Below are 57,671 nucleotides of genomic sequence, written 5' to 3' on the forward strand. Positions count from 1 at the left end.
GTCGCGCCCACACAGATTAAATCGTCTGTGTTCATCACTACAGCGTCTTGTGCGATGCCTCGCCAGACGGAGATGTCACCCGTTTCTTTCCAGTATAAGTAGGCCAAAGAAGACTTCGTCCCCGCCCCATCCGCGTGCATAATGTTGCAATAGTCCGCATCACCGCCCAAGATATCTGGAGAGATTTTGCAGAATGCCTGCGGGAAAAGACCTTTGTCTAAGTTCGCAATGGCTTTGTGAACATCTTCTTTCGAGGCAGAAACACCTCGTTGCATGTAACGGTCTGACGACATCGTAGGATCTATTTTAGGATAGTTTTAATTGGGCAAATTCTTTGGCAAAATAGGTCAAAATAACCTGAGCTCCGGCGCGCTTCATTGAAAGCAAGCTTTCTAACATCGCTTTTTCGCCATCGATCCAGCCGTTTGCTGCGGCCGCTTTGACCATCGCATATTCGCCTGAAACGTTGTAGGCGGCGATCGGTAAATTCGTATTGTCACGGAGTAGAGAGATGATGTCTAAATAGGCCAAAGCCGGTTTGACCATCAAGAAATCGGCTCCTTCTAATTCATCTAATTCTGCTTCACGAAGGGCTTCGCGGCTGTTTGCGGGGTTCATTTGGTAGGTCTTTTTATCGCCAAATTTAGGCGCAGACTCTAACGCATCGCGGAAAGGTCCGTAAAAAGCAGACGCATATTTCGCACTGTAAGCCATAATGCCCACATTCGTGAAACCGGCATCGTCTAACGATTCGCGTAAATAACCCACACGACCATCCATCATATCCGATGGACCGATCAGTTTTGATCCCGCCTGGGCTTGTGCTACGGCCATTTTAGATAACACCTCTAACGTTTCGTCATTCAAAATCTCCCCGTTCTTAACGATCCCATCGTGTCCATCCGAACTATAAGGATCCATCGCCACGTCCGTTAACATCGAAATCTCTGGAAAGCGGCTCGCCACGGCATGAATGGCCTCTAAATACAGGCTGCCTTGGCGGTGCGATTCTGTCGCTAGCGAATCCTTGCGGTCCTCAGCCACCTGTGGAAAAAGCGCGTAAGAAGTAATTCCTAGATTCAAACACTCCTCGATTTCTTTCAATAAAAGGTCGGTCGTGAAGCGGTAAATGCCCGGCATCGATTTGATTTCAGTTTTAGTAGCAGAACCATCCATCACAAAAAGAGGGAAAAGTAAATCCTTCACCGAAAGGCGATTTTCCTCCACCATCGTGCGGATAGCGGCACTGGAACGGTTACGACGCGGTCTATTCAACATAGGAATTGATTTTGAACCTGCAATTTAGGCATAAGCCCTGATTCCGCAATGAAAAAGGGGGATTAAAGGAGGCGATCGTTCAAATCTCGCAATTGCTCTTGAAGGTCGCGAACTAAACCTACGTAGGCTTCAAATTCGTAGCGCGAAACCGGCGCAAGTGAACCTCCAGGATCAGCGAAACCAGAAAAACGGGGATAGTCTTTTGGTTTAAAAAGCAAAGATAAATCGACTTCTAATACTCCAGCAATTTGCTTCATGCGGCTCAAGGAGGGATCCGTTAGGCCGCGCTCAATTTTAGAATAGGCAGATAAAGTGATGGCTAGTTCAGTGGAAACGTAGTCTTGGCTAAAGCCTTTGTCTAACCGAGCCTTTCGAATTAAAGTAGGGAAATCTTTCATTACGGTAAAATTCCTAAACTCTGAGGAAAAAAATTAGCCCTTTAAAAGACAAAATATTTACTATAAGGAAATAATACGCAATTAAATTGCGCTTTTCTCCCATAAGATCCAGCCTTTCGCACTGTCTTGATAGAAGTTCAAGCCTGATTTTGCAATAATCGCCTGTAAATCTGTAGTAATATCTATTGATTTTTCGACATAGTCTCGGAAGAAATCCGCTAACGACTCACCATAAATTTCTTCACAGATTCGGATGAAATCAGCTTTTGAATAGCCTTTTTTCAAATTGCCGAACTCCGCGTTCATGGCCAGCATCACATCGCGCAGAGATTTGCCGTTTTTTGCCTGTAATTTCAGGTCCAAAGCCAAAGCGACCACCGCTCCCTTGTAATAAATCGAAGCGCGCTTGTTAGGTAAACTCGCCCCGTAGCCATCCAGCCACAAGTCGATCGAACTTTCCTCTAGCGACTGCTGCGCATTCGCATCGCGGTCAAAATGTAACTTCAAGTTCCCTAATAAACCGGCGAGGTATTCTTGCCGGGTCCAAACGCCCGACTCATACAAAAACCAATCCCCAAGATAGGTCGTAATTCCTTCCACGACCCAACCGGTAGAAAACGGCACCTCTCGGTCGTATGCATAAGGGAATAGTTCTTTAGGTCGTATCGTCGCAATGTTCCAAACGTGAAACAATTCGTGCGAACCTAAGCCAATCAAGTCTTCGTAGGCATCGCGGTCCGGCGGGCCCATCACCATCATCGTGGATTTCGTGTGCTCCACGCCGTGGTAATAAGGCGTAGGACAAATCCAAAGCATATAGTGGTATTCTTTGACGGAGAAAGAGCCCATCCAGTCGAGCTGGGTTTGGGTGAATTTTTCGTAGGCGTCTGTCAGTTTTTTCGTCAAAGCCTGGCGCGATCCCACCACATCGATGGCGAATTTCACACCATTGCATTTCCATTTGTGTTGAAAGATGGCTGGCGCGGCGATGTAGGGCGAATCCACTAACTCACGGTATTTGCCACCGTTTTTAAAGGTGCAGGCACTCTGCCAGCCGGCTGGTTTTTCGATCTGGATTTCGCAACGCACGTTCTCGCGACCCTTTACATATAAAAGACAATTGATGAAATTGATATAAAGCAAGTCGGGCTCCACCACTGATCCGCCTGCATCGGGTTGATTCGCATAATAGCTGTAACGGATTTCAACTGGTTCCGATGCTTCTAGTTCCCAGGTGGAAGAGGCTGTTTTAGTAATTTCAATTTGAACACCCCCGCTGAATGCCTTTAAAATAGGAATATTTTTCGCAAAGTTTTGAGCCTGGTAGCGGCCCGGACGCCAAATAGGCAGTTGAATCACCTGTTTGCCCGGTTTGTGAGGGGTAAACTGAAAGGTTATGTCCAAGTAATTCGGCTGCGCCGAGGGTTTCAGTGCGTACAGATTTGGCATTAGGCTAATACTTCTTGTAGGATTTGCAAGGAACGAATCTCTCCGAAATTTTCCATGTGCAATTGATAATAATTGAGCATTCCGGCTAATAATTCTTTACGCTCCGACCGGTGCAACACGATGGGGTGACCATAATCGGCTTGAATTAAGGCGTCTAGGCCTTGGAAAGTGGGAACGATACAACCTGCAGCTTTTAATTGCTGGTAAAACTCCGCGGAGGTGCTCGCCCCAAAGCCTAGAAAAGCCGCCAGCTGCCACAAAAATTGTAAATGGAAATTTTCGAAATGTTCTGAAGCACGATCCAGATATTGCATAGATTGGCTTAAAAACTCGAACAAAACAGGATTCGCCTCCTCTTCTTTTAAAACTTTACTCAACACTTCGGAGAGAAAAAGGGCAAGAGAGGACTTCGCAATGTCGAAAGGAATGGCTTGGTAGGGGAAGAAACATTTAGCTTCAGAAATCCGGTGTAAACCCTTGCCTGGCTTGTGGTATACCTCTAAATCCAATAAGGTGAGGGGTTGAAAGAGGGCCATTTTATGCTTGGCTTTGGCAGAACGCACCCCGTTTTCGATGTAAGAGCTGATCCCCATTTCCGCGGTGTACACGTTCACTAGGATCGAGGTTTCCCGATACCGCATGTAAGAAATGACAATGCCTTGGGTTTTAGTTAGCATTTGGGTCTGCCATCGGAATACCAGTTTCGTCCGAAATTCGCTGTAAAATTTCTTCGATTGTATCTGATTCTTTGAAGCGAATCGGATCTTTAAATTCCACGCTCAAGGTCGTGTTACGCTTCTTTAAGAAGAAGCCTTTCTTGTCAAAAGCGCGGCGGAATCCATTGATTTGGACAGGAACGACGATGGGATTTGCTGCTTTAATTAAATGCGCGGTCCCTTTACGCATCGGGGCAAAGGCGCGAGTAGTACCTTGGGGAAAACTAACTACCCAACCGAATGCAAGTCCTTTGCTTACTTTATTTTGTGCTTCTAAATCGACCTCTCGTTTTACATCTTGGCCATGTGCTCTCCACGAGCGATTGACTAAAATAGCACCGGCTAATGAAAATACCCTAGGTAAAAAACCATCCTCCTTCATCGTTTCTGATGCCGCCACATAAAAAAGGCGAGAACGCGGAGCTAATAAATAGAATGGAAAGCGAATGCTATTATTCATACGCCATTTCACGGAGAAGAAGATGTGGTAGAGACAAATCACATCCATGAAATAGGTTTGGTGATTCGAGAGGAACAAGACGCCTTCTCGGGGCAAATCTTGAATCTTTTCCGTGCCTTTAATCTCCGTTTTATTGTAAATACTTAATCGAGCAAAGGTCAACCAACCTAGAACGAATACAATGATTCGTTTCATCCCAATCGGATTCCCAAACGGATCGCGACGGACCAAACCCCAGCGGTCTAGGCAATCAAAAAACTTCTTTAAAAAGGTTATACTCTTAAAATCCACCGCTCTTTTCTTTGCCTTTTGTGGCTGGTTTTGTTTTTGTTGGTTCTTTCTTCACAGGCGCTTTCTTCACCGGAATCAATGGTTTGTAATACGAAGTAAATCGTTTTACAAAGGCGTTTTTTTCTTCCGCAGCGGCCTCCACGACTTTTATACCACCCTTTTTCTGGGTTTTCATGGACTCCCGCACCGTGGCTAGGAATGAATTGTCTGAAGAATACACCCCTAATTCGCCCTCAAAATAAGCGAAATAATACCAAAGATCTTCCGATAATTCCCAATAGGCGTAAAACTCTTCCTTATTTGGCTTCTTAATTACCTCCATAAAACCCTTGATTGTGGCATTCACATCCACCGGCCCCACATTGATCAAAGGCAAATCGCCCATCGAATAAAAAGCGCTCAAATTAGGCGACCAAGCCCATTTTACCGAGGAGAAATTGATCATACTCGCGAATTCCGGATCCACTTTATCCAAGGCTAAATGCTCCCGATCCATTCTGGCTTTCGTGGCCTCAGCAATTTTTTTGCCCAAAATCGGATCCACTCGCTTCAAATATTCATCTCGATCCGCCGGTTCATCCGCTGCAGCGGTTTGGAGCCCCTCTTCTAAATTATATTTCACGATGCGATCTCCCATTTTTTGAAGAATCGGAAGTGGCACCTGGAACTGTAAACTGAGCCAAGATTCGATGCGCGGAATGAGGGTGTCGATCGACATGGAAATTTTGCCAAAAGACCTCACTAGCTTATTGCCCGTGAATAATTGCACCATTCCGTCCGTGTCCACCCGCTTTTTCGGGATGGATAAATGCATTTGTGATTCCGCATTTTTAATGCTGTAAACTTCGGAAGCTTCCGTTACTTCGCCGGCCGCTTTGAACAAGACGGGATCATCTTCATTCGACATGGGGCCTAAGAATGAGGGGTATAATTTGTTGTCCGCGTTCACGAAAATTCCGGCGGTGACCGAGCGTCCTAGTTCGTCTTTTAACTCGTCATTCACCACAATTCCTTTGGAATTTGCGAATGGAATCCAGGCTGTTTTGAACTTCAAGGTGCCTAACAAGGGTCTGATGGAGCCTTTAAATTCTAAACTGGGTTTTTCAGATAAGAAATACACATCGCCTTTGAATTCTTGGTGGGACGTTAATTTTAAGGGGGTTTTCTCGATGTAGCGTGCATCGGCTCGGATTCCCTCCGGTAGAAAATCGAAATTCTTCATGGGGATCACTAAGCTGTCGCTTCCCTCCACGGGCAGCAGGTAATTCGCTGTTCCTGTAAAGCGATTCGCACTAGCAGTGACGGTATTGATATTGGCCAAAACATGTCCATTCACCGTCGCCCTCGCTCCCACTAGTGGCTTGAATTGCCCGCCTTTCGCAATCGCCAGCAGACCTTTCGCAGGATAAACCGTTGCTGGGCCAATCTCAATTTCCTTTACCCCCTCGAGCGAAATTAGCTCAGAAACTTGGTCTAACACACCCGATTTTGCTTCGATAGGCCCAGCTTTCGACGTCGAATCTTGAGATTGCAAAGCGAGCTTTTGTAGTTTTATCTTTTGGTTTTTTTGTTCCCAAACGGCTCCTGCATAGGTAGTGGAATACCCTTGAATAGGCAATAACGCTTTCGAGTCTTCTACGGCTTTAAAGTTCAGGTTCACCGCGCCAGGTGCAGCTTCGATGGTCATTTTGTCTGCAACAAAAACGGGTTTCTTTAGACCAATCGTGAGCGAAGCCTCCTTGGATTTCCACGTCGCTGGCTGAAAATAATACAGCTCAGATTTTAATTTACCATCCCCCAGTGTAATCTCCCCTTTCCCAAAAACCTGTTTCTTGTGCATCCAAACCGGACCCTCTAATTGCAATTGATTCGCATAGAGCGCAAAGGAATTTTTCTCCGGATAAATCGCCAAGGAATCCTCTCTAGGCAACCAGGTAAATCGATGAGCTGGTAAGCTCGCGATGGGGCCCTTTTTGTTCGCCATCTCCCCTAATTTCCCCTCGGAACCGACGCTAATCAGTGAATCTGGATACAAAAATGCCTCTTTCATGGTGGACAGAAAGCCCTCCATCGCAAAATTTCCCGCTGTGTGAAGCCCCTTTTTATCCATTTCGAGCGGGGCACTTAGGCTTAAACTGGCTTTGTTTTGAAAGATTTTAAGAGGTAATTTTTGACTGTAGGTAAAGCCAAAACTTTGGTCCGGCTTTAAGATTAATTGCGTATTCAAGGGAGGCAAAAGGCCCGCAGAATAAAAAGTTCCTACAAAAAGAGGCGCTTTTTGCGTTAGGCTATCAAGCGAAATAGTAGGTACTTTGAAATAATGGGTGGTATCATACACCCCTTTTGCGCGCCAGGGTTCATCGAAGTGGGCGGTCATTCCTTTCGGGATGAGTAATTTAGGGTATTCTGCTACGCCAAAACGACCCGATTTATTACCTGGAGGACTTAAGATTAAGGACCCAGAATCATATCTAAATTGCCCTCCAAACTCTTTTGACTGCCCTTTGGGGATAAAAGTAATCGAATCAATTTTAGAAAACTGCGCCGTAAAATCGTTGAATTTAAAGGCAAAGTCTGGCCCCCTAAAGCGGTAATCCCCTATTTTGATTTCGCCAGGGAAATTGAAATCCCGCCCTTTTTGGAAGACCAATGCCTCATCATCAGGAATAAATTCAGCTTTCAGGGAATCCGAAATCATCACTTGCTGAATGCCTCGAATGCGTAATTTCTTCTCTACTAAATCAAGCGAAATAGCGGCAGAGTCCACCGACAAATTTTCGCCCATCGAGGCCGCATAAAAAGTATCAAAATCTTTTTTCTCATACGCCACACGGGCATAATGTTTCCCCTGATTGGTGAAAGAATATTGCTCCTCTTTCAGTTGCATATACCCGGCATCGACGTAGGATTGAAAACCCGATTGTAGCTGCTCCGGTTTACGATTCACTAAACTAGATAGATCCCAAAGGCTGGCTTTATCCGTTTTGTTTTCGACCAAATAACGGTATAGGATGCGCATAGGGCTGTAATTTAGCATCCCTTGCAACTCCTGTATTCGGCCATCGTGGTAGTAATCTTTCGATTCTAACCAGGCAGGCACTTGGTTTCTGCCTGAAATTTGGTAAAAATCGATGCGCTTTTCTTTGACACGCAACACCCCTAAATCCACCGACATCCGCATCTCATGATACGTGTCTTCGAACAAAGATCGGTTCGTAGCTCCAGGTAATTTTTTGAAATGGAATGTCTGATTTTTCGGATACCACTGGCCTGTTAAATCCCCTCTACCTAGGGAATCGTTTTCACTTAATGGACTGCTCCAACGACCCGTCGGCACTAAAATTGTAGAGTCTGGCAAGAACCAAATCTGTGGTGCGGACATCGTCCCTAGCGTCCCGAAACGCAAGGATGTTTCGCCAAATAAGCCTTTACGCAAGTCCTTATATATAGGCGCTCCCTCCGCTTCCCAAGCCTCGCCGGTAAAGGCGGTCTTCTGAGAACCTTTAAATTCAAAGCTAAAATAAGCCGATTTTCGTCTTAACGTAAGGGATCCCTCGCCGTTAATCTCCTTTTCCTGTTCGATCCAATCTCCCGAAATAATACGCAAAGTTCCATTCGCCGGCTCGAATTGCATGGCATCGATTTGTAGACGCGTGTTTTTGTGACCTAGTTTTTCGCCTTGAATTTCTCCGCCTTTTGCTGTTCCTGTTTTCAACTTTTCGTCCCAGGTAAATTCCGTCACCTGAAAAACAAGGCTATCATTCGCGACCCGGTACGTAATTTCTGAAGCCCCCCACTGATTTTTCTCTTTCTGAGTTCCATTCACGCGCAGCGAATAGGGCCCTACCTGAATCTTTTGCGCAGAAAGGCTAGAGCTCAGGGCTAGGGTGAAAAATAGGATGCGAAAGAATGTGATCGTATTCTGCATAAAGGGATAAAAATACATAAAATATTCAGATATTTGGGTCAAAATAATCCCTATGTCTAACGTACTTTCTCTTTTTAAAGATATAAAAGCCTTCATTTTTGACATCGACGGAGTGATGACGGACGGCAATGTGCACGTTCTGGAAACAGGCGAACATTTCCGCACCTTCTACATTCGCGATGGCTATGCGCTAGAAAAAGCGCGTGAGGCTAATTTTCAACTGTGCGTTATCACAGGCGGAAGTCATCCTGGGGTCAAAAAACGTTTAGAAAACCTCAAGTTTCAACACATCTATTTCGGGTTAGGCGGGAAAGATAAATTAGAAACCTACCTCGAATTATTGCCCAAATTAGGGGTCAAAGAAAATGAAATCCTATATATGGGCGACGATATGGCGGATTTAAAAGTCCTGTCTCGCCCAGACATTTTAAGCACCTGCCCGGCAGATGCCATCCCAGAATTACACCAAGTCGTGAAATACGTTTCTCCGTTTAATGGAGGGCGTGGTGCGGTGAGAGATGTGATCGAAAAAGTACTAAAACTCCAAGGAAAATGGGCTTAATCTTGCCAGTGAAAGGGATATCACCTGTTTTAGGAGAAGACAACTGGGTCGCGCCAAATGCCACGATTGTGGGAGATGTGCAGACCGGAAAGCAGTGCACGATCTGGTTCAATGCGGTTGTTCGCGGGGATGTGAATTCCATCCGTATTGGCAATTATTCGAACATTCAGGACGGTGCAGTAGTGCATTGCACCTACCAAAAAACCGTTACATCCATCGGTGATTATGTTTCTATCGCACACAACGCGATCGTTCACGGTTGTACCATCGAAGACAATGTGCTCATCGGAATGGGTGCCATCGTGATGGACAACGCCTATATCGAAACAGGCAGTATTGTGGCGGCGGGTGCCGTAGTAACGCAAGGAACTCGGGTGCCAGCTGGCACTATATATGCCGGAAATCCAGCCAAATATTTAAAAGATGTCAGCCCAGAGGCGGCTGAAGTTTTCAAGCGCACGGCCTATAATTACGTAGAATACGCGTCCTGGTTTTCAAATCCTACCACATGAGTAACGACCCACTTCACGGTGTAACCTTAGAGAAAATTTTAACGGATCTAGTCGATTTATTAGGCTGGGAAGAGATGGCGAAAAAGATTCGCATTAACTGTTTTGCGAGCAATCCAAGTATCAAATCTAGTTTGACTTTCTTGCGCAAGACGCCATGGGCAAGAGCGAAGGTGGAGACGCTGTATGTTTGGAACATCAAAAAGATCGAAAAGAAAAAAGCGAATTCCGCCTCTGATCTGGAAGATTAGTTTCGCAAATTATCGTCGCAGGTTAACCAGCCAACCGAAAATAGCCGCGGTGATAAACATCACAATGCTATAGACCACCGCTGGAATCGTCATCGTACCATTTCCGATCACATTCAAGGCAATAAAGATCGCCAAAGAACCATTGTGAATCCCGATCTCCATCCCAATTGCGATGGCCTGCTTCTTCTCCAAATTCAATAAACGCGGGAGAAAATAACCGATCGACAGGCAAGCCACATTGAATAAAAGACAAGCCAGACCGACCGTCTGAATATCCTGCATCAAGTGATCGCGTTCTTTCCATCCGGCTAAAACGATGATCAAGGCGAGGAAAATGGCGGACAAGATTTTCACGGGAGACTCAAGTTTTTGTGCGAATGCCGGAATTTTTTTACGAATCAACATTCCCAGCGAAACCGGTAAAATCACGATCAAACATACCTCTAAGACTTTCGAAAATTGCAAAGGAACATAGGCGTCTTGCTGCATTAATAATTTCATCGAAAGATTGACGATGAGTGCAATCGAGATGACGGAAAGAATACTGTTCAAGGCGGTTAAAGTGACATTGAGGGCAACGTCGCCTTTGGCAATATGCGAATACAAATTCGCGGAGGGACCGCCAGGAGCGGCAGCTAAAAGCATTAAGCCAACCGCTAATTCAGGAGGCAAGTTCAGTCCTTTCGCGATGAAAAAACAAATGATGGGCAACAGGATCATTTGAGTTACTAGGCCCACAATGACCGCTTTCGGGTACTCGTACACCCGCTTGAAATCAGCGATTGTTAGTGATAATCCCAGGCCGGTCATAATGATAGCGAGGGCGATGGGCATTAAAACCACAGAGAGAAAGCTTGCTTGCATGCGATATTTTTTAAACCTTGCGGTCGTTAAAATTAAAGAAATACTTGATCTTTCTCCTAAAAATCTTTGCTCGTTTAGCGCTTCGCCTCTTTTGCCCGTCCCTTGTGGTGAAGAATGCGGAGCTGATGAAAACCAAAGGCCCCGTTTTATTAGTCGTTAACCACCCGGATTCATTTTTAGATGCCGTCATCATTGGCGCTTTGTATCCGCGAAATATCAACTATTTAGCCCGGGGGGATGTATTTAGAAACCCAGTTTTCGGGTTTTTGCTGAGACAATTAAACATGCTTCCGGTGTTTCGTCAACGAGAAGGGAAAGAGCACCTGCACCTGAATTCTACTACCTTTCAAAAGGCAGTGGATTGCCTCCGCAACGACGGAATTGTGTTGATTTTCATCGAGGGAATCTGCCTCAATACCCACGAGTTGCAACCGTTTAAAAAGGGCGCGAGTCGCATTTTAGAGAGTGCACACGCGGAGGGAATCTTCCCCATAGTTCAGATTGCGGGGATTGGGTATTCGAGTTTTACAGCTTTTGGAAAAGGAATTCACCTGGCTTTCGAAAATATGTCGTGGCCTACGCCTATCGTGGAAGCGACGGATCGAGTCAAGTTTAATGCCGCGGTTTTTGAGAAGATGGAACGCTTGATTGAGGTTCCGAAGCACGTAGGATTCCCGCGCGGATTGCTCTACTATTTTGCCTTGCCTTTGTATATCCCAGTGCGGGCTTTTGCCTATGCGAAAACGAAGGGTTCCGTCTTTTATGATTCTGTCTTGTTCGCCCTTTTGCTTTTTACTTTCCCCGTTTACGTCGCACTCGTGGTGACGATTGTTCTGAAGGTCAAATTGATTCTGGGCTGATTTACTTTCGTAGTTGGGGGTAGGCGGTGAAGCCAGTGGGTTTGAGTTTCGCCTTTCATGACCAAAAGGCTTCCAGCTTCTAAAAAGACATCTATTTTTTCGCCGGACTGCTTGTGCTTGAAGCAGAATTTTCTTTCTGCGCCAAAACTCAGCGAGCCAATCGCCCCATTTTTTTGCAAATCTTTTTCGCCGTCACTGTGCCAGGCCATTCCTTCGGAGCCGTCGTGATATAGGTTCAACAGGCAGGAATTATAGGTTTCGCCGGAGTGTTTTTCGGCGAGGGATTTTAAGGCTTGCAATTCAGGCGTCCAAGGCAAGGCGGTCTTAGTCGTGTTCGAATAGGTATACGAAAAAGGTTCGTCTCCATACCAAGCCACTTTGCGTTTTGTGATGATGCGTTTGCCATAGATGACTGCCTCATCGTTTCGCCATTCGATGCGATCTAATAAGGCTTGTGCCATTTCGGCTGCTTCCGTAGAAGACATCAATTTCCCGTAATAATGGACGATTCCGTCGCCTGGAAGCAGGTTAATAGTCGGGTCCGCAGGGAAATCGAATAGCTCCATATTAGTTTAGGCGGCGTAAACTGATGGCGCAACCTCCTCCGCGTTGTAAGCGGAAAGTCATTTTAGACTTCGCGGTTACGAGGCGTTTTTCCACGACGTAGGCTTCTGGATTCTTCTCAAAATCCGCGTCATCCGCATCGCGGTAGAGCAACGCTTCGTAGGTTTTATCCGGATCTAAAAAGTCTAAATCAAAAGACATATTTCTGGCCATCGCGTTCGTGATCGAACCGATGAACCAGGTGTCTTTATTTTTTGCCTTACGGGCGATCGTTACGAATTCACCTGGTTCTGCGGTGATGATTTTCGTATCGTCCCAATCTACCGCAACGTCCTTGATGAATTGGAACGCGTCTAGTTTAGACTCGTAATTCTCCGGTAAATCTGCCGCCATTTGTAGAGGGCTGTAGAGGGTGACGTAGAGGGCTAATTGTTTGGCCAATGTAGACCGAACTTTCGTCGTCCGCGTAGAATCGAACTGGTTCAAGTTCATGTGGAAAAGTCCCGGCGTATAATCCATGGGTCCGCCCATCAAGCGGGTAAAAGGCAAAATGGTCGTATGTTCCGCATTAATTCCAAGTGTAGGTGCGTTGTTAAATTCGGATCCTCGGGCGGCTTCTGCGGCCATCCAATTTGGATACGTGCGGTGCAAACCGGTGGGGTGAACGGACTCGTGTGAGTCGACCATCAGGCGGTAATTAGCGGCTTTCTCTGCGACGCGGTTGTAGTGGTTGACCATCCATTGGCTATCGTGGTGTTCGCCGCGCGGGATGATTTTGCCCACATAACCCGTTTTTACGGTGTTGATTCCTTTGTCTACCATAAATTGGTAGGCTGCGTCCATTCTGCGCTCATAATTCGTCACCGAACTCGAGGTTTCGTGGTGCATGATCAGCTTCAAACCTTTAGAAGCGGCATATTTAGTTAAAGTATCGATTTGATAATCCGCATAAGGTGTCACGAAATCGAATACTTCTTCTTTCCAGTTTCCGAACCAATCTTCCCAGCCGGTGTTCCAACCCTCTACTAAGACGCCGTCAAATCCGTGCTTATCGGCAAAGTCGATGTAGCGTTTCACGTTCTCCGTATTTGCGCCGTGTTTGCCACCAGCCAAAGGCCAGTTTGCTTTACCCACGTGCATTTCCCACCACATGCCCATGAATTTTTGGGGCTTGATCCAGGTGGAATCCTTGATTTTCGAAGGTTCGTTAAGGTTTAAGATTAGTTTAGAGGCCAAAATCTGTTCTGCCTTATTCGAGATCACCACCGTTCTCCACGGGGTATTAAATGGCGTCTGCACGTAGGCCTTATTTCCTACTGCATCCGGCACTAAAGCGGATGTAAATTCCAATCCATCTAGTTTCAAATGCATCGCTGGATAATTCACTAATGCCGCTTCGTGTACATTCAAATAAATGCCATCCACAGACTTTAACATCAGGGGAGTTTGAACGAAGTTTTTGCCCATTAATGACGTCACCGCGATGTCCTTTTCTTTAGCTGCCGCAGCTAAGGCGTCGATTTCGGAAATTTTAGTTCGTTGGTAGGTATATTCATTCGTATCGTAATCTCCCGGAATCCAGAAGACATTATGGTCGCCCGTCATCGTGAAAGAAGACCACTCGTTATCGACGATAAAATGTTTGAAATTGTCTTGCGAAGGGAAGAAATAGCGGAATCCGATTCCGTCATCAAAAACGCGAAAAATAATGTCCATCAATACCCCGGATTCCTTCAAATGCAGGGTCAATTCCTTGTAGTTATTTCTGATCTCCTTTACCTCGCCCCACACCGGTTTCCAGGTACCATCCACGATGGAAGAATCTACGCCTAGGATTTGAAATTTACGCAATTCCAAAGCCGGCTTCTTCAGGGTCAAGCCTAAGTCAGAGGCTGCGATTACTTCTTTGGCTTTATAGAAAACCTGGTATTTTAAAGCTCTATCAGCGCCCTGAGACACTTGAATTGAAATTTGATCTGTAGGCGAAGCTATCTTAAACGATTTTTGGGCGAATAAACTGACGCTCAAAAGTAGGAGAAGAATGGTTTTGTTCATACCGCAAAATTACTAAAATATCAGATTAAACGGTAAATGACAGGCAAAATTGCCTAGGGCAAATACTCGATCGCGGGCTTCTTTCCCGTCTTCACAAAAGCACGCATTGCATCAAAAGCTTTAGCCGTCTGTGCATCCGTGAATTGACAATGGGCCTGGCCATTCGTGTATTTAACAGCAAAGTATTGGTCTCGACCCTGTGCGTGAATCATATTTTCGATGTTCGTCACGGCATAGGAAACCGGAATTAATTGGTCGTATATCGTGTGCATTAAAACAACTGGCTTGTCTATTTTTCCCGTGCGATCGTAGCGTGCAAAGAGATCTGCCTGATCCTTTGTGGCAGGTAAGCGTTCCGCTACTGCGTTTACTTTCAAGTTATCTGGGAAGCCTGTATAGAGTGTTTCTGTATTGTCAAAAGGATTGCCTTTTAGCTTGAGGGCGATGTCGCGTAACACGTTTTGGTTAAAAAATAACGCTCCTGGAAGGTCATCGAATTTCAAGTCAAAGCGCTTTGCAAAGGCCACGGCTAACACGGAGTCTTTCTGCAATAAGGCCTTTTTGATCTCCCCCATTCGTTTGCCTGCGGTGGCAAAGGATACGAAACCGACAGAGCTATTGACGTCAAAAATATCTTTCAACGAAGGCACAATTCCCGGAAACAAACCGTTCATCGTCGCGTACATATCGTACTCTTTTCTGCACTGTAAATACGGGCGTGAAGAAAGTGGACATAAGGGTAATCCGCCATTATAATATTGGCCAAAATTCTCCAGAGTCGCGAATGTAATTCCACCACCCATCGAGTGCCCCATCATAAAGGTCGAGTCCGGCTGACCCATCTTTTTGATAAAGGCTTGGCGTAATTCTTCGGTCGCATCCACTCCCTCCGGTAAAGCAAATCCTTGGATGGGATAATCAGAGGCCGCCACCGCAAAACCACGATCCAAAATCACTTGCAAACGCTTGTCTAATCCTGCATTCGCACTCGCCGCTGGGGTTCCCATAAACTGGTAACCATGGGCATACATCACAAGTTTTTTGTTCCATTTAGCTGGCATCAAAACTTGATAGCCGCCCCCTTTCAGGGTGCCTAAATCGATTTTTTCTTGGGCAAAAATAGTGGTGCTAAGGGCGAGGAAGAGGAATAGTTTTTTCATAGTGCTAGTTAAGAGAAAGCAAAATAGGGAAAAAATGGTAATTTGCGGTATGGAGAAGCCTTATATCGTCGACCAAAAATTCGAGAAAGAAAGCACACTCGCCATGGGCGAATACGAACATTGCGTTTTCAAAAACTGCCAGTTCGAATCAGAAGATTTTAAAAATTTCCAATTCGTAGACTGCAGCTTTGAATCTTGCAATCTCAGTTTAGTCAAACTCAGCGGAGCAGCACTCCAAAAAGTGCACTTCAAAGACTGCAAAATGCAGGGCCTTCGCTTCGAAGCGTGCAATCCTTTTTTGTTCGAAGTAAGCTTCGATACCTGCGTTTTAAACCTGTCTTCCTTCTACCAAATCAAGGGAAAAAAGACAAAATTCGCAGGCTGTTCTTTGCACGAAGTGGACTTCACGGAAGCGGATTTCTCAGAAGCCGTTTTCGATGATTGCGACCTGGCTGGAGCGCTTTTTGACCAGACCAATGTGAGCAAAGCGGACTTCCGCAGCGCCTTTAATTACCTCATTCACCCCAGCATAAATCAGATCAAGAAAGCGAAGTTTTCGCAGGACGGTTTGGCAGGATTATTACAGGGCTTTGACATCTCTATCACCTAATATGAAAAAAATCTTATTCCTACTCCTACTGAGCACCACGCTTTTCGCGAAAGGCCGCTATCCTCGCACCATTGTCACGACAGACGGCGAAATCGATGACGTGGATACGTTCATCCGGATGCTATTGTACTCGAATGAATACCAGCTGGAGGGTTTGGTCTATTCGAGTTCGATGTGGCATTATAAGGGCGATGGAAAAGGGACCAAATTCACCTCCGAAATGGAGATGACGCGCAAAATGTATGGTGCGAAAACAGACTTGCGCTGGCCGGGGGTTCAATGGATTCAGGATTTATTAAAGGCTTATGGACAAGTGCACCCAAACCTGATTTTGCACGATAAAAACTACCCATCTCCTGCCTATTTAAATAGTTTAGTGAAAGTAGGAAACATCGATTTTGAGGGAGAAATGGAGCAGGTGACCGAAGGATCAGAATGGATCAAAGCAAAATTGTTAGACAACGATCCGGAGCCCATCTACTTGCAGGCCTGGGGTGGAACAAATACGATTGCTAGAGCTTTGAAATCGATAGAGGAGCAGTTTGCGGGAAAGCCGGGCTGGGACGCATTGAAAAATAAAATCTCTCGAAAAGCCATCCTTTACACCGTAATGGACCAAGATGCGACCTTGAAGAATTACATCGCTGGACATTGGCCACAGATTCGCGTGTTTTATAATGCGCAGCAGTTTGCAAGTTTCGCTTATCCGTGGAAACGCGTGATGCCTAAGGCGACGCAACCGTATTTCGAGGGGACCTATATGGGGCCTAAAATCATCCAAAATCACGGCCCTCTTTTACAGATGTATTATGCCTACGGGGATGGCCAAAAGCAGCCCGGCGACGACGAGCACATTCACGGTGATCCGACCAAGCTGAAGGATGCTCAATGGGGATCTTTCCAACCTTTTGATTTTATTTCCGAGGGAGATTCTCCCGCGTTTTTGCACCTGGTGGATGTGGGGTTGACTAACTTGAATAACCCGTCCTACGGTGGTTGGGGTGGTCGATTCGCTCTTGCAGAGGGAAATCCGTATCGCTTCGAAGACAACGATAAAGCGGCGGATTTCAATCCGGAGACCGGTAAATTAGATATTTCTTATTCCCAAACCCGCTGGTTAATCGCCGCGCAAGAAGACTTTGCGGCCCGCGCAGATTGGTGTGTGAAATCGTTCAAAGATGCGAACCATGCACCGCAAATAACGGTCAGTGAAGGCATGTATGTGTACGCAAAACCAGGCGCAAGTCTTGACCTTCATGTGATCACTAGAGACCCCGATGGGCACGCCATTAAGCTGAAGGTTTGGCCTTATCCGGAGGCAGGATCCGGGAAAGCTGAAGTGCAAATAGAAAACATAACGGTAAAAGTGCAAATACCAGCGACCGCAAAAAAAGGCGATACTTTTCACATTGTGGTGGAGGGAACCGATTCGGGTTCGCCGGCTTTGACGCGGTATAGGAGAGTGGTGGTGACGATTCGCTAAAGCCGATGATATACCATAATGCTCAAAATACTGCGGTCGAAATAATTCAAATTAGGGCGTTGCTGAAAGGCGTGCAAATAACCCACATCAACTGTTAAATTATCTCGTAAAGCAATACTGACACCGGCAAACATCCGGTGTTGATCTAAGTCATTCGCGGGATTTTCCTGCGCCGCATTCAGTAAAATTTCCGTATTCACTTTTCCTTGGATTCGCTTGATGAAGGGAAATAAGGCTTGAATTCGGTAACGAAGTCGGTAATTGCTGAAGTTGATGGCATCCGTCAGTTCTGTACGACTCGCATTCGGTACTCGGTTAAAGCGCATCTCCGACCTGAAACGATGATCTAAGCGTACCTTGGACACGCGGTGTTTGTAAACGATATCTAGATGAGGGCGGTATTCCGGAATGGCTAGTCTATTCGCCGTTCGCGGATCATTAGGGGTGTTTAGGAAAAGGGCTACTCCTGAAGAAAGATCCCAATTATCCCCTATCGTATGATGCACATGTGCTCTAAAAGCATTTTGGTGGTGTACTAATGGGTCTATAAAATGACGGGTATGTGCCTCGCCTTGAACATACCATTTCGCATTTAAAGAATGAGTGAGGTAATATCCGTACCAAACTTGGGATTGATGCTCTATTAGACCTTGGCTTTGCGCTGCGAAGACCGGGAACAAAAAGAAAAATACATACTTCATTTGGCAAAGATACTAATTTATTCTATAAAAACGATAGACTAAGTATTCTTTGTGTATTTCTGCCTAAAAAACTAACTAAACAGCACATACGCCACCGCCAGCGTCACAAAGACATTAAATAACTGGGCGATTAAGAAAGCATATAAAGGCTTCTTCCCCTCTTTCGAGAACAAGTCTGAAAACTTGGTTTCTAACCCGATGCTAGTGAAAGCTAAGGCAAACCAAAGTCCTTGCAATGCTTTAAAACCTCCCTTAACCGATTCAATCGTTTCGGATGAAATCACGAATGAGAAAAGTAAAGAGGCAGCTATGAAACCTAAGACGAACTTAGGAAAGCGTTCCCAGATCACCGATACCGTAGGCTTCGCTTCTTGCACTGCCGAAGATTGATTATTCGTCACCGTCCAATAGATGGAGATGGCGAAAGCGGCGAAACCTAACAATACGTTTTGGGAGAATTTAACGATCGTCGAGATCTTCAAAGCCTCCTCGCCCACCATCGTTCCGGATGCGATTACCGCACCGGTCGTATCAATCGTTCCGCCTAACCAAGCACCGGTCACCGCTTGCGAAAGACCCAAAGCTTGCGCAATAAACGGCAAAAAGATGATCATCGGAATCGCTGTAATCAAGACAATGGAGATCACGTATGACAACTTTTTCGAATCCCCTTTAATGGCTCCAGAGGTTGCAATCGCAGCTGAAACACCACAAATAGACACCGCACTGGAAATCATGATGGCAAATTCTTCGTCGATGCCCATTTTTTTGGAAACCCAAAACGCAAAGTACCATACCGAAATCACGACCACCAAAGCTTGAATCAATCCGAGCGAACCAGCCTTCAAAATGTCTCCAAAAATCACGCTCGTTCCCAACAGAATCAAACCGATTTTCACGAACAATTCTGTCGAAAGGGATTCCGTTAACCACGCCGGAAGCGTGAAGAAATTACTCAAAACCAACCCGATTGTTAAGCTGAAAATCACCGCCTCTAGGTTCCAATTTTTCAGGAATGAGTTGCCCGCTAAAATCAAGGCTAGCGAAGTCAGCACGAAGACAATGGGAAAACCTTTTACCGTTCCTGCTATACTTTTACCTAAAACACTTGCCGCGAGAATCGCGATGATGTACGTGAAAACGAATAGCTGACCCAGCTTGATTAAGTTACCCGCTGTGAGCACTTTTTCTGATAAGTCAACGGTTGTCTCCCAGCCGAAAGAAGGAGATGGAATTTTTACCCCTAACAGGGCCACACCTATGATGATAAATCCTAAAAGGACAACGGTCCAATCTTCTGTTAAAAGGCTCTTCTTCATTATTTAGCTGGAGTCAACACGATGTTTCTATATTCCACTGGGCCGTGGTCGCCTTGCATCATGATGGGGCCTGGCGCTGCTTCGTCGCTGTCCATCGCGCCGCCGGTGATGCCGGGGATGTTTTGTTCGACGATGACTTTTTGGCCATTTAAGGTCACGGAAACCTTGCGGCCTACTAAAATGATGTCATAGGTTTGCCACTCGCCGGATGGTTTTGCGGCTTGGAATAAGGGATCGATAAACCCGTAAATACCCCCTAAATAGATGCTATAGGGTTCTTTGCCAAAGCTATCTTCCACCTGCACCTCGTAACGGCCGCGCAAGTAGACGCCACTATTACTAGATGGAGGCAGGCGGAATTCGATGTGTAACTTGAAGTCGTTGAACTTTTGTTCGGTGCATAGGTTCGCGCCAGAGGCTGGGCTTTTCAGCACGCCGTTCTCTGCGATCCATTGGTTTTTAGGCCCTAAGGCTTTCCAGCCTGTTAAGTCTTTTCCATTAAATAAGGTGATTGGTTTATCCCAAACGGGTTCCGCCGTTCTCCATAACGAGGGAGCGCGAACGCCGGTAAAGGCCATCGCTTTGCCATTTGGTTTTGTAATCATTCCAGACAATTTCCCGTCTTTCAAATCTCCCTCAAAACTCATCTGAACGTCCGTCAATTCCCATTGTGGCGGAATCTTAAACGACACGTGACCGTCCTTAAAAAACACTTCTGAAATGGGGCGCGCTGAACCGCCGTCACCTACAAAATGACCCGTTAATGTTTTATGCCCTGAGTGGCGCACCTCTAACCAAGACGGCGCCGTCGAAACTCCGCCATTGCGGTTTTCCATGGATACGTTTAAATCCCAAGCTCCCTCTAAAGGATGGTGTTCTTGTGCATAAGCACTCGTTGCGAAAGCAAATAAAGCAAAAAGTAATTTTTTCATAGTCTTACGATTAAACCGCCGTCATCTGAGGCGAAATAAAATGATTGAATAACCCAACAAAATCGGGATGCCACAAATTTAAGCATTAATCCGACAGCTGAAGCCCTGTCCTACCCTTTAGAATCCGATTGAATTCCCGCCGTCAACCGGGATGGAGACGCCTGTTACGTAATTGGCTGCATCCGAAGCTAAATAAACCGCTGCCCAACCGATGTCTTCTGGTTTCCCAAAATAGCCCATTGGCGTGCGATCCATCGCCTTGTGTTTGCGATCCGGATCTGAATTCATCGCCGTTCTACTCATCGCCGTTTCGATAAATCCAGGGGCAATCGCATTCACGCGAACGCCTTTGCCGGACCACTCAGAAGCGAGCACGCGCACTAAACCATAGATACCCGTTTTAGAAGATGCATAGGCCGCCACTCGGTCGATTCCGTAGTATGCTGCCATCGAAGAAATCATGATGATCGAACCCTTTCCGCGGTCTAACATATGTTTTCCTACCTCCCGCGTCAGCGAGAAAACCGCATTCAAATTCACGTTAATAATGTTCGCAAAATCGTCATCTGAAACTTCCACAGCAGGGCGTTTCATGTTGATGCCCGCGTTGTTGACGAGGATGTCGATGGCGCCGTGCTCCGTCACTAAACCCGTTACGAGCTGCGCTGTCAAGCTCAGATCAGCCACATCATTCACCGCATAATGTGCCCCAGCCCCTAAGTTTGCCACCGCCTCTTTCAGCACCTCTTCGCGGCGACCCGTGATCACGACCGTGGCGCCGGACGCTAAAAAGCATTTTGCGATATCGAATCCGATTCCGGTTCCGCCGCCCGTGATGAGCGCCACGCGCCCTTGCAATGAGAATGGTTGTTGCATCTTATTTCAGTTGGTAAATACGTACAATTTCTTTTATTTCTGCCAAAGTCCGCGTGGGCGTCCCGTAGCTAATCGGTAATTTCGAATAGGTTTGGAAGTACAATAAATGCGCATCGCGCCACAAAACCGACTCCCGTTGTTGCGCCGCTAAACGTCCGCGAACGTCCGCAAAAATCTCCGGATCCACCTTGCCTTGCAACGAATCCCAGTCTTTTTGCAAATCCTTCACTTCCTGCAAACCGGAATTCATGCGGTAACAGAATTCATCCCAAAGCGTGCGCCCAGAAGATAACTTCTCTTTCCAACCCACGTGGTGGAACCACAATAGATAATTCAAATCGGTTTTCGCAGGATCAAGCCACTGTTGCGCGACCGCTGGATGGTATAAACTTAAGGCGTTACTTCCCGACGCTTTTCTGTCAAAACCTAAGCCAACAGAATCCGCGCGGTGATAATAAATCGAGGTCCAATCCGGACGTTGGCTACGCTCGAGCCAAGGCTCCGGGCCCCAGTGAATCCCTTGGCCCATCACATGGTGCAAGCCTAAAGGGGTCGTGAATTTCACATAGGTATCGCGGGATTTCATCAGAATATCCGAAGCCGTTTTTGCTGCTTTGTCGTCGTGAGTCAACGTCTGCTTCACCCATTCGTCGGCAATTTTCTCCGAGCTCAAGGTGTGATCCCAAGCCAGTCGGCCGAATGCATACCAGTTTGCCTGCGACAATAAATGACCTGTCCAGTTTCTGTCGGAACCCGTGTTTGCCACGCCCGCCATCATCGTGATTTGGTCGTTGCCCAGGCTGCCGTCGATGACTTTTGCGACGGTGGAGCCTTTCCCGTTTTGGTAGGTATCTGAATCCAAACATTCCTTAAAGAGGATGGATTGGTAGAAAACGTTCGTGCTGAAACCCGTGTATTCTTGGGTGATTTGGAATTCTAAGGCCAAAGGCGTCTTCGGCATCGCACCAAAAAGTGGATGAAATGGTTCCCGAGGTTGGAAGTCGATCGGGCCATTTTTCACTTGAACAATCACGTTTTTCGCAAAGGTTCCATCCAAAGGTTTGAAGTCGTTATAGGCTTCTTTGAAACGGTCGCCCTTCGGATTAGGTGCATACACGAACGCGCGCCAAATGACAATTCCATTAAAAGGTTGCACCGCCTCCGCTAACATATTCGCGCCGTCCGCGTGTGTGCGACCGAACTCTTGTGGACCCGGTTCGCCCTCAGAATTTGCCTTTACTAAGAAGCCTCCAAAATCCGGAATCTGCGCATAGATTTCTTTCGTTTTTGCCGTCCACCAAGCGCGCACTTGCGGGTCTAGCGGATCCGAGGTTTTCAATTTCCCCACCAATTTAGGCGAGGCAAAGTTCACGGATAAAAATAGCTTGATGCCGTACGGGCGGAACACGTCTGCGAGCACTTTTACTTTGGCCAAATACTCCGGCGTCATAAACCGCGCCGAGGCATTCACGTTGTTCACGGAGACCGCGTTGATCCCGATGGACGCGTTTGCCCGGGCGTAATCCGTGTAGCGCGGGTCGACCGTTTCCGGCAATTCGTACCATTTCCACAGCGATTGCCCGGCGTATCCGCGTTCGATCGTGCCCATCACGTTGTCCCAGTGGTTCAACATGCGGAATTTGACTTTGGGCGATGAGCTGAAGTTTGCCAAAGGCTTCTCCTGCTGAATCATCCTTAATAACTCGAAAACCCCGTACAAAATCCCGCGGTCAGAGCTCGCTTTGATTTGCACCGCCGGCCCTGCAACAATGCTGAAAGCTTCTTCTTTTAAGCTCGGGTCTTTCACGAATTGAATACTTCCATTCTTTGCTAGGCTTACAGGCGCCACCCCCGTCAAACCCTTCAAGCCATTCGTTAATTCTTTCTTCGCTGTCTCTAGAATGGGCGTCGAGGCAAACTCAGATGAGATCGATTTTGCATACGGCGCATAGCGAGCCGCGGATGCGACTTTGTCAAATTTCAACCACAAGCGATAGCCATCGTCCGCCTTCAAGGCAAAACTGCAGACCACAAAAAACACTGCTAAAAAAGAGCGAATCGCTAATTCTAGTCCGCGGATTTCCGCTAAACCGCGCAATCGTCCGATCGCCGAATAGCCCGGGTAGGTTTTCTTTTTCAAATCATCTAACATTTGGTGACCGTGATCTGGGCGCATCGGAATCTGTTCTCCGCCTCTTCTTTTTTCTTCTTCCACCACCGCTTTCACTACTTCAAACATATCCACATCACCCGTTAAATGCGGAGCCTCGTGGAAAATCAACGGATCATTTTGTTCTCTAAAAGTGGTCCGCAAATGCAAGAAATGTATGCGATCTGCGAAGCGACGAACCATCCCTGGCAAATCATTATCCGCTCTCACTCCTAAAGAACCAGTGCAGAAAGTAATGCCGTTCGCACGTTCCGGGGACGCGTCCATCAATGCCGCCAAATCCGATTCCGTACTCACCACCCGCGGCAAGCCCAATAAGGGGAACGGCGGATCATCTGGGTGGATGCACAGATTAATGCCTAATTCTTGTGCCAAAGGCGCAATCGAACGCACAAAGTAATGCAAGTTCTCGCGCAATTGATCCGCTGAAATATCTTTGTATTCGTCTAAAAGACTTTGGAAATTGGCTAAATGAAAGGCCTCCTCAGAACCGGGAAGACCTAAAAGTGCCGTGTTTTTCAACTCTGCTTTTTCTTCGGAAGACATTGTTGCGAAACGCTGTGAAGCCACAGCCTGAACCGCCGGCGTATAATCCGCAGCGGCGCCCGGACGCTGTAAAATATGCAAATCAAACACCGCGAAATCCGTCCAAACAAAACGCAAAGCGCGTGCCCCATCCGGCATCTCGAAGTTCAATTTCGTCCGCGACCAATCGAGCACGGGCATAAAATTATAGCAAACAGTTTTAATGCCGCAAGCCGCCAGATTTCGTAAAGATGTTTTGTAATTTTCGATGAGTTGCGCGCGAGACGGCAAGGCTTTCTTAATCCCCTCATGCACCGGAAGTGATTCCACCACCGACCAATGCAAAGGCGTCCAATCCTGATTCCCCGCTTCGATTATCGAAATACGTTCTTGAATGGATTCGATAGGCCAAACTTCCCCCACCGGAATTTGGTGCAATGCGGTAACGACTCCTGTACATCCGGATTGACGAATATCCATCAAGGAAACCGGATCGTTCGGACCGAACCAACGCATCGTGTGTATCATGTAATTTTATTTAGAGGCTTGTGCTTTTATAGCAAAGGCTTACGCCTTTTAAAGCGCAAAATGCACAAAATTTACTGAAAAACCTGCGGTGTTAGAGGGGATAATTGCGAGCGTATTTGCGGATATATTTTACAAATTCTTATTAATCCACTCCACCGGCGTAATGCCATGCATTGACTTGAAGGCTATGTAGAATGTGGACTTACTCTTAAATCCTGCCTTCGAAGCTATGCCCTCTATAGAGGTATTTACGTGGTCACCCACTAAAAGCAAGGAAGTCGCGTAGTCAATTCGCAAATTGTTCCGATAAACAGGAAATGATACTTGAAGTTGCTTGTTGAAACAATTGATAACTCGAACACGCGGGATATTCAAAGCGCGAGAAATATCATGTAGCGTGAAACTATCATTTAGGTAGGGCTTGCTTTCATTTATGTAATTTATTATGCGATTCAAATCTTCAGATTTTTCATTACCATCTAAATCATTAATTGTTGTCTCGCTAAATGTAATTTTTAGCGCTTGATGAAACCGATCAAATAAACTCCTTTTGCCACTTTCTCCATATAACCAACTAGGAAAAAGAAAGCAACTGAGGGGCAAAATAAGTAATACTAAAAAGTGTGATTGATTCAGCGACTTAGAAATTTCTCCAGAAAAAGTAAAAAATATATAGCCAAAAGTAAGCAAATAGGTTATCAATGTGATAGCTAAAATCATCAATAATTTACTCAATAAAATGGATACCTTTTTTTTCATATATCCATTCCCAGATTTCTTAAATTTAAGGATGTAATAAATGGAATTGATGCCATAAGATAGATTAATAAATGCAATGACTGTTTTCTGAATTTTACCACTTATGAACAGATGAGGTACAGGAATTAAATCACTTTTTTGACTATATTTAGCTAGCTCTATTTTATCTATCAGAGGAGAAATGTAGTAAGGCAAAGTATTTAATACCACTAGCAGGAAAGGAATTAAGTGAAGTAATGCTAATAAACTATAGTCAATTTTCCCTTTAATAATTGACCTAAAATAGTAATATGTGAGAGGGCCAATCAAGACAAAAAGGGGATCAAAATTCGTAAATACATAAACGGCTAATCCCGTTCGTTCTTCAGAGAAAAAAAGCAATAAAGCAAATTGTCGAATACTAGTAGCAATCAGAACAATGACTAAATAGATAACCCCCTTATTTTGATTCCAATGATTAAATAACAAAATCACCGAAATAAATACCACTAGTAGTAAAGATGAATACGCCATCGGAGACTATTATTTAGAACACTCAAATGTAGTCTATAAAAAATTTAAACATACTACGCTAAAACAAAGCAAGTGTGCGAATAGGATTTTTCACTACTCCTTTTTTCAGACAATAAACCAGAATCAAAATCTAAGCCCGTTTTTTGTGCATTTAGAAAAATAAATGCTCATTCGAATCGCTTTTCTCTTCCTACTTACTTTCACTTGTCTAGCCCAAACTAGCCCTGTCAAGATCTCCACCCTTTCCTCCGGCATAGGTAGTTCGACCTATCTGCAGTCCATCGGGCAATCTTCCGTGGTGACAGGCACTAGTCCTGCTGGTGGATATGTGATGCGTCAAGGATTCTTGCAACCATCCGCACGTTTTGCGGGTCGTTCGATTGAGAATAATGTTGCGGTTTCTTTAGATGTTTTCCCTAATCCATTCGTCTCTCACTTTCGCTTGAAACTCTCTCGTTCCAATGCCTCACCTAGTCAAGTAGAATTGTATTCGATCGATGGATTGCGCGTGTGGTCATCCGAGATTGCTGCAAACCTGAGCGAAGTTCAACTACTCGATTTTGATCGCCTGCGTTCAGGCAAATATATCCTCCGTCTGGTGAGCGGGAACCAAGTCATCACTAAACAACTCATTAAAGATTAGTATATGAAAAGAATTTTACTCCTTTTACTTGTTAGCGTTTCTTGTTTCGCCCAGAGCTATAAGTTTGCTGTAGGCTCTAACATTACGTCATTTGTCTTCGCCAATTCAGCGGGTTCGAATCCGTCATTCTTGCGCCCGTCTTCGGGATTGCATTTGAGTCTGTCTCGCGAGGCGTCTCTTTCGAAATCGTTCTTGTATGATTTCGGCATCAACTACAACCAGTTCAATAACGTAGGCGATGTGCAAAACATTCCGTTTTCGTATGCGACTGATTTCATCGGTCTTAACACTGGCATCGGACCTAAGCTTTCCTTAGGAAAAGGCATTTCGTTTATCGCCAAAGCGAATGCATCGGTTTCTACCATGGTTAACGGTAATCAGTTTCTACTAAACCGCTACGTGGACTTAGCAAACGATGACCAGTTCAATTCGCTTCGTACCATGTACGGTTACTCGTTTGAGCTGACGAAACAAATCAGCCCACAGGTGGGCGTGTTTGTGAAATACCAGCATTTAGACAGCTACAATTTCGGTAGCTCGACTTTAAACTTCATTCCATCAACATTTAGCATCGGCCTGAGCCTTAGTAAATAATTTGTTCTATGAAAAAGTATCTATTCTCTCTTATTTTCCTTTTGGTTTCATACGTAGGTTTTTCCCAAAAGGGTCTCTCCTACCAAGCCGTTATTCTCGATCCTGCAAAGATTGAAATTCCTGGTCAGGACATTTCTGGCCAGCCTTTAGTCAATGGCGATGTGTGGATGAAATTTAGCATCTACAACGGATCCACCTTGCAGTTCGAAGAGGTTCAGAAAACGAAAACAGACAACTATGGTCTGGTGAACTTATTGATCGGATCTGTTTCTTCTACTTCATTTAATTCTTTGGTTTGGGATAGTTCACAAAAGAGTCTTTATGTCTATGTGAGCTTTGATCAAGGGGGTTCCTACACCAAGATTTCAGAGCAAAAACTGAACTATAATCCCTACGCATTATTCGCAGAAACCGCAGGTAAACTAGGCGGAATACTCGCTATTTCTGGTGGTGGAACAGGCGCAACAACCGCAGCAGATGCGCGGGCGAATCTAGGTTTAGATCAAGTGAATAATACGTCGGATGTGGCGAAGCCGGTTTCGGCGGCGACGCAAGCGGCACTGGATTTGAAAGCGAATTCAAGTGATGTGACGGCGGGGTTAGCGTTAAAGGCTAATACGGCAGATGTAACAAGTGCTTTAGATTTAAAAGCTAACTCTTCCGATATCACAAGTGCTTTGGCATTAAAAGCAAATGGGGCTACTGTTGCAACTTCGTTAAATTTAAAAGAGAACGCTGCAAATAAAAGCCTAAATGTAAGTGCGGATGGATCCTCAGATACAAAATATCCGAGTGTCAAGGCCGTGAAAGATTATGTTGATGCTCGTGTTCAGTCAGGAGGCGGGTCAAGTACCATAACAGATGCGGATGCCTCCACAAAAGGAAAGATTCAATTAGCAGGAGATTTAGGTGGAACTGCGGATGCTCCTACTGTACCGGGATTAGCATTAAAAGTGAATGAGGCAGATGTAACTACCGCTTTGGCATTAAAAGCAAACGCCTTAGATTTTACTACACTAACGAACAGAGTAAATACAAATACCCAAAGCATTACTTCGAATGCTTCTGCTATTGTAACTCTAAATACAAATGTTGCATCTAATACGTCGAGCATCACTGCGAATGCTACAGCAATAGCAACTGAAGCTGCAAGAGCAACCGCAGCTGAATTAATACTAACGAATAATGTTAGTTCAAACACTTCAAGCATCACTTCAAATATTGCTTCAATTAATTTAAAAGCGCCATTGGAATCTCCAACTTTTACGGGTACAGTAACTACAGGTGCAATTAATTCAGGCGCAATGAGTGCAACAAGTGTTAATACGCCTATATATGCTTCTACTCCACAAACATTAACTGATGCAGCTACTATAATTTGGAATCCTGCTAACGGATTGAATGCCAGCGTAACCTTGGGTGGTAACAGAACCTTGAGTTTTTCATCTACTCTAGCTGCAGGATCTTATGGAACTTTAGTAATTACGCAAGATGTGACAGGGGGTAGGACCATCACATTACCTTCTACAACGAATAAAGTATTGGGATCCAATTCTACCACTTCTATTGCATTGTCTGAAGCTTCAGGTGCAACAGATATTTTGAATTTTTATTATGATGGCACTAATTGTTTTTGGAATATAGGCCAAGGATACGGGATAAATGGAACAACAAATTTATCATCTAGTGTATCTGGGAAATTACCGGTGGCAAATGGTGGAACAGGTGCGAACACTTTAACAGGTATTGTAAAAGGGAATGGAACAAGTGCTTTAACAGCAGCCATTGCAGGAACCGATTTCCAAGCACCTATAGCCTTAACTACTACAGGGACAGGTTCTGCAACATTATCAGGCACTACTTTAAATATTCCGTTGGTTTCTTCTACCGTAAATACAAGTACTCTCTCAGGTACAGTTGCATTAACAAATGGAGGAACAGGTCAAACAACTATCTTAGGTATTAGGAATGCATTGGGGCTAAGTGGCAATGGTGTTACCATAGGACAACAAAATTCTGGCCAAACGAACCAAGCAAGCGATGCCATTTCAATTGGAGCAGCAGCAGGTAATTCAAATCAAGGAATTCAATCTGTGGCTATTGGATATGTAGCAGGCTCGAGTGGGCAAGGCGCTAATTCCGTATCAATTGGAGGTGGTGCTGGCCAGGTTTCACAAGGAGCTAATTCAATTGCAATTGGATTTGCTGCAGGCCAAGTTTCACAAGGCACAAATTCAATTGCAATTGGAAAAAATTCAGTGGCAAGTGCTAATTCGATTGCACTTGGGAATAGTGCAACAACTGGTACTTATTCTAATAGCACATCGATAGGAAATGGTGCAATATCCACTGCGGATAATACTATTCAACTAGGTAATACGACAGTGTCCAATGTTAAAACGAATGGTACTTTGACCGCAGGAACTGTTACTTATCCAAATGCACATAATTTAACTGCTGGACAGGTTCTTACAATTAATGCTACCGGATCTGCAAGCTGGGCATCGCCATCTAGCGGCGGGGCAGGTACTGCACATACTGTAGGTGAAATTTATGGAGGTGGAATTATTTTTTATATTTCGGCAGGAGGATTTCATGGTTTGATTGCAGCAAAGGAAAACATTGGGAATACAGCACCATATGATTTTATCAATAGAAGCACCGATCCTACTTGGCATGATAATTATAACACAACAAATGGTGGTAACTTATTTTTAGATTGGAGAGCCCCAACTTACGCTCAATTACGTCTTCTATACAATGCAAGAAATACGACTGGATTAAATTTGGGATCGGGTATTCTAATTAGTTCAACTAATGACGATAATGATCCATTTGCATTCAAGTGTATAAATTTTTCAAACGGAGTTTTGACAAATTTAAATGGCAATTGGACACCATATGCTGGAAGAGCTATTCGTTCTTTTTAAAACTCTACAATGAAAAAACTTCTTCCCCTATTTTTCTTTCTTTCTGCACTTACTTCCAATGCTCAGCAATCTAATTTTAGAAGGAATAATAATTATGTAGTACCGCCATTTCCATTTGAAATTCTTAAAACTGGATTGGTAATGAACTTGGATGCGGGAGATCCGCTAAGTTATTCAGGCAGCGGGAATATGTGGACAGATTTAACAGGGAATGGGAACAATGGCACTATTCTAAGCCCCTACTCCTATAATGCTGTAAACGGAGGTTATTTACAGCTTTCAGTTGGCAATGGAATTTCTTTGCCTGCTACTTCAACTGATTTCAATTTTACTTCTGGTGATTTTGCCATTGAAATTTGGGCTAAACCTATCGCAGCATACCAAACGCTTATTTCGTTAAACACCTTGTCAAGTGGCTGGTCTGCTTTACGATTAGAATCAGGTCAATCTGATGGACAAATTAGCTTATTGCAATCTTCCGCTTTCACATCATGGGACGTGAATTTCCAAAATTCTCAAGTAGATTTTACACGAAATAATTGGCATCAAATACTACTATCCAGAGTCTCTAATAACTTAATAATATATGTGGATGGGGTAAGTAAAATAACTGTGGCCAGCGCCCCCTCACTTAAATCGAATACGCCCGGATCAAGTTTAAATACCATTGGTTCTATGACTTCTGGAAGTAGCTATGGATCCTACAGTGGTATAATTGCTATTGTAAGAGTATATAAGGGCAATGGCTTAACCGCCAATCAAGCCTTAGAAAATTACAAAGCCGTTAAAGCACGATTCGGCCTTTAACCTACAAATTTTCCTTAATCCAATCAATAGGCGTTACCCCATATTCTGCCTTGAAAGCCAAATAAAAAGTGGAGGCACTTTTAAATCCGGATTTCATCGCAATGCCTTCAATCGACATATGTAAATGGGCGCCATCTCGAAGCATTGAGGTTGCGTACTGAACTCGAAGTCGATTTCGGTAGATTGGAAAAGAGATTTTCAATTGCTTATTAAAGCAATTGGTCACCCGAACATGGGGAATATTAATCGCCCGGGAAATATCATGCAAGGAGAAATTGTTCTTTAAATAAGGCTTACTATCCTCCATAAAAAAGATGATCCGGTTTAGGTCATCGGACTTTGGGATGGTCTTTTGGCCTCCTCCATTTTCTGAACTTAACAAGATTTTTAGGTCATTATATATCCGATCTAATTTATTTCTGCTATCCGATTCTCCGTAAAGCATGGATGGTGAAAGGAAAAAACTGATGGGCATAATTAGTGTAAATAAATAGAAGTAGCTATTGTTTTTAAAGGCGATGTTCGCATACGCAAATGTAAATTCATTTGCGTTTATGGAAGCCTTGTAAGAGGAATAGGCTACTAATAATACAGCAGGTATAATACAAATAGCGAGGATAATCATCATTCGATTAATCAAGAGGGATACCTTTTTCTTTATGTATACATTTCCCTCCCGCTTTAATTTAGGTCCATAAAAAAGAAAAAACAGAAAGTATGAAATACTGATGATAGGGGGAATTACTTTTTGGAATTTATAAGTAAACAAAAGGGGAGAAAAGCTATCAACGTCCACTGAATCGTCCAACACAACCTGGGCTACAAATGTTACTTTATCAGCAAATGGCACAGAATAGAAAGGTATAGTATTTATAAAGACTATAAGTGCTGGTATTAAGTGTAAAAGCATGGTGGGCTTAAACACCATTTTGGGGAAAATCAAACTCTTGAAATAGTATAATAAAGTAGGGCCAATTAAGCACATAAGCGGATCTGTGTGTAAAAAAACCAGTGCTAGTACTTCAAAATCAGTCTGTACATTAATCAACAAAAAAGTCAGCAGTCGAATGCTAGCAATAAGTATTCCAAAAACTAAAAATACAATGCCTTTATGTTGATTCCAGTGATTAATCAACAAAATAATTGCGATCAGCAGTAGCAAAAGCATAGATGTGTATATCATAATCGAATTTACTACTAAAAAAAATTTATCACATAGTATCTCCTATTACTAGTTATACGATTTAATTTTTTCCAAAGTATTTAAAATTCTATTTCACTCTTTAGCGTAAGACAAGTTGTTTCATTTGTAGCAAAGCTATTCCAAAAGACTGTTCCACAAACTTTCATGAAAAGAATTCTACTCCTGGTTTTACTAAGTTTTCCCGCTGTATCGCAGACTTACAAGTTCTCTATAGGATCAAATATTACCTCCTTTGTTTTCACCAATTCCGCAGGTGCGAATCCCTCTTTTTTGCGACCGGCATCCGGCTTACACGCCAGTCTAACACGGGAATCGAGCCTTTCAAAGAATTTATTGTACGATTTTGGCATTCTATACAACCAGTTTAATAGCGTAGGCGATGCACAAAATATCCCCATCTCCTATGCATCCGATTTCATTGGTTTAGGTGCGGGCATCGGTCCTCGGTTGAATCTAGGAAAAGGGATTACATTTATCGCCAAAGCAAATGCTTCCGTTTCCAAGATGGTCAACGGGAATCAATTTCTTTTAAATCATTACATGGATTTAGCTGGTGATGATCAATTCAATTCGCTGCGAACGATGTATGGTTATTCCTTTGAATTATCGAAACAAATCAACCCTCAAGTAGGCGTTTTTATAAAATACCAGCATTTGGATAGCTACAATTTTGGTAGCTCTACCCTCAACTTTATTCCATCGACTTTCAGCCTAGGCCTAAGCTTCAGCAAATAATACTCCTATGAAAAAGGTTCTATTTTCCCTTATTTTTCTATTCGTTTCTTATGTAGGTTTTTCCCAAAAAGGACTCTCCTACCAAGCCGTCATTCTCGATCCTAACAAGATTGAATTACCGGGACAAGACATCGCTGGCCAGCCCTTTGTGAATGGGGAGGTTTGGTTAAAATTCAGTATCTACAATGGATCATCTTTGCAATTTGAAGAGGTCCAAAAAACGAAAACCGACGATTACGGCCTAGTCAATTTGTTGATCGGCTCTGTGTCTTCTGCTTCATTTAATTCGCTGGTTTGGGATGCCGCGCAAAAAAGCATGAGGGTCTATGTAAGCTTTAATCAAGGGAGTTCTTATTCCCAAGTTTCGGACCAAAAACTGAATTACAATCCCTATACGTTTTATGCGGATACAGCCGGAAAATTAAATGGAACACTGGCCATTTCTGGCGGCGGCACCGGCGCGACAACGGCCACGGATGCCCGTGCGAATCTAGGTTTAGATCAAGTGAATAATACGTCGGATGCGGCGAAGCCGGTTTCGACAGCAACTAAAGCGGCATTGGATTTGAAAGCGAATGCTAGCGATGTTACGGTGGGATTAGCGTTAAAAGCTAATACGGCGGACATGACCGCAGCATTAGCAGCAAAAGCAGACACAGGTACCATCAAAACATTCGTGGTCACACAAGTGGCGGCAGCTAATATCGCAGATGCTGATGCGAATACAAAAGGAAAGATTCAATTAGCAGGAGATTTAGGTGGAACGGCAGCGGCGCCTACGGTTCCCGGTTTACGTTTGAAAGCTAATGAGAGTGATGTTTCAGCTGCTTTGGCACTTAAATTAAATACCTCAGAAAAAGGAATGGCAAACGGAATAGCAACGCTAAATTCATCTGGGATAATACCATCGAACCAATTGCCCCCCGTAACTATATCATCAACAAGTGTGGTAGCTAGTGATGCCGCTATGGTTGCTTTATCTAATACAACCGTGGGAAGTATTGCGGTAAGAACAGATGCTAATAAAAATTACGTTTTGAGCGCATTACCTGCGAGCACATTAGCTAATTGGATCGAATTATTAACTCCTGGAGCACCTGTACAAACCGTTAATGGGTATATAGGATCTGTTAATCTAGTTAAATCAGATATTGGATTAGCAAACGTAGATAACACTTCTGATGTTAATAAGCAGGTTTCATCTGCAACCCAGACTGCTTTAAATTTGAAAGCTGATACAGCTACTGTTAGAACAGCTTTGGCGTTAAAACAAAACATTACAGATGCTAATGCAGCATTAAATTTAAAACTAGACGCGAATAAAGTGGGCGTAGCTAATGGAACTGCCAGCTTAAACGCTTCAGGAAAAATTCCTACCGATCAAATTCCTGCAATCTCCTTTTCAAGTGTTAAAGTTTTAGGAAGTCAAGCTCAAATGCTTGCATTAAGTTCTGCGTTGGTAGGCAGTGTAGTCATCAGAACAGATGTCAATAAAAATTATGTATTAGCGCAAGCTGATCCTAGTGTAATAACAAATTGGATCGAATTATTAACACCTGCCCCTCCGGTTCAAACCGTTAATGGCTACACGGGAAGTGTTTCGTTAACTAAATCTGACCTGGGTTTAGGCAATGTAAATAATACAAGTGATGCGGATAAACCTATTTCTACGTCTGCGCAGGCAGCCATCGATGTAAAGCCTTCACGCGAATTTGTGGCGACTGCTGTATTAACGGGTAATGCCACAAACACCGCAGACATTAACATGTTAAAGTCATCGGTTAATTCCAATACACAAAGTATTACCGCAACTAAATTAGCCTTAGCTCAAAAAGCCCTTTTATTCAAGCCTTTGAAAAATGCGGAATATGTAATGCCTACATCGGGTATTTTGACCGACGCGAATTCGGGGAATATTATTTATTCACAATGGTCCCAAAAACCCGTTTTCCCAGAATCACTTTCCGATGGTTTTTATTGCACAATTGTTAACTATTCTGGCGGAACTATAACCTCAAATACGTTATCAACCGCTCGTTTCTACACGAATACATCCGGTTATGCCGGGTCAACGACATTTACTATTCCTCCCGGAGGAAGCGCGAATGTATATGCAGTAAAAATAAATGGGGCGCAGCGCTATTATGTTTCAGCGGGAGATCAGGCCTCTTCAGCAAGTGTTGCTGATGCAAGTATTACGAATGCCAAATTAGCGGGCAGCATTACTGCTTCAAAATTAATAGGGACAGATATCACTGCAATAGGAACCGTAACCACTGGTACTTGGAGTGCAACTACCATTGATATCGCACACGGGGGGACAGGTTCAACTTCCCAAAACTTTGTCGACCTTTCAACTAATCAGACTGCCATAGGAGGAACGAAAACATTTTCAAATAATATCGTTTCAAATGGTGTCACCATCGGAAAAGGTAATGGTGGAAATACCAGCAGTATCATCATTGGACCTTGGACTAATGCGGGCGAAAATTCCATTGGCATTGGATCAGGCACCATGACGGGTAATAGTGGTACATACAATGTAGCCATTGGTGAAAATGCGTTAAGGAACTCAGGGGCAGTTTCTTATAGTACAGCAGTGGGAGTAAATGCAGGTTCGAGTTCAAATCAAGGGACTAACAATACTTTTCTTGGGTATAATGCCATTGCAACAACCAATGTTTCCATTTCAAATTCAACTGCCATTGGTTCAGGCGCAGTAGTAACAGCAAGCAACACCATACAAGTGGGGGCTGATGGTACCAATGGTTCTACACCTATTCAAAATGTAAAAACATCAGGCACACTAACAGCTGGAACGGTAACCTATCCTAATGCTCATGGTATAAACGGAAACGTCTTAAGTACCACAGGGAGCGGGACGCTTTCTTGGACTTCGTTAAGTGCTTTAGGGGCAGTACCTAGTACTTCTGCTACAGGTTCTGATGTGAGTTTATCAACTAGTAAAGTTGTACCTCAAAATGTGGGAAGTGTCTCCTTTGATGGGTCGAGTCAATATTTAACTTTGGCCAATAACGAAGCCTTTAATTACGGAACAGGCAATTTCACGATTGAATGCTGGATAAATCCGGCATCGTTGAAATTAGCAGATGTTTATCTACAAGCGCCTAGTTGGAATCTGTTTTTTGGACTAGCGAATACCTTGGGAGCAATGAGATTTAATATTAATAATGGAACAAATTATGACCCCTATGGAGTAGTAACAACTGCCAATTCTTTAATCTCTCCTAATACCTGGAATCACATTGTTTTAATGCGCAATGGAAATGATATTTCACTCTTTATTAATGGTATTTGTAGAGGTACTAAATCGGGTATTTCCGCCTACTTAATAGGGGGTAGTGAAATCAATTCAGGTCCCATAATTGCAGGAGGTAACAAATACGATGGGAAGGTCGCTAATTTACGCGTTGTGAAAGGATCAAATGTTTATTCGTTCGGGACGACAGTAGGAACTACTTACTTTAATCCTCCTGCCACCATTGGTAATATCACAGGCACGCAACTTCTTTTAGCGCCTACATCAGCTACCATTTCAGATCTATCCTCTAATGGGTTTGCTGTCACAAAAGTGAATACTCCAGCCTACAATGCTGCTCCCACCTCTAATATCTTAACCTTAGAAGCCTTAGCAACGTCATCTTTAACCTTTACCAAAGATGGCAATCTTACTGTTCCATCGTTATCTACAGCTGGGATTGTAACTAATAGTGCAAGTGGGGTGTTAAGTACCACTTCGACAATTGGTATTGCCAATGGTGGAACTGGGCTTTCGACTCCCGGTACTTCTGGGCAAGTATTGAGTACTAGTGCGAACGGAACTCTCACTTGGACAACCGTAACATCTGTAGCGGATGCAAATACAATGTCTGGCACAGTTGCAATAGCAAAAGGGGGGACTGGTGCAACGACTAAAACAACTGCTTTCGATGCCTTATCTCCGATGACCACTGCGGGTGATCTACTTTACGGGGGTGCGAGTGGAACAGGCACTAGATTAGCAAAAGGAAATAATGGTACGGTATTGACCATGGAAAACAACGTGCCTGCCTGGCTAACCTCTATTCGAGCAACAGCAGGTTCTTCGTACAACGCTGCGGTGGGCTTCTCCTTTGTAGGAGGAGATTGGGCTAGAAATACGGGGATGTTTAGTGATAACCCAGATAGTGGTGGATCTGCCACCTTGAAATTCCGAATAGCAACGTCCAATTCCACAGCTGACCCCTATTTAGAAATCAGTCCATCCAAAGTATCTGTTTACCCCATTACCGCATCTACCAGCAAAACAACAGGTGCCTTAACCGTTGCGGGGGGATTAGGTGTCAATGGGAATATATATGCAAGCAATTTAAATACTAGTGGAACAATTACTTCCGGAACAGTTACTTATCCAAATTCACTTGGAACAACAGATCAAGTTTTGAGTGTAACAAGCAGTGGAACCGTTGCTTGGAAAACAGCAGCTTCGGGAGGTAATACACACTCCGTAGGTGAATCATATGGAGGCGGCATCGTCTTTTATACTTGGGACAATGGCAACCATGGCTTAATCGCGGCTAAAAATGAATTAGGGAATAAAGGACCTTTCGATTTTACGAGTACAACAGGGGTGAAATTTATACCAGGAACAGGGTACGTTGCTACTGCCTTTAGATCAGGTTTAGGTGCGGGAATGTTAAATACAACGAATATCATAGCCAGAACAAGTTATTATGAACAGGCGTTTATGTATGCACCTGATCCTCAATACCACAATATATATGCTGCAATGCTTGCACAGCAATACGCAAACGCATCTAACGCATCTACTCCAGTATATGGCGATTGGTACCTACCATCCATTTATGAATTAGGAATTTTGTATTCGAGTTTATCTCTGATTTCAGGTTCAGGATTTAATGCGAGCCATGACTATTGGAGTTCCACAGAAGTAAATCAAGGATATGCCTATTATTTCAAGTCGTCAGATGCCGGTTCAACTACAAGTTGGAATGATAACTCGGCACTGAAATTTGTCATCCCCATCAGACAATTTTAATAACATTAAGGGTTCATTAGAACAAAGGTCACCTCAATCCCAATGGATCTTTTCCGTTGGGATTTTTATTGATCAAAAAACCAACTCATACCTCGCCGATCTCCCCGCCCCCACTGGCGTAAAAACCTGCATAGTAACGAGCTCCTGAAGATCACGGGAGGCGGTGGCTCTGGAGGTTCCCGTGATTCCCACATATTTGCGGACATTCATTCCGCCTTGGAAAGAGTCGGGGCCAGCTGCTAGCATGCGGTTGATGACTTTGTTTTGGCGCTCGTTCAGCTGGTGTTCGAAGACGGCGAAGAAGTGCCATTTCGAAATGGTGAACTGGATGAGTTGGTCTGCGAAGGTTTGGGCTTCTAAAAGAGTTTGCACAAACCACTCGATCCAATCTGTGATGTTAAGCCCTTTTTCTGCTTGCTGGAGGGCGTGATAATAGGCCTTTTTGTTTGCCTCGATGGCTTTGGAAATACTAAAAGGCAAGGGACATTGAAGACCCTGCGAAAGCGCTTTCTCCACGATGGCGCGACCGATGCGGCCATTGCCATCCTCGAACGGGTGAATCGACTCGAAATACAAGTGAGCGACCGCCGCCTTAACGGGTGGCGCCATCCAAGCGGTCTCGTTAAACCACTGTAAAAATTGCGCCATTTCGGGTGGAACACGCGAAGACGGTGGAGCCTCGTAATGAATGGTAGGCCGAGCGACAGACCCAGAAACAATCTGCATCGGCGCCTCATCCGTCCGCCATTCGCCCGCGTTTATCTGAGGCCTATTTCCCATTAATTTTGTATGCCAAAGCTTCAGCCGCTCCTCCGTCAATGGCTCAGCAAACGAATTCCGCACATCCATTAACATCTCACTCAGCCCAATAACATCCTTATTTTTAGGCAAATGCGGACTAGCTAAACCTAAATTTCGGCGAACCGAAGACATAATATCTAATTCGCTATAGTGTTCCCCCTCAATGGCAGACGTCTTTAAAGCCTCCGCTACCATCAGTTGAATCATCATTTCCGTCCGATCCTCCACTGGCAAAGCAGCTAATTTACCGCTCAATTCGCCTGATTTCTGCATAAATGCAAAGATTTGCGGCTCGACACGATTCGTGTCGAATTCAAAATGGGGCCAAGAAACACGTTGCCAATTGTACATGATGAGGCGATTAGGAAGTGTAATCGCCTCAAATATAATCATTTTTTGAGGCGATTAGCGAAATTAATCGCCTCAAGCTGATAATTTAAAAAACATTTGTTACCTTTTTATATAAATTAGTAACAAAAGACTTACCTTTGATTTATGAGCGTACACCAAGCAATTCTAGACAAGATTAATTCGAAGACCCCCGGAGATATTTTTTTCCCTGCAGAATTTCGAATGCTCGGAACAGACGATGCCATTAAAATGGCTCTATCTCGATTAGTGAAAGAAAATACCATTGAAAGACTGGCAAATGGGGTTTACTTTATTCCACAATTTCACCATTTGATAGGGAGAATTAAGCCATCTCTTGAGATGATAGCGAATGCCATTGCATCTAGAGATCACATACAAATTAAGCCTACCGGAATGAGTGCGTTGAATAAACTAGGGTTATCTGAACAAGTCCCTACTAGGCATGTCTACATCACCAATGGCCAACCTAGAACATACCATGTAGCGGAAAATGAGATTCATTTTAAAAGTGCCAGTCCTAAAAAATTAGCCTTAAAGGGTCCCATCAGTTCCCTAATCATTCTGGCAATGGATGAAATGGGGCAAAGTGAATTTGATGAAACGCTTGCTAGTAAAATAAAGGGACTCCTAAAAAAAGAAGATGCCATGCTGTTAGAAAATGATATGATGCTTGCTCCTTCCTGGATTGCAAAAGAGCTTTATTCGATCATTTCTAAATTCCCAGCTGATGAAATGGTTTAAGCTAGCGATAGAAGATCGTAGGATAATCTTGCAACAAGCGAGTGCTCTAAGTAGGATAAATGAGAAGGCACTTGAGAAGGACCTTTGGGTTACAATGGTATTAGAAGCCGTGTTTAAAACCAAATTTGCCACACAATTACACTTCAAAGGCGGCACTTCTTTAAGTAAGGCGTGGCAGATTATTGAAAGGTTTTCAGAGGATATTGATTTGTCAATTGATAGATCATTTTACGGATTTGGAGAAGACTTATCCTATTCCCAAATCAAAAAACTTAAAAGAATATCCAGCGAATTCGTCAGCAGCGACTTTAGAGAAGAGCTAGAAAAAACTCTTATCGAAATGGAAGTACCTGCAGCACTATTTACATGTAAGGCCACACCTATCCCAGAAATAAGAAAAGATACAGTGGACCCACAAGAAATTGTTATTGAATATGTTTCGATCTTAGATAATGTCGAATACTTACCCGATACAATAAAAGTAGAGGTGAGCGCTAGATCCATCAAAGAAGGGACCCAAATGAGGCCATTGACTTCTCTAGTAGGAAGCTTACTCCCCCAATTAGACCTAGGCGACCCATTTCAAGTACGATCCATCGAGCCTACAATTACTCTTTTAGAAAAGGTATTCTTATTGCATGAAGAATTCACAAAAAATGCTTCAGAAATACGCCACTTAAGAATGTCGAGGCATTTATATGACTTGTTTCTCTTAAGTGAATCCATTTATGCTGAAATCGCTTTAAATGACACGTCACTCTACAATCGAATTATCGCACATAGGCAGCACTATATTAGACAAACGGGGATAGATTATAAAAATCATGGTAAGCAAAGTATTTCATTTCTTCCGCCAAACCCTATTTTAGAGAGATATGAGGAAGACTATGAAAAGATGAAGCTGAATATGATTTATGGTAAGGCGCCAGCATTTGAAGACTTAATTCAAAAATTAAGAGTGCTGCAAGACAAATTTAGAATCACTACAAATTCTCCTTCATCCACTCCATCGGATTCACCCCGTAAACCGCTTTGAAAGCGGTATAAAAAATGGACTTGCTCTTAAATCCAGACATCGCGGCGATTCCCTCAATGGACGTAGTCAGATGGGCGCCCGATCGGAAGAGGTCTGTGGCGTGTTCGACGCGTAATTTATTTCGATAGGCGGGGAATGGGACTTTGAGTTGCTTGCTAAAACAGGTGGTTACTCGGATGTGAGGGATGTTCAAAGTACGGGAAATATCGTGCAATGAAAAAGTCGTGTTCAAATAAGGTTTTTCGGTTTCAATGTAAGCGACGATTCGATCTAGATCCTCTGATTTTTCGTGGGGGGCTTCCTGAAAACCTTTGGCCTGCACAGTCATCCGCTTATAGGTCAAAATAAATTTATCCCAAAGTGAGGCTTTGTTTTGATCGCCATAGAGGAATTTTGGCATGAACAGAAAACTGATGGGCATAATCAAGATAAAATAATACAAATACCCATCTGAAATAAAGACCTTATTTCGAAACACTAAGCCTTGATCAGTCGTCGATAGCGACGTGGCATAAATCACCAAGCCCCAAAGAGGTAGCACAACTAAAGGCACAATCAACAAAAAGTGATTGATGAGTTGCGTCAACTTCTTTTTCATGTAAACGGTACTGTTCCTTTTTTGGATGATTAAGTACCTCAACGCAAAAATAATGAACCCTAAATTGCAGATCGCAATAAACGAACGCTGGAAGTGATAAGGGAATAATAGGGAGGGGAAATGATTTGGCAGAATATATGGGATGTGCAGCTGCAATTGTGTAAAATAAGCCATTTTGCTCTCCCAAGGAAAGAAATAATAGGGTAGGGTATTGGCTAATACAACCAATGCAGGTATTGCAAAGAGTAGGAAGTAATAATCAATAACGAGTTTCCCTTTGACTAAGCTTTTAAAAAAATAATAGAGCAAAGGCCCAGCTAAGGAGGCCAAAGGGTCAAAATGAATAATCAGAAAAGTGAATATATTCGTATGCCCTGATGACATCGACAACAGCATCGATAATTCCCTGGCACAAATAATTAGAATGCCTGAAACAAGGTAGATGATCCCTTTATTCAGCGACCAATTATTAATCAGCAACAGAAAACAGACGATTAAGACAAGAACAACGGAGGTAAATAACATCGCTTTATGTATTGTACGGCAATTTAGTCTTAAATATAATTTTTCGAACTAGGCCTATTTAATTAGTTGTCCGAAAATTTATATTTCAAACCGCTTCTGTATTATATAGTTGTCTTATGGCAACTCAAAGCACGTTTTTTGTGAAAAATTTTGCCAAAAATGTGCGTGCGAATACTCCTATTCACTCTTTTATCCACTGTTTGTCTAGCCCAAACTAGCCCAGTCAAGATCTCCACCCTATCCTCCGTAATAGGCAGTTCGACCTATTTGCAGTCGATCGGGCAATCCTCCGTGGTAACAGGAACAAGTCCAGCTGGCGGCTACATTATGCGTCAAGGATTCTTGCAACCATCAGCCCGTTTTGCGGGTCGTTCGATTGAGAATAATGTACCGGTTTCATTAGACGTTTTCCCTAATCCATTTACTTCTCAGTTTCGCTTGAAACTCTCTCGTTCCAGTGCCTCACCCAGTCAAGTAGAATTGTATTCCATAGATGGGTTGCGCGTGTGGTCATCTGAGATTGCGGCAAACTTGAGCGAAGTTCAACTTCTCGATTTTGATCGCCTGCGTTCAGGCAAATATATCCTACGCCTCGTGAGTGGGAACCAAGTCATCACTAAACAACTCATTAAAGATTAGTATATGAAAAGAATTTTACTCCTTTTACTTGTTAGCGTTTCTTGTTTCGCCCAGAGCTATAAGTTCGCTGTAGGCTCTAACATTACGTCATTTGTCTTCGCCAATTCAGCGGGTTCGAATCCGTCATTCTTGCGCCCGTCTTCGGGATTGCATTTGAGTCTGTCTCGCGAGGCGTCTCTTTCGAAATCGTTCTTGTATGATTTCGGCATCAACTACAACCAGTTCAATAACGTAGGCGATGTGCAAAACATTCCGTTTTCGTATGCGACTGATTTCATCGGTCTTAACACTGGCATCGGACCTAAGCTTTCCTTAGGAAAAGGCATTTCGTTTATCGCCAAAGCGAATGCATCGGTTTCTACCATGGTTAACGGTAATCAATTTCTATTAAACCGCTACGTGGACTTAGCAAACGATGACCAGTTCAATTCGCTTCGTACCATGTACGGTTACTCGTTTGAGCTGACGAAACAAATCAGCCCACAGGTGGGCGTGTTTGTTAAATACCAGCATTTAGACAGCTACAATTTCGGTAGCTCGACTTTAAACTTCATTCCATCAACATTTAGCATCGGCCTGTGCCTTAGTAAATAATTTGTTCTATGAAAAAGTATCTATTCTCTCTTATTTTCCTTTTGGTTTCATACGTAGGTTTTTCCCAAAAGGGTCTCTCCTACCAAGCCGTTATTCTCGATCCTGCAAAGATTGAAATTCCTGGTCAGGACATTTCTGGCCAGCCTTTAGTCAATGGCGATGTGTGGATGAAATTTAGCATCTACAACGGATCCACCTTGCAGTTCGAAGAGGTTCAGAAAACGAAAACAGACAACTATGGTCTGGTGAACTTATTGATCGGATCTGTTTCTTCTACTTCATTTAATTCTTTGGTTTGGGATAGTTCACAAAAGAGTCTTTATGTCTATGTGAGCTTTGATCAAGGGGGTTCCTACACCAAGATTTCAGAGCAAAAACTGAACTATAATCCCTACGCATTATTCGCAGAAACCGCAGGTAAACTAGGCGGAATACTCGCTATTTCTGGTGGTGGAACGGGTGCGACAACCGCAGCAGATGCGCGGGCGAATCTAGGTTTAGATCAAGTGAATAATACGTCGGATGTGGCGAAGCCGATTTCGGCGGCTACGCAAGCGGCACTGGATTTGAAAGCGAATGCTAGTGATGTGACGGCGGGGTTAGCGTTAAAGGCTAATACGGCAGATGTAACAAGTGCTTTAGATTTAAAAGCTAACTCTTCCGATATCACAAGTGCTTTGGCATTAAAAGCAAATGGGGCTACTGTTGCAACTTCGTTAAATTTAAAAGAGAACGCTGCAAATAAAAGCCTAAATGTTAATTCGGATGGCACCTCTGATGTAAAATATCCGAGTGTTAAGGCAGTGAAAGATTATGTAGATGCGCGTGTTCAGTCAGGAGGCGGGTCTAGTAACGTTACTGATGCGGATGCAAATACAAAAGGTATCATTCGATTAGCGGGTGATTTAGGCGGAACGGCAACAGCTCCAACTGTTCCTGGGTTAGCATTAAAGGCATCTGCAACAGATGTAACGACGTTAACAGCTACAGTAAATGCAAACACGGCAAGTATCACAGCTAATTCTACAGCTATCGCTACTGAAACGACAAGAGCAACAGCTGCTGAATTAACTTTGGCAAATAATGTAACGTCAAATACTGCTAGTATCACTGCTAATTCTACCGCTATAAATTCAAAAGCACCGCTTGCTTCACCTACATTTTCTGGAGCAGTAACTGCTCCTATCTATGCATCGACACCGCAAGCGTTAACGGATGGTTCAACGATTTCTTGGAATCCGTCATTAGGGTTAAATGCCAGCGTTACTTTGGGAGGAAATAGAACATTAAGTTTTACAGCCACTCCTGCTACTGGATCATACGGAACATTAGTCTTGACACAAGATGCTACGGGAGGTAGAACCATCACGTTACCTTCTACTACAAATAAAGTTTTGGGCTCCACTTCAAGTACAACTATTGATTTGTCTACCGCTGCTAACGCAATAGACATTGTCAATTTTTATTATGACGGTACAAATTATTATTGGAATATAGGTCAAGGTTATGGCCAAGCTGTTTCATCAGGATCCACTAATTTAGCCTCTGATGTCACGGGCACTTTAGCTGTTGCGAACGGGGGAACAGGAGCTACAACATTAACAGGACTTGTAAAAGGAAATGGAACTAACGCAATGACAGCTGCTGTCGCCGGCACTGATTATCTAGCACCAAATGGCAGTGCAGCTAACCTAACAAATTTTCCAACTTTGAATCAAAATACTACTGGGAATGCGGCAACTGTAACAACCAATGCTAATTTAACTGGTGATGTTACGAGTGTAGGTAATGCATCTACTGTTGTGAAAATAAATGGAACCTCGTTAGCTGGTTTATCAACTGGTATCTTAAAAAATACCACTGCCACAGGTGTACCAACCATCGCAATTGCTGGTACGGATTACCAAGCACCTATTACAATAACTACAACAGGCACAGGTGCTGCCACTTTATCGGGCACGACTTTAAATATCCCTACACCTTCTAGTGGAAGTAGTAACACGCATACCATTGGAGAATCTTATGGGGGTGGAGTCGTCTTCTATACCTGGGATAATGGTGCACACGGTTTGATCGTTTCTCTTACGGATCAGTGTTGCAATAATAGTACGATTGGAAGATTTTCTGCAGGTACTGCAACGAATACATTAGCTTATAATGGAAGTGGGGGCGCATCTACAAGTAATCAAACGGCATTTACCACAATTTCAGGCGGTGGTGTAGGTGCAGGTAAGAAAAATACTTTATTAATTCTTGCATCACAAGGCTTGGGTAATGGGAATAAATATGCAGCAAGATATGCAAATGAATATAGTATTTTATCAGATGGAGTTCTTTACGATGATTGGTATTTAGGCTCCGTAGACGAATATCACCTACTTGCAAATAATTATCCTCAAGTTTTAGCAAACAATAGTTTCACACCCTTAAATGGCCCAAATAAAGATTATTGGACCTCAACGGAAATAAATTTAACGGATGCATTTACTGTATATATTCGAACAAATAGTACTACTTCAAACATTTTTAATGTATTTCCAAATGCTAAGTCCATGTTTAATAATGGAGGCTATGGCAATGTTAGAGCAATTCGTTCATTCTAAATACTAAGATGAAAAAATTCCACCTCCTGATATTCCTCCTCCTCCTCACCGCCTTCATTTCTAATGGACAGCGGATTATGTTCAGCAGACAAAACAAGTATGTGGCACCTAGCATCTTTACGCCCACTATCTCTGCAACTTCTGTTGTTTCAACTATTTCAAGATATGGAGCAAGCAGTGGAGGAACTATCACAGACAATGGTGGTGCACCTATTTTGGCTTCTGGTATTTGTTGGAGTGCTACTTCAAATACACCCACAATAGCCGATAACAAAACAACAGATGGAACTAGTATTGGTACTTTCATAAGTTCATTAAATGGATTAACCGCAGGAGTTACCTATAATGTAAGAGCCTATGCAACTAATAGCAAAGGCACTAGTTATGGAGCGGTTCAAACATTTACAACCACACCAACTTTGGTAATTCCATTAGTTGGTTCTAGTTTAGGCGGGGGCAAAGTTGCCTATGTATACCAAAATGGGGATCCTGGATATACCTCAACAACTATTCCAGTATTGATTGCTGCAAATGCGGATCAAATAGGAAGTTTAGCAGGAGGCACTGAAAAGTGGTCAATTGGAGGACTAACTGGAAATGCGCAACGAGTGGGATTGATCGGTTCAACTTATGAAGCACTTGGAGCAGGTCTTTCAAATACAAATGCCATTATAAGTGCTTATGGAAATGGAAACTATGCCGCAAAACTTGCAAGAAATTATACTGATGGCACCTACACAGACTGGTATTTACCGAGTAAGAATGAATTTAGCAAGTTATATCAAAATAGAAACGCAATAGGAGGGTTTTCCGCAGATAGATATTGGGTTTCCTCAGAAATAGATCAACCAAGTTCAACTAACACTTTGGGTATTTCAATAAGATTTAGTGATGGGTATACTGGAGGAGATTCAAAAGCCTGGAATTTATTAGTTAGACCCGTTCGTACTGTAGTACTAAACCCATCCACTACTCCAGCTTTAGCAACTACTACGCCTGCTTCTTCCATTAGTACAACTTCTGCAGTTGTTGCCGGGAACGTAACCGACGAGGGAATGACACAAGTTAGTGCAAGAGGATTTGTGTATGGAACAAGTGCGGGTTCGTCCACCTTTAGTATAACCACAGGTTCAGGCGCTGGCTCGTTTACAACAACCTTAACAGGATTAACTGAAGGAACTACTTATTATTTTAGACCGTTTGCAACCAATGCTCAAGGCATTTCTTATGGAACTGCTGAACAAACATTTACAACTACATTCTCAGCACCAAATATTGTGACCAATGGTCTAGTGTTAAATTTAGATGCGGGGAATCCTTCCAGTTATAATGGGAATGGGAACACATGGACTGATTTATCAGGGAGTGGAAACAATGGAACCTTAGTTGGTGGTGTGACCTATAATTCAAGTAATCAAGGATCTCTAGTTTTTAATGGGAATTCGAGTGGAACAACTGACTCATATGTAAACTTGCCAGCGACGACTGATTTTGCTTTTGGTTCAGGCGATTTTACTGTGGAGATGTGGATTTATGCTAATACAGGAAATAATGTCTCCACATTTATCAGCATGAATAGTATTACCGCTTCCGGATTTGCCGCTCTAAGATTAGAGTATTATAATTCAAATTTAGATGCTTTTCATTCAAGTGACGGAGCTAGTCATTTAACATCTCAGACAGCCATTTCACCATTGACTGCAAACAATTGGACGCATCTTGTTTTATCAAGGATAAATGGTAATGCTAAAATCTATCTGGATGGAGTTGAAAAACTCAGTTACTCTTTAGTAGGCTCTTTAACGGCTTTAGGTAATTCTAGAATAGGGGCCTTAGATGGCTTTACAAATCGTAATCATTCAGGAAAAGTTGCGATTACTAGAATATATAAAGGGAAAGGCTTGACGCTATCCGAAGTGTCTACTAATTTCAACGCAGTTAAATCCCGCTTCGGCCTATAACCTCTACAAATTCTCCCTAATCCAATCCACCGGCGTTGTCCCATAGGCTTCCTTAAAGGTCTTGTAGAAAATGGATTTGCTCTTGAAGCCGGACATCTCCGCGATTCCCTCGATGGACGTGGTTAGGTGGGTGCCGGAACGTAATAGGTTAGTCGCATGTTCGATGCGTAATTTGTTGCGGTAGGTGGGGAAAGGGACTTTTAATTGCTTGTTAAAAAAGTTCGTGACCCGGTTGTGGGGGATGTTCAAAGCCTGCGAAATGTCGTGCAGGGAGAATTGGGTTTTGACGTATGGTTTTTCCGTTTCGATGTAGGCAATGATGCGCGCGAAGTCGGTGGATTTTTCGAAGGAATCGTCTGCTGAGGTTTTGGCATGCTCAGAAGTCACCTTTTTCCACGTCAGCAGGAAGTTATCCAAAAATGAGAGTGGCTCCTTTTCATTGTACAACCAGTTAGGCACAAAAAAGAAACTGATGGGCAATACCAGTGATTGAAAATACAGGTAATTCGTATTGACCGCATCCGGATTAAAGAAGTCAATCATCCCGGTTTGTTTGGAATTTAAACTCAACAAAAACACCACAACTAAGCCGGGAATAATGGTTAAAAAGGATACAATAAAAATACGTGTGAAAAGGACTGTCACTTTCTTTTTAATATAGATTCCCCCACCTGCTTTCAATTGATTAATAAACCAGACACCGTAAATAACAAAGGCGGTGTTATAAATAGATATAAATAAATACTGCTGTTTTAGTGACAGAAATAAGTAGCCTTTTAAGTATTGACTTAAAAGAGGTTCACTTAAATAAACCACCCTATTTTCAAAGGGTAAGGAATAAAAGGGAATTAAATTAATCAGAAATAGGAGTGTGGGAATTGAAAATAAAAGCAAACGCTTATTCCATACAAATTCCCCTTTCATCAGACTCTTCAGGTAGTACAAAAAGAACGGTCCCTGTAGAACAATTAATGGGGACAAATGGTAAACTAAGGTAAATGTGGTGGCGTCTTGCGTAGTATTAAGTACAAGCAAAGAGAATTGAGTCAAGGCTTTATCTAAGATAATAAATACGAGATAAGCGACCCCGCGGTTTTGATTCCAGTGATTCACAATGAAAAAAAACGCGACTAATAGTACAAGAATGATCGAAGTGTATAACATATAATCCTTATTTAACTTTTCAAATTCTCCTTAATCCAATCAATGGGCGTCGTCCCATGTTCTTCCTTAAACGTCTTGTAGAAAATGGATTTACTTTTGAATCCAGACATCTCCGCGATACCCTCGATGGACGTGGTTAAGTGAGTGCCTGTGCGCAATAAGTTAGTCGCATAGTCGATTCGCAATTTGTTGCGGTACGACGGAAACGCGACTTTTAATTGTTTGTTAAAACAGGTGGTCACCCGATTGTGGGGGATGTTCAATGCTTGCGAAATATCGTGTAAAGAGAAAGCTGTGTTGACGTAGGGCTTTTCGATTTCTATGTAGGAAATGATGCGTTCAAAGTCGGTGGATTTTTCGAGGGGATCTTCGGCTGAGAATTTGGCATTCTCCGTAAACATCCTTTTCCAGGTAAGTACGAAGTTTTCCAAAAAAGACATAGGATCTTTCTCGTTATACAACCAGCTAGGAATCAAGAAAAAGCTGATGGGCAATAACAGTGTCAGAAAAAATAAGGATTGATTCGTGAAGACTTCTGGATTGACAAAGTCAATTTTCCCCAGCTGTTTTGACTTCGAAGTCAACAAAACCACCAGCACTAAATTGGGAATTATATTGATCGGTAAGATGACGAAAATTCGGTTTATTAGAACAGTAACTTTCTTTTTGATGTATGACCCATTCACCGCTTTCATCTTTTTTAAGAACCGTATACCATAAATGATACATCCTACATTAAACAGCATCGTTAATGAAATCTGGTAATTAATATGCAGAAATAAATGAGCTAGTGGAGGCCTTTTTACAACCGCCATTTGAAAATAGTCCACCTTATTTTCAAATGGGATCGCGTAATACGGGAGTAAATTTATCGCACATAAAACAGCAGGAATAGACAACACGAGAAAAGTGGTATCCCACACAAATTCTCCTTTCACCATACTTTTAAAATAATAAATAACAAAAGGACCTGCGAGTGCGTGCATCGGGTCAAGGTGAGCAATTAAACTCGCTAATACCAGCGGATCCCGAGAGGTATTCAGCACCAATAAAGTCGTTTGCTTCAGGCTAAATACCAAGATGGCGAGGACTAAATAAACGACCCCTTTGTTTTGATGCCAGTGATTAAGCAAGAAAAAAAGTGCGACAACTAGCACAAGTATGAGCGATGTGTATAACATAAAATAACGCTTTAGAACCTGAGGATAATATTAGTTCAAAAATGTGATTAATGAACTATCCCGTTTTCTAGCTGTTGTTCAAAAACAAATTTTGTGAACAACTAAATCTGAACTTTGAATCATTTAGCGATTTCTAAGCACTTTTTTTGGGCATTCAAATTCAGAAAATGCTCCAGAGAATCGCGTTTCTTCTAGTCGTGTCCATTGCAAGTTTCGCTCAAACGAACCCCGCAAAGATCTCCACCCTTTCCTCCGGTATAGGCAGCTCGACCTATTTGCAGTCGATTGGACAATCATCCGTGGTGACAGGCACAAGTCCTGCTGGCGGTTACATTATGCGCCAAGGATTCTTGCAACCGTCATCCCGTTTTGCGGGTCGTTCTATTGAGAATAATGTTGCGGTTTCTTTAGATGTTTTCCCTAATCCATTCGTCTCTCAGTTTCGGTTAAAACTCTCTCGCTCGAGTGCCTCTCCTAGTCAAGTAGAATTGTATTCGATCGACGGATTGCGCGTGTGGTCATCCGAGATTGCGGCAAATCTGAGCGAAGTTCAATTACTAGATTTTGATCGCCTGCGGTCGGGCAAATATATCCTCCGTCTGGTGAGCGGGAACCAAGTCATCACTAAACAACTCATTAAAGATTAGTATATGAAAAGAATTTTACTCCTTTTACTTGTTAGCGTTTCTTGTTTCGCCCAGAGCTATAAGTTCGCTGTAGGCTCTAACATTACGTCATTTGTTTTTACGAATTCGGCGGGTGCGAATCCGTCATTCTTGCGCCCGTCGTCGGGATTGCATTTGAGTCTTTCGCGTGAGGCGTCGCTTTCGAAATCGTTCTTGTATGATTTCGGTGTTAACTATAACCAGTTCAATAATGTAGGCGATGTGCAAAACATCCCGTTTTCGTATGCGACTGATTTCATCGGTCTTAACGCTGGCATCGGACCTAAGCTTTCGTTAGGAAAAGGCATTACGTTTTTCGCCAAAGCGAATGCATCGGTTTCTACGATGGTTAACGGTAATCAGTTTCTACTAAACCGCTATATAGACTTAGCAAACGATGATCAATTCAATTCGATGCGTACCATGTATGGCTACTCTTTTGAGCTGACGAAACAAATCAGTCCGCAGGTGGGCGTGTTCGTGAAATACGAGCATTTAGATAGCTACAATTTCGGTAGCTCGACTTTAAACTTCATTCCATCAACATTTAGCCTAGGCTTAAGTCTAAGTAAATAATACTTGCATTCACTGTTCTATGAAAAAGCTTCTATTCTCTCTTATTTTCCTTTTGGTTTCATATGTAGGTTTTTCCCAAAAGGGCCTCTCCTACCAAGCCGTCATTCTCGATCCTAATAAGATCGAAATCCCAGGTCAAGACATCTCCAGCCAGCCTCTAGCCAACGGGGATGTATGGCTGAAATTCAGCATCTATAACGGATCCACTTTGCAGTTTGAAGAGGTACACAAAACCAAAACCGACAACTACGGTCTTGTGAATTTGTTGATCGGATCGGTTTCTTCTACTTCATTTAATTCCTTGGTTTGGGATAGTTCTCAAAAGAGTTTACAAGTATATGTAAGCTTTGATCAAGGGAGTTCCTACACCAAGATTTCAGACCAAAAACTCAACTACAATCCCTACGCTTTATTTGCCGAAACGGCAGGTAAATTAAGTGGTGTTTTGCCTGTAGCTAATGGGGGAACAGGTGCGACAACCGCAGCGGATGCACGGGCAAATCTAGGTTTAGATCAAGTAAATAACACCTCTGATGCGGCGAAGCCGGTTTCGACGGCGACACAGGCGGCCTTGGATTTGAAAGCGAATGCTAGTGATGTGACAGCGGCATTAGCTGCAAAAGCGGATACGGGAACAATTAAAGCCTATGTTGATACGAAAATAGGATCTAATAACAACACATCTAATCAATCATCCTCTTCCAATATATCAAATGCAGCGCTTGCCGCGAAAGCTGATACTTCATTTGTATTAGCTCAAGTTGCAGCAGCGACGATAGCCGATGCAGATGCAAATACAAAGGGAAAAATTAAATTAACAGGGGATTTAAATGGAACAGCGGATGCGCCTACAGTACCAGGCCTAGCCTTGAAAGCGAATGTAACAGATTTAGTAACATTGACTTCCACCGTTAATGCAAACACCGCAAGCATCACCGCTAATGCAAACGCTATCACATTGAAAGCGCCTATCGCCTCTCCCGTATTTACTGGAACGGTAGCCATAGGAACAGCTAATCCGTCAGCCGGAGCAGTATTAGACATCACCTCAACATCTAAAGGTCTACTATTACCACGCTTAACTTTCGCCCAAAAATCAGCCATCGTTTCCCCTGAAGCAGGACTTATTTTATGGTGTTCTGATTGTGGTACTAATGGCGAATTACAAGTTTACAATGGTACTAACTTTGTCAATATGGTGGGGGCAAATGCGCAATTTGCTTTGCCATCTGTGACATCAACAGCGTCAGCTACCTCTATCACTTCCAGTGCTTTAACGAGTGGTGGTGTGATTGATGCGGATGGTGGAGCTTTCGTTACAACCCGTGGTGTGGTTTGGAACACTAGCACTAATCCAACCATTTCTTTATCCACAAAAACTACGGATGGAACAGGCATTGGCACATTTTCAAGTGCAATCACTGGCCTTACTTCTGGAGTTACTTACTATGTCAGAGCCTATGCGACGAATAGCGTAGGGACAAAATATGGTCCTGAAATCTCAGTTAATACGGCGCAAGCAGTGGCTACTCTAGCTTCTACTACATTAGCTAGTTCAATAGGTGCGAATACAGCGACAAGTGGGGGTAACATTACTTATAATGGTGGAGCCACAGTAACGGTGAGCGGTTTAGTTTGGTCAACAAGTGCTAATCCAACCACTTCAGATAGTAAAACAACAAATGGTACAACTAACGGAATCTTTACAAGTAACATCACCGGTTTAACACCAGGTACTTTATACTATGTTCGCTCCTATGCGACCAATAACGTGGGTACAAGTTACGGGGCACAGACAAGTTTTACCACTTTAAATACGGCTAGCATTTCAGCCACTACATCGGTAACATCCATTACGTCGACATCAGCTACAAGTGGTGGTACAATTACGACAGACGGAGGAGCAGCGGTATCAGCAAGAGGTATTGTATGGGGAACGAGCACCGGTTCATCTACATTCAGTGTAACTACAGGATCGGGTACAGGTACATTTGTAAGTAATTTGACTGGATTAAGTCCTGCCACCACTTATTATGTTAGATCATTTGCGACAAATACCGTAGGGACGGTGTACGGAACCGAAACTAGCTTTACAACAATAGCTGTTGCGCCAACATTAACTACTACTGCAGCTTCCAGCATCACAAGGTATGCTGCCGTATCTGGCGTCAGTATTAACTCAAATGGTGGTTCAGCGATAACAGCTTCAGGTATATGCTGGAGTACGACAGCCACACCCACAATCTCGGATAATAAAACAACTGATGGTACATTATCAGGAACATTCACTAGTTCCATCACAGGGTTAACGGCAGGCACGACCTATTATGTTAGGGCCTATGCGACGAATGCGATAGGAACCGGTTATGGAGATGCCCAAAGCTTTACTACATCATCACCAGCCTTAATACTACCAACTATTGGTTCATCTTATGGTGGGGGTAAAGTGGCCTATGTTTATCAAAATGGAGATCCAGGTTATTCATCAAGTAGTATACCGGTACTAATTGCGGCAAATGCCGACCAGGTAGGTAATTTGTCTGGAGGAACAGCCTTGTGGTCTATCACAGGTGGTAGTGGTGTTGCGCAAAAAGTTGGATTGATAGGGTCTTCTTTTGAAGCACTTGGCGCTGGTCTTTCAAATACAAATGCGATAATTAGTGCATACGGAACAGGAAATTATGCAGCCAAATTTGCTAGAGATTATACAGATGGAACTTACAATGATTGGTACATGCCTAGTATCAATGAATTAGGTAAATTATATATAAACAGAGTGGCGATTGGAGGATTCTCAACACAATATTATTGGAGCTCTACTGAAGTACAAGAATCGTCTACTCAAATTTCTGGATATTCTTGGTCATTTAATGGCTCAGGAAATGATAAACATATGGATACAAAGGCTTGGAATATGAAGATTAGAGCAGTAAGAACCACTACTATTGTTCCATCTACATCAAGCGCTCCAATAGTAGCAGCAACAACTTCTGCTGCAAGTATTACATCCTCAAGTGCAATCTTAGGAGGTAATGTGACAGACGAAGGATCAACAGAAGTGAGTGCGAGAGGTTTAGTATACGGAACAAGTACAGGCTCATCAACCTTTAGTGTGACTGTAGGATCAGGTGCTGGAACATTTACAAGCACACTAACAGGTCTAACACAAGGAGCGACTTATTTTGTTCGTTCATTTGCTACGAATGTACAAGGAACTTCTTATGGCGCTGAAACTAGTTTCACCACACAAACTGCCGCAACTTTATCTGCAACCGCTACTCCAACATCAATTACAACTACTTCAGCTATAAGTGGAGGAACCATTAGCAGTACAGGTGGGGCAACAATTACTACAAGTGGTTTAGTTTGGGGTGCAAGTATAAATCCAACAATTGCATTATCAACAAAAACAACGGATGGTACAACTTCTGGAACATTTACAAGTTCTATCACAGGATTAACACAAGGAACAACCTATCATGTTCGTGCCTATGCGACTAATTATTTAGGAACAAGTTATGGTCCAGATGTTACATTTACTACAATTGCTACGCCTACAATTTCAGGAACTTCTTCTGCTACATCCATCACCTCATCCACAGCAACTGCAGGGGGAACCATTACTTCAGATGGTGGTGCAAGTGTTACTTCAAGGGGTTTAGTTTATGGAACAAGTTCAGGTGCTTCTACCTATAGTGTGACAACGGGAACAGGTACGGGCACGTATACAAGTAGCTTAACTGGATTAAGTCCTGCAACTACTTATTTCGTAAGATCATTTGCAACCAATAGTGTGGGAACAGTGTATGGTACAGAAACTAGCTTTACAACCATTGCTATTGCGCCAACACTTACAACAACAGCAGCTAGTAGTATTACAAAATACGCTGCAAGCGCGGGTGGAACCATCACATCAAATGGAGGATCAGCTATTACTGCATCAGGTATTTGTTGGAGCACCACGGCCACACCAACAACTGCTAATAGTAAAACAACAGATGGAACAACTAGTGGAACATTTACAAGTTCCATTACAGGATTGACCGCTGGAACAGTTTATTATGTGAGGGCTTATGCAACGAATGCAATCGGAACAAGTTACGGTGCAGCACAAAGCTTTACAACTTTATCTACGCCGGTAGCTCAAACATCTGTTTTGATAGGTACACAGAGATGGACAGATAAAAACCTGAATGTGGCAAATTATAGAAATGGAGACGCCATTACTTATGCGGCTAATTCGGCGCAATGGGCTGCCGCAACTTCAGCAGGCGAGGGAGCATATACATATTTAAAATATGCGTCGGGAGATGGTGGTGCAACGTATGGCAAACTATACAATTGGTATGCTGTAAATGATGCAAGAGGTCTAGCACCGGCTGGTTATCATATCCCAACTTTATCAGAATGGACAACATTAAGAAGTTCGCAAAATTTAAATGGGACCACTTTGAAGTCAAATACAACAGATTGGAGCGGTGAATTTAGTAATGTTAATAATAATATTAGCGTTACTCCAAATGCTAACTATAATTTGTATAATGGAACAAATTCAACAGGCTTTAATGTCTTACCAGGAGGAAGTATATTTAATACTGGAACAAATGGTAACTATGGATCTGCCTCTTTTTGGACAGCAACACAGGATGCAACTAATCCAACAAGAGCTGAATGGTTGTATTTTCATCCTTCTTTCTTCTATGTTGGTTCTGATTGTTGTGCAACAGAAAATAAACAAACGGGTATGTCTGTTCGTTTAGTAAAAGACAACAATTTAGTTGAATCTTCTCCAACAACGCCTATTCTTGCATCCACAACTTCTGCTGCAAGTATTACATCCTCAAGTGCAATCTTAGGAGGTAATGTGACAGACGAAGGATCAACAGAAGTGAGTGCGAGAGGTTTAGTATATGGAACAAGTACAGGATCTTCTACATTTAGTGTAACTATTGGATCGGGCGCTGGAACATTTACAAGTACACTAACAGGTCTAACACAAGGAGCTACTTATTTTGTACGTTCATTTGCTACGAATGTGCAAGGAACAACTTATGGTGCTGAAACTAGTTTCACAACACAAACAACACCAACTGTTTCTGCTACTTCAGCACCTAGTTCAATTGCAACGACAACAGCTATAGGCGGCGGAACAATTGGTAGCACAGGTGGGGCAACCATCACTACAAGTGGTTTAGTCTGGGACTTGGCGGTTAATCCAACTATCGCTCTTTCTACAAAAACAACCAATGGTGCAACTTCTGGAACATTTACAAGTTCCATCACAGGTTTAACACAGGGAACAACTTACCATGTTCGTGCCTATGGGACTAATTATTTAGGAACAAGTTATGGTCCAGATATTACATTTACCACTTTGACAACACCTACAGTTTCAGCAACGGCAACTATTTCATCCATTACAGGAACGACTGCTACTGGTGGTGGAACAATTACGGCTGATGGGGGTGCAAGCGTAACTTCAAGAGGCGTAGTTTACGGTACAAGTTCTGGTTCATCAACTTATAGTTCAACTAGTGGTACTGGTACAGGTGCTTATGTAAGTAGTTTGACTGGATTAAGTATCGCAACTACCTACTATGTAAGAGCTTATGCTACCAATAGTGTGGGGACTAGTTATGGGCCAGAGGTTTCGTTTTCTACACCAAACACTGCCACAATAGCTTCAACAATTACTTCAACAATAACAAGTTCAACTGCTATTTTAGGAGGGGTTTTAAGTTCAACTGGTGGAGCTACAACATCAATAGGTATAATCTATAGTACATCTTCAACTTTTGGTACTTATTCTACAACTACGATAAATGCAAATGCAGTTGCAGGTACTTATACGACAACTATTTCAGGATTATCTGCTGTCACTACATATTATACAAAAGCATATGCAACTAATACTGCAGGAACAACTTATGGTCCAACAATAAGCTTTACTACTCCAGTTGCTCCTATTGCAGTAAATGATATTTACGGTGGAGGTATTGTTTATTATATTCTGCAACCAGCGGATAATGGGTATGATCCCAATGTTCAGCATGGATTAATTGCACAACAAAACAATGAGGCGCATAATAGTGGAAATATTACTTGGGATAAAATTGCATTAAATGGAAATACAATTACTGCTGCTGCGCAAAATGATGGAACACTAGTTGGGAGGGCAAATACAGCTGCAATTATAGCGAATCAAGGCAACGGCACTTATTTATTTAAATATGTTTCAACGCTTACTATAAATGGATATAATGATTGGTATGTTCCTTCAATTAAAGAATTAAACTTATTTAGAAACTATGTATATAATACTACTTATTGTAATTCTAATGGTGCTTTCCCTTTTTATTGGTCTAGTAAAGCTAATTCTAGCTATAAATGGGCATGGGGAGCTTATGTTTCTTCAACACAATCTGGTTCTTCATATTACACAAATTATCTAGAAAATAACAGTGTCGGCACTAGAGCATTTA

General features: G+C 43.2%; 43 protein-coding genes (2 of these 43 only partly in view). 21 read left to right on the forward strand and 22 right to left on the reverse strand.

Going from position 1 to position 57,671, the window contains the following annotated elements:
* The 7 genes from SKC37_RS06515 to SKC37_RS06545 form a co-directional block, all read right to left on the reverse strand.
* Positions 1-293: the start of an AIR synthase related protein gene (locus SKC37_RS06515; protein ID WP_377980697.1), read on the reverse strand. Its footprint begins 877 nt before the window's first position; only the first 293 of its 1,170 coding nucleotides appear in the window; it begins with the start codon at positions 291-293; its stop codon lies beyond the left edge, outside the window.
* A 13-nt stretch (positions 294-306) separates the two neighbouring features.
* On the reverse strand, positions 307-1,278 hold the full coding sequence (hemB, locus tag SKC37_RS06520; RefSeq protein WP_377980698.1) for a porphobilinogen synthase: 972 nt from the start codon (positions 1,276-1,278) through the stop codon (positions 307-309).
* A 62-nt stretch (positions 1,279-1,340) separates the two neighbouring features.
* Positions 1,341-1,676, reverse strand: coding sequence for a helix-turn-helix domain-containing protein (locus tag SKC37_RS06525; protein WP_377980699.1), 336 nt, complete (start codon positions 1,674-1,676; stop codon positions 1,341-1,343).
* 81 nt (positions 1,677-1,757) lie between these two features.
* A complete protein-coding gene (locus tag SKC37_RS06530) occupies positions 1,758-3,125 on the reverse strand; it encodes a M61 family metallopeptidase (protein WP_377980700.1) in 1,368 nt (455 codons plus the stop codon).
* Entirely contained in the window at positions 3,125-3,802 is a 678-nt protein-coding gene (gene recO / locus SKC37_RS06535; protein WP_377980701.1) for a DNA repair protein RecO, read from the reverse strand. Before recO ends, SKC37_RS06530 begins: the two co-directional genes overlap by 1 nt.
* On the reverse strand, positions 3,792-4,496 hold the full coding sequence (locus SKC37_RS06540; protein ID WP_377980702.1) for a lysophospholipid acyltransferase family protein: 705 nt from the start codon (positions 4,494-4,496) through the stop codon (positions 3,792-3,794). Before SKC37_RS06540 ends, recO begins: the two co-directional genes overlap by 11 nt.
* 85 nt (positions 4,497-4,581) lie before the next feature.
* Positions 4,582-8,520: a hypothetical protein gene (locus SKC37_RS06545; RefSeq protein ID WP_377980703.1), complete on the reverse strand. Its 3,939-nt coding sequence runs from the start codon at positions 8,518-8,520 to the stop codon at positions 4,582-4,584.
* Positions 8,521-8,572: 52 nt separating this feature from the next.
* On the opposite strand from SKC37_RS06545, the gene SKC37_RS06550 reads away from it, so the two are divergent.
* The 3 genes from SKC37_RS06550 to SKC37_RS06560 are packed head-to-tail and all read left to right on the forward strand — an operon-like array spanning position 8,573 to position 9,842.
* Positions 8,573-9,082: a KdsC family phosphatase gene (locus SKC37_RS06550; protein WP_269012084.1), complete on the forward strand. Its 510-nt coding sequence runs from the start codon at positions 8,573-8,575 to the stop codon at positions 9,080-9,082.
* Entirely contained in the window at positions 9,073-9,594 is a 522-nt protein-coding gene (locus tag SKC37_RS06555) for a gamma carbonic anhydrase family protein (protein WP_377980704.1), read from the forward strand. The genes SKC37_RS06550 and SKC37_RS06555 overlap by 10 nt, the downstream gene beginning before the upstream one ends.
* Positions 9,591-9,842 (forward strand): VF530 family protein, encoded by a 252-nt coding sequence (locus tag SKC37_RS06560; protein ID WP_377980705.1) that lies wholly within the window; start codon positions 9,591-9,593, stop codon positions 9,840-9,842. The genes SKC37_RS06555 and SKC37_RS06560 overlap by 4 nt, the downstream gene beginning before the upstream one ends.
* Positions 9,843-9,851: 9 nt before the next feature.
* Here SKC37_RS06560 and SKC37_RS06565 read toward each other — a convergent pair whose 3' ends face one another.
* Positions 9,852-10,706: a bile acid:sodium symporter family protein gene (locus SKC37_RS06565; protein WP_377980706.1), complete on the reverse strand. Its 855-nt coding sequence runs from the start codon at positions 10,704-10,706 to the stop codon at positions 9,852-9,854.
* A gap of 44 nt (positions 10,707-10,750) precedes the next feature.
* Here SKC37_RS06565 and SKC37_RS06570 point away from each other — a divergent pair, with 44 nt between their 5' ends.
* Positions 10,751-11,566 (forward strand): 1-acyl-sn-glycerol-3-phosphate acyltransferase, encoded by an 816-nt coding sequence (locus tag SKC37_RS06570; RefSeq protein ID WP_377980707.1) that lies wholly within the window; start codon positions 10,751-10,753, stop codon positions 11,564-11,566.
* Here the strand turns inward: SKC37_RS06570 and SKC37_RS06575 are convergent.
* From SKC37_RS06575 to SKC37_RS06585, 3 genes are read right to left on the reverse strand one after another with little or no spacing between them, the layout of a single operon-like run.
* A complete protein-coding gene (locus SKC37_RS06575; protein WP_377980708.1) occupies positions 11,512-12,132 on the reverse strand; it encodes an alpha-ketoglutarate-dependent dioxygenase AlkB family protein in 621 nt (206 codons plus the stop codon). The genes SKC37_RS06570 and SKC37_RS06575 overlap by 55 nt on opposite strands.
* A gap of 1 nt (position 12,133) precedes the next feature.
* On the reverse strand, positions 12,134-14,185 hold the full coding sequence (locus tag SKC37_RS06580; protein ID WP_377980709.1) for a glycoside hydrolase family 97 protein: 2,052 nt from the start codon (positions 14,183-14,185) through the stop codon (positions 12,134-12,136).
* A gap of 53 nt (positions 14,186-14,238) precedes the next feature.
* Positions 14,239-15,345, reverse strand: coding sequence for an alpha/beta hydrolase family protein (locus SKC37_RS06585; RefSeq protein ID WP_377980710.1), 1,107 nt, complete (start codon positions 15,343-15,345; stop codon positions 14,239-14,241).
* Between the two features lie 49 nt (positions 15,346-15,394).
* On the opposite strand from SKC37_RS06585, the gene SKC37_RS06590 reads away from it, so the two are divergent.
* Both SKC37_RS06590 and SKC37_RS06595 read left to right on the forward strand, forming a co-directional pair.
* Positions 15,395-15,955 carry a pentapeptide repeat-containing protein gene (locus SKC37_RS06590; RefSeq protein WP_377980711.1) on the forward strand — a complete coding sequence of 187 codons (561 nt, stop codon included), beginning with the start codon at positions 15,395-15,397 and terminating at the stop codon, positions 15,953-15,955.
* Between the two features lies 1 nt (position 15,956).
* On the forward strand, positions 15,957-17,438 hold the full coding sequence (locus SKC37_RS06595; RefSeq protein WP_377980712.1) for a DUF1593 domain-containing protein: 1,482 nt from the start codon (positions 15,957-15,959) through the stop codon (positions 17,436-17,438).
* Here SKC37_RS06595 and SKC37_RS06600 read toward each other — a convergent pair.
* From SKC37_RS06600 to SKC37_RS06625, 6 genes are all read right to left on the reverse strand, one after another.
* Positions 17,435-18,139: a DUF2490 domain-containing protein gene (locus SKC37_RS06600; RefSeq protein WP_377980713.1), complete on the reverse strand. Its 705-nt coding sequence runs from the start codon at positions 18,137-18,139 to the stop codon at positions 17,435-17,437. The genes SKC37_RS06595 and SKC37_RS06600 overlap by 4 nt on opposite strands.
* Before the next feature lie 71 nt (positions 18,140-18,210).
* Positions 18,211-19,458 carry a YeiH family protein gene (locus tag SKC37_RS06605; RefSeq protein ID WP_377980714.1) on the reverse strand — a complete coding sequence of 416 codons (1,248 nt, stop codon included), beginning with the start codon at positions 19,456-19,458 and terminating at the stop codon, positions 18,211-18,213.
* The gene (locus SKC37_RS06610; RefSeq protein WP_377980715.1) at positions 19,458-20,390 is read right to left on the reverse strand and encodes a 3-keto-disaccharide hydrolase; all 933 of its coding nucleotides are present in this window, start codon (positions 20,388-20,390) and stop codon (positions 19,458-19,460) included. The genes SKC37_RS06605 and SKC37_RS06610 overlap by 1 nt, the downstream gene beginning before the upstream one ends.
* Before the next feature lie 117 nt (positions 20,391-20,507).
* Positions 20,508-21,266 carry an SDR family NAD(P)-dependent oxidoreductase gene (locus tag SKC37_RS06615; protein WP_377980716.1) on the reverse strand — a complete coding sequence of 253 codons (759 nt, stop codon included), beginning with the start codon at positions 21,264-21,266 and terminating at the stop codon, positions 20,508-20,510.
* A 1-nt stretch (position 21,267) separates the two neighbouring features.
* A complete protein-coding gene (gene uxuA / locus SKC37_RS06620; protein WP_377980717.1) occupies positions 21,268-24,489 on the reverse strand; it encodes a mannonate dehydratase in 3,222 nt (1,073 codons plus the stop codon).
* A gap of 129 nt (positions 24,490-24,618) precedes the next feature.
* Positions 24,619-25,761, reverse strand: a complete 1,143-nt coding sequence (locus tag SKC37_RS06625; RefSeq protein ID WP_377980718.1) for a helix-turn-helix domain-containing protein — start codon at positions 25,759-25,761, stop codon at positions 24,619-24,621.
* Positions 25,762-25,924: 163 nt separating this feature from the next.
* On the opposite strand from SKC37_RS06625, the gene SKC37_RS06630 reads away from it, so the two are divergent.
* From SKC37_RS06630 to SKC37_RS06645, 4 genes are read left to right on the forward strand one after another with little or no spacing between them, the layout of a single operon-like run.
* A complete protein-coding gene (locus tag SKC37_RS06630; protein WP_377980719.1) occupies positions 25,925-26,404 on the forward strand; it encodes a T9SS type A sorting domain-containing protein in 480 nt (159 codons plus the stop codon).
* Positions 26,405-26,407: 3 nt separating this feature from the next.
* On the forward strand, positions 26,408-26,998 hold the full coding sequence (locus tag SKC37_RS06635; RefSeq protein WP_377980720.1) for a hypothetical protein: 591 nt from the start codon (positions 26,408-26,410) through the stop codon (positions 26,996-26,998).
* An 8-nt stretch (positions 26,999-27,006) separates the two neighbouring features.
* Positions 27,007-29,928 carry a beta strand repeat-containing protein gene (locus SKC37_RS06640; RefSeq protein ID WP_377980721.1) on the forward strand — a complete coding sequence of 974 codons (2,922 nt, stop codon included), beginning with the start codon at positions 27,007-27,009 and terminating at the stop codon, positions 29,926-29,928.
* 9 nt (positions 29,929-29,937) lie between these two features.
* Positions 29,938-30,735, forward strand: a complete 798-nt coding sequence (locus SKC37_RS06645; RefSeq protein WP_377980722.1) for a LamG-like jellyroll fold domain-containing protein — start codon at positions 29,938-29,940, stop codon at positions 30,733-30,735.
* Between the two features lies 1 nt (position 30,736).
* Here SKC37_RS06645 and SKC37_RS06650 read toward each other — a convergent pair whose 3' ends face one another.
* Positions 30,737-31,363: a helix-turn-helix domain-containing protein gene (locus SKC37_RS06650; protein WP_377980723.1), complete on the reverse strand. Its 627-nt coding sequence runs from the start codon at positions 31,361-31,363 to the stop codon at positions 30,737-30,739.
* 720 nt (positions 31,364-32,083) lie between these two features.
* On the opposite strand from SKC37_RS06650, the gene SKC37_RS06655 reads away from it, so the two are divergent.
* Together SKC37_RS06655 and SKC37_RS06660 are read left to right on the forward strand one after the other, a co-directional pair.
* Entirely contained in the window at positions 32,084-32,674 is a 591-nt protein-coding gene (locus SKC37_RS06655) for a hypothetical protein (protein ID WP_377980724.1), read from the forward strand.
* Between the two features lie 7 nt (positions 32,675-32,681).
* A complete protein-coding gene (locus SKC37_RS06660; RefSeq protein WP_377980725.1) occupies positions 32,682-37,733 on the forward strand; it encodes a beta strand repeat-containing protein in 5,052 nt (1,683 codons plus the stop codon).
* A 72-nt stretch (positions 37,734-37,805) separates the two neighbouring features.
* On the opposite strand, the gene SKC37_RS06665 is transcribed toward SKC37_RS06660, so the two are convergent.
* On the reverse strand, positions 37,806-38,927 hold the full coding sequence (locus SKC37_RS06665; protein ID WP_377980726.1) for a Fic family protein: 1,122 nt from the start codon (positions 38,925-38,927) through the stop codon (positions 37,806-37,808).
* A gap of 102 nt (positions 38,928-39,029) precedes the next feature.
* Here SKC37_RS06665 and SKC37_RS06670 point away from each other — a divergent pair, with 102 nt between their 5' ends.
* Positions 39,030-39,647 (forward strand): DUF6088 family protein, encoded by a 618-nt coding sequence (locus SKC37_RS06670; RefSeq protein ID WP_377980727.1) that lies wholly within the window; start codon positions 39,030-39,032, stop codon positions 39,645-39,647.
* Entirely contained in the window at positions 39,634-40,683 is a 1,050-nt protein-coding gene (locus tag SKC37_RS06675; RefSeq protein ID WP_377980728.1) for a nucleotidyl transferase AbiEii/AbiGii toxin family protein, read from the forward strand. Before SKC37_RS06670 ends, SKC37_RS06675 begins: the two co-directional genes overlap by 14 nt.
* On the opposite strand, the gene SKC37_RS06680 is transcribed toward SKC37_RS06675, so the two are convergent.
* Complete coding sequence (locus SKC37_RS06680) at positions 40,631-41,806, reverse strand: AraC family transcriptional regulator (RefSeq protein ID WP_377980729.1); 1,176 nt, start codon at positions 41,804-41,806, stop codon at positions 40,631-40,633. The genes SKC37_RS06675 and SKC37_RS06680 overlap by 53 nt on opposite strands.
* Before the next feature lie 165 nt (positions 41,807-41,971).
* On the opposite strand from SKC37_RS06680, the gene SKC37_RS06685 reads away from it, so the two are divergent.
* The 4 genes from SKC37_RS06685 to SKC37_RS06700 are packed head-to-tail and all read left to right on the forward strand — an operon-like array spanning position 41,972 to position 47,603.
* Positions 41,972-42,445 carry a T9SS type A sorting domain-containing protein gene (locus SKC37_RS06685; RefSeq protein WP_377980730.1) on the forward strand — a complete coding sequence of 158 codons (474 nt, stop codon included), beginning with the start codon at positions 41,972-41,974 and terminating at the stop codon, positions 42,443-42,445.
* A gap of 3 nt (positions 42,446-42,448) precedes the next feature.
* Positions 42,449-43,039, forward strand: coding sequence for a hypothetical protein (locus SKC37_RS06690; RefSeq protein ID WP_377980731.1), 591 nt, complete (start codon positions 42,449-42,451; stop codon positions 43,037-43,039).
* An 8-nt stretch (positions 43,040-43,047) separates the two neighbouring features.
* Positions 43,048-45,642 (forward strand): beta strand repeat-containing protein, encoded by a 2,595-nt coding sequence (locus SKC37_RS06695; RefSeq protein ID WP_377980732.1) that lies wholly within the window; start codon positions 43,048-43,050, stop codon positions 45,640-45,642.
* Between the two features lie 8 nt (positions 45,643-45,650).
* Positions 45,651-47,603 carry a LamG-like jellyroll fold domain-containing protein gene (locus tag SKC37_RS06700; RefSeq protein WP_377980733.1) on the forward strand — a complete coding sequence of 651 codons (1,953 nt, stop codon included), beginning with the start codon at positions 45,651-45,653 and terminating at the stop codon, positions 47,601-47,603.
* Between the two features lie 3 nt (positions 47,604-47,606).
* Here SKC37_RS06700 and SKC37_RS06705 read toward each other — a convergent pair whose 3' ends face one another.
* Both SKC37_RS06705 and SKC37_RS06710 read right to left on the reverse strand, forming a co-directional pair.
* Positions 47,607-48,767: a helix-turn-helix domain-containing protein gene (locus SKC37_RS06705; protein ID WP_377980734.1), complete on the reverse strand. Its 1,161-nt coding sequence runs from the start codon at positions 48,765-48,767 to the stop codon at positions 47,607-47,609.
* 11 nt (positions 48,768-48,778) lie between these two features.
* Entirely contained in the window at positions 48,779-49,948 is a 1,170-nt protein-coding gene (locus SKC37_RS06710; RefSeq protein WP_377980735.1) for a helix-turn-helix domain-containing protein, read from the reverse strand.
* A 167-nt stretch (positions 49,949-50,115) separates the two neighbouring features.
* On the opposite strand from SKC37_RS06710, the gene SKC37_RS06715 reads away from it, so the two are divergent.
* The 3 genes in view from SKC37_RS06715 to SKC37_RS06725 are tightly spaced (at most 19 nt apart) and all read left to right on the forward strand, a layout consistent with a single transcriptional unit that may run on beyond the window.
* Positions 50,116-50,595 carry a T9SS type A sorting domain-containing protein gene (locus tag SKC37_RS06715; RefSeq protein ID WP_377980736.1) on the forward strand — a complete coding sequence of 160 codons (480 nt, stop codon included), beginning with the start codon at positions 50,116-50,118 and terminating at the stop codon, positions 50,593-50,595.
* 3 nt (positions 50,596-50,598) lie between these two features.
* Entirely contained in the window at positions 50,599-51,189 is a 591-nt protein-coding gene (locus tag SKC37_RS06720) for a hypothetical protein (protein WP_377980737.1), read from the forward strand.
* Positions 51,190-51,208: 19 nt separating this feature from the next.
* Positions 51,209-57,671, forward strand: the 5' portion of a protein-coding gene (locus SKC37_RS06725) for an FISUMP domain-containing protein (protein ID WP_377980738.1). It continues 53 nt past the right edge of the window; 6,463 of the gene's 6,516 nt are visible here — the first part of the coding sequence; it begins with the start codon at positions 51,209-51,211; its stop codon lies off the right edge, out of view.

It is taken from the genome of Aquirufa esocilacus, assembly GCF_042715595.1.
GTDB lineage: Bacteria > Bacteroidota > Bacteroidia > Cytophagales > Spirosomataceae > Aquirufa > Aquirufa esocilacus.

Bases quoted from the DNA above. Each gene is read 5' to 3' on its own strand.
- SKC37_RS06705 (WP_377980734.1), bottom strand. From the start codon at position 48,767: ATGTTATACACTTCGATCATTCTTGTACTATTAGTCGCGTTTTTTTTC.
- SKC37_RS06715 (WP_377980736.1), top strand. From the start codon at position 50,116: ATGCTCCAGAGAATCGCGTTTCTTCTAGTCGTGTCCATTGCAAGTTTC.
- SKC37_RS06600 (WP_377980713.1), bottom strand. From the start codon at position 18,139: ATGAAGTATGTATTTTTCTTTTTGTTCCCGGTCTTCGCAGCGCAAAGC.
- SKC37_RS06645 (WP_377980722.1), top strand. From the start codon at position 29,938: ATGAAAAAACTTCTTCCCCTATTTTTCTTTCTTTCTGCACTTACTTCC.
- SKC37_RS06695 (WP_377980732.1), top strand. From the start codon at position 43,048: ATGAAAAAGTATCTATTCTCTCTTATTTTCCTTTTGGTTTCATACGTA.
- SKC37_RS06550 (WP_269012084.1), top strand. From the start codon at position 8,573: ATGTCTAACGTACTTTCTCTTTTTAAAGATATAAAAGCCTTCATTTTT.
- SKC37_RS06560 (WP_377980705.1), top strand. From the start codon at position 9,591: ATGAGTAACGACCCACTTCACGGTGTAACCTTAGAGAAAATTTTAACG.
- SKC37_RS06675 (WP_377980728.1), top strand. From the start codon at position 39,634: ATGAAATGGTTTAAGCTAGCGATAGAAGATCGTAGGATAATCTTGCAA.
- recO (WP_377980701.1), bottom strand. From the start codon at position 3,802: ATGCTAACTAAAACCCAAGGCATTGTCATTTCTTACATGCGGTATCGG.
- SKC37_RS06525 (WP_377980699.1), bottom strand. From the start codon at position 1,676: ATGAAAGATTTCCCTACTTTAATTCGAAAGGCTCGGTTAGACAAAGGC.
- SKC37_RS06615 (WP_377980716.1), bottom strand. From the start codon at position 21,266: ATGCAACAACCATTCTCATTGCAAGGGCGCGTGGCGCTCATCACGGGC.
- SKC37_RS06610 (WP_377980715.1), bottom strand. From the start codon at position 20,390: ATGAAAAAATTACTTTTTGCTTTATTTGCTTTCGCAACGAGTGCTTAT.
- hemB (WP_377980698.1), bottom strand. From the start codon at position 1,278: ATGTTGAATAGACCGCGTCGTAACCGTTCCAGTGCCGCTATCCGCACG.
- SKC37_RS06635 (WP_377980720.1), top strand. From the start codon at position 26,408: ATGAAAAGAATTTTACTCCTTTTACTTGTTAGCGTTTCTTGTTTCGCC.
- SKC37_RS06575 (WP_377980708.1), bottom strand. From the start codon at position 12,132: ATGGAGCTATTCGATTTCCCTGCGGACCCGACTATTAACCTGCTTCCA.
- SKC37_RS06585 (WP_377980710.1), bottom strand. From the start codon at position 15,345: ATGAAAAAACTATTCCTCTTCCTCGCCCTTAGCACCACTATTTTTGCC.
- SKC37_RS06555 (WP_377980704.1), top strand. From the start codon at position 9,073: ATGGGCTTAATCTTGCCAGTGAAAGGGATATCACCTGTTTTAGGAGAA.
- SKC37_RS06680 (WP_377980729.1), bottom strand. From the start codon at position 41,806: ATGTTATTTACCTCCGTTGTTCTTGTCTTAATCGTCTGTTTTCTGTTG.
- SKC37_RS06545 (WP_377980703.1), bottom strand. From the start codon at position 8,520: ATGCAGAATACGATCACATTCTTTCGCATCCTATTTTTCACCCTAGCC.
- SKC37_RS06720 (WP_377980737.1), top strand. From the start codon at position 50,599: ATGAAAAGAATTTTACTCCTTTTACTTGTTAGCGTTTCTTGTTTCGCC.
- SKC37_RS06580 (WP_377980709.1), bottom strand. From the start codon at position 14,185: ATGAACAAAACCATTCTTCTCCTACTTTTGAGCGTCAGTTTATTCGCC.
- SKC37_RS06660 (WP_377980725.1), top strand. From the start codon at position 32,682: ATGAAAAAGGTTCTATTTTCCCTTATTTTTCTATTCGTTTCTTATGTA.
- SKC37_RS06640 (WP_377980721.1), top strand. From the start codon at position 27,007: ATGAAAAAGTATCTATTCTCTCTTATTTTCCTTTTGGTTTCATACGTA.
- SKC37_RS06530 (WP_377980700.1), bottom strand. From the start codon at position 3,125: ATGCCAAATCTGTACGCACTGAAACCCTCGGCGCAGCCGAATTACTTG.
- SKC37_RS06595 (WP_377980712.1), top strand. From the start codon at position 15,957: ATGAAAAAAATCTTATTCCTACTCCTACTGAGCACCACGCTTTTCGCG.
- SKC37_RS06540 (WP_377980702.1), bottom strand. From the start codon at position 4,496: ATGAAACGAATCATTGTATTCGTTCTAGGTTGGTTGACCTTTGCTCGA.
- SKC37_RS06690 (WP_377980731.1), top strand. From the start codon at position 42,449: ATGAAAAGAATTTTACTCCTTTTACTTGTTAGCGTTTCTTGTTTCGCC.
- SKC37_RS06650 (WP_377980723.1), bottom strand. From the start codon at position 31,363: ATGATGATTATCCTCGCTATTTGTATTATACCTGCTGTATTATTAGTA.
- SKC37_RS06700 (WP_377980733.1), top strand. From the start codon at position 45,651: ATGAAAAAATTCCACCTCCTGATATTCCTCCTCCTCCTCACCGCCTTC.
- SKC37_RS06630 (WP_377980719.1), top strand. From the start codon at position 25,925: ATGCTCATTCGAATCGCTTTTCTCTTCCTACTTACTTTCACTTGTCTA.
- SKC37_RS06710 (WP_377980735.1), bottom strand. From the start codon at position 49,948: ATGTTATACACATCGCTCATACTTGTGCTAGTTGTCGCACTTTTTTTC.
- uxuA (WP_377980717.1), bottom strand. From the start codon at position 24,489: ATGATACACACGATGCGTTGGTTCGGTCCGAACGATCCGGTTTCCTTG.
- SKC37_RS06565 (WP_377980706.1), bottom strand. From the start codon at position 10,706: ATGCAAGCAAGCTTTCTCTCTGTGGTTTTAATGCCCATCGCCCTCGCT.
- SKC37_RS06625 (WP_377980718.1), bottom strand. From the start codon at position 25,761: ATGGCGTATTCATCTTTACTACTAGTGGTATTTATTTCGGTGATTTTG.
- SKC37_RS06605 (WP_377980714.1), bottom strand. From the start codon at position 19,458: ATGAAGAAGAGCCTTTTAACAGAAGATTGGACCGTTGTCCTTTTAGGA.
- SKC37_RS06665 (WP_377980726.1), bottom strand. From the start codon at position 38,927: ATGATTATATTTGAGGCGATTACACTTCCTAATCGCCTCATCATGTAC.
- SKC37_RS06670 (WP_377980727.1), top strand. From the start codon at position 39,030: ATGAGCGTACACCAAGCAATTCTAGACAAGATTAATTCGAAGACCCCC.
- SKC37_RS06590 (WP_377980711.1), top strand. From the start codon at position 15,395: ATGGAGAAGCCTTATATCGTCGACCAAAAATTCGAGAAAGAAAGCACA.
- SKC37_RS06655 (WP_377980724.1), top strand. From the start codon at position 32,084: ATGAAAAGAATTCTACTCCTGGTTTTACTAAGTTTTCCCGCTGTATCG.